Annotated in this window: 54 protein-coding genes (2 of these 54 cut by a window edge); 40 read left to right on the top strand and 14 right to left on the bottom strand. The window is 62.8% G+C overall.

The genetic code is table 11. The features are described 5' to 3' along the window. The 4 genes from B5M41_RS02465 to B5M41_RS02480 all read left to right on the top strand — a co-directional run. A protein-coding gene (locus tag B5M41_RS02465; protein WP_134646656.1) for a TRAP transporter large permease crosses the window boundary here: on the top strand, positions 1-298 show its final stretch. It extends 980 nt beyond the left edge of the window; 298 of the gene's 1278 nt are visible here — the last part of the coding sequence; its start codon lies beyond the left edge, outside the window; it ends in the stop codon at positions 296-298. A gap of 55 nt (positions 299-353) precedes the next feature. Continuing rightward, positions 354-1361 (top strand): DctP family TRAP transporter solute-binding subunit, encoded by a 1008-nt coding sequence (locus B5M41_RS02470; RefSeq protein ID WP_134646658.1) that lies wholly within the window; start codon positions 354-356, stop codon positions 1359-1361. 75 nt (positions 1362-1436) lie between these two features. Beyond that, on the top strand, positions 1437-2861 hold the full coding sequence (locus B5M41_RS02475) for an FAD-binding oxidoreductase (RefSeq protein WP_134646660.1): 1425 nt from the start codon (positions 1437-1439) through the stop codon (positions 2859-2861). After that, entirely contained in the window at positions 2858-3655 is a 798-nt protein-coding gene (locus tag B5M41_RS02480) for an HpcH/HpaI aldolase family protein (RefSeq protein WP_134646662.1), read from the top strand. The genes B5M41_RS02475 and B5M41_RS02480 overlap by 4 nt, the downstream gene beginning before the upstream one ends. A 95-nt stretch (positions 3656-3750) precedes the next feature. Here the strand turns inward: B5M41_RS02480 and B5M41_RS02485 are convergent, their stop codons facing one another. Next, a complete protein-coding gene (locus B5M41_RS02485) occupies positions 3751-4965 on the bottom strand; it encodes an MFS transporter (RefSeq protein WP_134646664.1) in 1215 nt (404 codons plus the stop codon). Positions 4966-5274: 309 nt separating this feature from the next. On the opposite strand from B5M41_RS02485, the gene B5M41_RS02490 reads away from it, so the two are divergent. From B5M41_RS02490 to ehuA, 11 genes are all read left to right on the top strand, one after another. Beyond that, a complete protein-coding gene (locus B5M41_RS02490) occupies positions 5275-5508 on the top strand; it encodes a hypothetical protein (protein WP_134646666.1) in 234 nt (77 codons plus the stop codon). 43 nt (positions 5509-5551) lie between these two features. Further along, positions 5552-6214 carry a hypothetical protein gene (locus B5M41_RS02495; protein WP_134646668.1) on the top strand — a complete coding sequence of 221 codons (663 nt, stop codon included), beginning with the start codon at positions 5552-5554 and terminating at the stop codon, positions 6212-6214. A 188-nt stretch (positions 6215-6402) separates the two neighbouring features. Then, positions 6403-7851 (top strand): MocR-like ectoine utilization transcription factor EhuR, encoded by a 1449-nt coding sequence (ehuR, locus tag B5M41_RS02500; protein ID WP_134646670.1) that lies wholly within the window; start codon positions 6403-6405, stop codon positions 7849-7851. 68 nt (positions 7852-7919) lie between these two features. Beyond that, positions 7920-8939, top strand: coding sequence for a hydroxyectoine utilization dehydratase EutB (eutB, locus tag B5M41_RS02505; protein WP_134646672.1), 1020 nt, complete (start codon positions 7920-7922; stop codon positions 8937-8939). Further along, positions 8936-9949, top strand: coding sequence for an ectoine utilization protein EutC (gene eutC / locus B5M41_RS02510; protein ID WP_134646674.1), 1014 nt, complete (start codon positions 8936-8938; stop codon positions 9947-9949). The genes eutB and eutC overlap by 4 nt, the downstream gene beginning before the upstream one ends. Further along, positions 9946-11124, top strand: a complete 1179-nt coding sequence (gene doeA / locus B5M41_RS02515; protein ID WP_134646676.1) for an ectoine hydrolase DoeA — start codon at positions 9946-9948, stop codon at positions 11122-11124. Before eutC ends, doeA begins: the two co-directional genes overlap by 4 nt. Before the next feature lie 7 nt (positions 11125-11131). After that, complete coding sequence (gene doeB, locus B5M41_RS02520) at positions 11132-12145, top strand: N(2)-acetyl-L-2,4-diaminobutanoate deacetylase DoeB (RefSeq protein ID WP_134646790.1); 1014 nt, start codon at positions 11132-11134, stop codon at positions 12143-12145. A gap of 61 nt (positions 12146-12206) precedes the next feature. Continuing rightward, positions 12207-13058, top strand: a complete 852-nt coding sequence (ehuB, locus tag B5M41_RS02525) for an ectoine/hydroxyectoine ABC transporter substrate-binding protein EhuB (protein WP_134646678.1) — start codon at positions 12207-12209, stop codon at positions 13056-13058. Between the two features lie 61 nt (positions 13059-13119). Then, on the top strand, positions 13120-13785 hold the full coding sequence (gene ehuC, locus B5M41_RS02530) for an ectoine/hydroxyectoine ABC transporter permease subunit EhuC (RefSeq protein WP_134646680.1): 666 nt from the start codon (positions 13120-13122) through the stop codon (positions 13783-13785). Positions 13786-13797: 12 nt separating this feature from the next. Further along, positions 13798-14490 (top strand): ectoine/hydroxyectoine ABC transporter permease subunit EhuD, encoded by a 693-nt coding sequence (ehuD, locus tag B5M41_RS02535; protein ID WP_134646682.1) that lies wholly within the window; start codon positions 13798-13800, stop codon positions 14488-14490. Next, on the top strand, positions 14487-15266 hold the full coding sequence (ehuA, locus tag B5M41_RS02540) for an ectoine/hydroxyectoine ABC transporter ATP-binding protein EhuA (protein ID WP_134646684.1): 780 nt from the start codon (positions 14487-14489) through the stop codon (positions 15264-15266). The genes ehuD and ehuA overlap by 4 nt, the downstream gene beginning before the upstream one ends. 39 nt (positions 15267-15305) lie before the next feature. Here ehuA and B5M41_RS02545 read toward each other — a convergent pair whose 3' ends face one another. The 8 genes from B5M41_RS02545 to B5M41_RS02575 all read right to left on the bottom strand — a co-directional run bounded on the left by B5M41_RS02545 (position 15306) and on the right by B5M41_RS02575 (position 24647). Further along, on the bottom strand, positions 15306-15995 hold the full coding sequence (locus tag B5M41_RS02545; protein ID WP_134646686.1) for a response regulator: 690 nt from the start codon (positions 15993-15995) through the stop codon (positions 15306-15308). Beyond that, positions 15995-18682: a sensor histidine kinase gene (locus B5M41_RS02550; protein ID WP_134646688.1), complete on the bottom strand. Its 2688-nt coding sequence runs from the start codon at positions 18680-18682 to the stop codon at positions 15995-15997. Before B5M41_RS02550 ends, B5M41_RS02545 begins: the two co-directional genes overlap by 1 nt. A 7-nt stretch (positions 18683-18689) precedes the next feature. Beyond that, positions 18690-19259 (bottom strand): potassium-transporting ATPase subunit KdpC, encoded by a 570-nt coding sequence (gene kdpC / locus B5M41_RS02555; RefSeq protein ID WP_134646690.1) that lies wholly within the window; start codon positions 19257-19259, stop codon positions 18690-18692. 2 nt (positions 19260-19261) lie between these two features. Continuing rightward, positions 19262-21313 carry a potassium-transporting ATPase subunit KdpB gene (gene kdpB / locus B5M41_RS02560; protein ID WP_134646692.1) on the bottom strand — a complete coding sequence of 684 codons (2052 nt, stop codon included), beginning with the start codon at positions 21311-21313 and terminating at the stop codon, positions 19262-19264. 10 nt (positions 21314-21323) lie between these two features. Next, a complete protein-coding gene (gene kdpA, locus B5M41_RS02565; protein WP_134646694.1) occupies positions 21324-23033 on the bottom strand; it encodes a potassium-transporting ATPase subunit KdpA in 1710 nt (569 codons plus the stop codon). A gap of 14 nt (positions 23034-23047) precedes the next feature. Further along, a complete protein-coding gene (kdpF, locus tag B5M41_RS27120; protein ID WP_370340835.1) occupies positions 23048-23134 on the bottom strand; it encodes a K(+)-transporting ATPase subunit F in 87 nt (28 codons plus the stop codon). A 245-nt stretch (positions 23135-23379) separates the two neighbouring features. After that, on the bottom strand, positions 23380-23955 hold the full coding sequence (locus B5M41_RS02570; RefSeq protein ID WP_329959070.1) for a DNA-3-methyladenine glycosylase: 576 nt from the start codon (positions 23953-23955) through the stop codon (positions 23380-23382). Continuing rightward, the gene (locus tag B5M41_RS02575) at positions 23952-24647 is read right to left on the bottom strand and encodes a DUF72 domain-containing protein (protein ID WP_134646698.1); all 696 of its coding nucleotides are present in this window, start codon (positions 24645-24647) and stop codon (positions 23952-23954) included. Before B5M41_RS02575 ends, B5M41_RS02570 begins: the two co-directional genes overlap by 4 nt. 116 nt (positions 24648-24763) lie before the next feature. Here B5M41_RS02575 and ku (B5M41_RS02580) point away from each other — a divergent pair, with 116 nt between their 5' ends. Together ku (B5M41_RS02580) and ligD are read left to right on the top strand one after the other, a co-directional pair. Then, the gene (gene ku, locus B5M41_RS02580) at positions 24764-25621 is read left to right on the top strand and encodes a non-homologous end joining protein Ku (protein WP_209020840.1); all 858 of its coding nucleotides are present in this window, start codon (positions 24764-24766) and stop codon (positions 25619-25621) included. 2 nt (positions 25622-25623) lie between these two features. Then, positions 25624-28176 (top strand): DNA ligase D, encoded by a 2553-nt coding sequence (gene ligD, locus B5M41_RS02585; protein ID WP_134646794.1) that lies wholly within the window; start codon positions 25624-25626, stop codon positions 28174-28176. A gap of 2 nt (positions 28177-28178) precedes the next feature. Here ligD and ku (B5M41_RS02590) read toward each other — a convergent pair whose 3' ends face one another. From ku (B5M41_RS02590) to B5M41_RS02600, 3 genes are all read right to left on the bottom strand, one after another. Beyond that, the gene (gene ku, locus B5M41_RS02590) at positions 28179-28976 is read right to left on the bottom strand and encodes a non-homologous end joining protein Ku (protein WP_134646702.1); all 798 of its coding nucleotides are present in this window, start codon (positions 28974-28976) and stop codon (positions 28179-28181) included. Then, positions 28976-29197, bottom strand: coding sequence for a hypothetical protein (locus B5M41_RS02595; RefSeq protein WP_134646704.1), 222 nt, complete (start codon positions 29195-29197; stop codon positions 28976-28978). Before B5M41_RS02595 ends, ku (B5M41_RS02590) begins: the two co-directional genes overlap by 1 nt. 104 nt (positions 29198-29301) lie before the next feature. Next, positions 29302-29763 (bottom strand): MgtC/SapB family protein, encoded by a 462-nt coding sequence (locus tag B5M41_RS02600; protein ID WP_134646706.1) that lies wholly within the window; start codon positions 29761-29763, stop codon positions 29302-29304. Positions 29764-30001: 238 nt separating this feature from the next. Between B5M41_RS02600 and B5M41_RS02605 the strand changes: the two genes are divergently transcribed. The 5 genes from B5M41_RS02605 (at position 30002) to B5M41_RS02625 (ending at position 36084) form a co-directional block, all read left to right on the top strand. Beyond that, positions 30002-30562: a DJ-1/PfpI family protein gene (locus B5M41_RS02605; RefSeq protein ID WP_134646708.1), complete on the top strand. Its 561-nt coding sequence runs from the start codon at positions 30002-30004 to the stop codon at positions 30560-30562. 95 nt (positions 30563-30657) lie between these two features. Further along, entirely contained in the window at positions 30658-31020 is a 363-nt protein-coding gene (locus B5M41_RS02610) for a ribbon-helix-helix domain-containing protein (protein WP_134646710.1), read from the top strand. A gap of 87 nt (positions 31021-31107) precedes the next feature. Further along, positions 31108-32979, top strand: coding sequence for a sigma-54-dependent Fis family transcriptional regulator (locus tag B5M41_RS02615; RefSeq protein WP_134646712.1), 1872 nt, complete (start codon positions 31108-31110; stop codon positions 32977-32979). Positions 32980-33145: 166 nt separating this feature from the next. Next, positions 33146-34219 (top strand): 2,3-butanediol dehydrogenase, encoded by a 1074-nt coding sequence (locus tag B5M41_RS02620; protein WP_134646715.1) that lies wholly within the window; start codon positions 33146-33148, stop codon positions 34217-34219. A 65-nt stretch (positions 34220-34284) separates the two neighbouring features. After that, positions 34285-36084: an NAD(P)/FAD-dependent oxidoreductase gene (locus B5M41_RS02625; protein WP_134646717.1), complete on the top strand. Its 1800-nt coding sequence runs from the start codon at positions 34285-34287 to the stop codon at positions 36082-36084. 102 nt (positions 36085-36186) lie between these two features. Here B5M41_RS02625 and B5M41_RS02630 read toward each other — a convergent pair whose 3' ends face one another. Next, complete coding sequence (locus B5M41_RS02630; RefSeq protein WP_134646719.1) at positions 36187-37263, bottom strand: ABC transporter ATP-binding protein; 1077 nt, start codon at positions 37261-37263, stop codon at positions 36187-36189. Between the two features lie 28 nt (positions 37264-37291). On the opposite strand from B5M41_RS02630, the gene B5M41_RS02635 reads away from it, so the two are divergent. From B5M41_RS02635 to apnL, 16 genes are all read left to right on the top strand, one after another. Beyond that, positions 37292-38041 (top strand): GntR family transcriptional regulator, encoded by a 750-nt coding sequence (locus B5M41_RS02635; protein ID WP_230639956.1) that lies wholly within the window; start codon positions 37292-37294, stop codon positions 38039-38041. A gap of 80 nt (positions 38042-38121) precedes the next feature. After that, positions 38122-39021, top strand: coding sequence for an alpha/beta hydrolase (locus tag B5M41_RS02640; protein ID WP_230639957.1), 900 nt, complete (start codon positions 38122-38124; stop codon positions 39019-39021). Positions 39022-39045: 24 nt separating this feature from the next. Next, positions 39046-40245, top strand: coding sequence for an ABC transporter substrate-binding protein (locus tag B5M41_RS02645; RefSeq protein WP_160870454.1), 1200 nt, complete (start codon positions 39046-39048; stop codon positions 40243-40245). A 74-nt stretch (positions 40246-40319) separates the two neighbouring features. Next, positions 40320-41243, top strand: coding sequence for a carbohydrate ABC transporter permease (locus B5M41_RS02650; RefSeq protein ID WP_134646723.1), 924 nt, complete (start codon positions 40320-40322; stop codon positions 41241-41243). Continuing rightward, positions 41240-42073: a carbohydrate ABC transporter permease gene (locus B5M41_RS02655; RefSeq protein WP_134646725.1), complete on the top strand. Its 834-nt coding sequence runs from the start codon at positions 41240-41242 to the stop codon at positions 42071-42073. Before B5M41_RS02650 ends, B5M41_RS02655 begins: the two co-directional genes overlap by 4 nt. Positions 42074-42125: 52 nt before the next feature. Next, positions 42126-43007, top strand: a complete 882-nt coding sequence (locus B5M41_RS02660; RefSeq protein WP_134646727.1) for a sugar phosphate isomerase/epimerase family protein — start codon at positions 42126-42128, stop codon at positions 43005-43007. After that, positions 43004-43999, top strand: coding sequence for a Gfo/Idh/MocA family protein (locus B5M41_RS02665; RefSeq protein ID WP_134646729.1), 996 nt, complete (start codon positions 43004-43006; stop codon positions 43997-43999). The genes B5M41_RS02660 and B5M41_RS02665 overlap by 4 nt, the downstream gene beginning before the upstream one ends. Before the next feature lie 55 nt (positions 44000-44054). Next, positions 44055-45191, top strand: a complete 1137-nt coding sequence (locus B5M41_RS02670; protein ID WP_134648639.1) for a mannitol dehydrogenase family protein — start codon at positions 44055-44057, stop codon at positions 45189-45191. Between the two features lie 139 nt (positions 45192-45330). Next, positions 45331-45756 (top strand): GlcG/HbpS family heme-binding protein, encoded by a 426-nt coding sequence (locus B5M41_RS02675; protein ID WP_134648640.1) that lies wholly within the window; start codon positions 45331-45333, stop codon positions 45754-45756. Positions 45757-46241: 485 nt separating this feature from the next. Further along, positions 46242-47069 (top strand): phosphogluconate dehydrogenase C-terminal domain-containing protein, encoded by an 828-nt coding sequence (locus tag B5M41_RS02680; RefSeq protein ID WP_134648641.1) that lies wholly within the window; start codon positions 46242-46244, stop codon positions 47067-47069. A gap of 122 nt (positions 47070-47191) precedes the next feature. After that, on the top strand, positions 47192-48133 hold the full coding sequence (locus B5M41_RS02685) for a D-ribose ABC transporter substrate-binding protein (protein WP_134648642.1): 942 nt from the start codon (positions 47192-47194) through the stop codon (positions 48131-48133). Between the two features lie 70 nt (positions 48134-48203). Further along, positions 48204-48842, top strand: a complete 639-nt coding sequence (locus tag B5M41_RS02690; RefSeq protein WP_134648643.1) for a DUF2291 family protein — start codon at positions 48204-48206, stop codon at positions 48840-48842. A 1-nt stretch (position 48843) separates the two neighbouring features. Further along, the gene (locus tag B5M41_RS02695) at positions 48844-50388 is read left to right on the top strand and encodes a sugar ABC transporter ATP-binding protein (RefSeq protein ID WP_134648644.1); all 1545 of its coding nucleotides are present in this window, start codon (positions 48844-48846) and stop codon (positions 50386-50388) included. Further along, a complete protein-coding gene (locus B5M41_RS02700) occupies positions 50388-51455 on the top strand; it encodes an ABC transporter permease (RefSeq protein ID WP_134648645.1) in 1068 nt (355 codons plus the stop codon). Before B5M41_RS02695 ends, B5M41_RS02700 begins: the two co-directional genes overlap by 1 nt. Before the next feature lie 2 nt (positions 51456-51457). Continuing rightward, positions 51458-52492: a Gfo/Idh/MocA family protein gene (locus B5M41_RS02705; protein WP_134648646.1), complete on the top strand. Its 1035-nt coding sequence runs from the start codon at positions 51458-51460 to the stop codon at positions 52490-52492. Then, positions 52489-54351, top strand: coding sequence for a D-apionate lactonase (gene apnL / locus B5M41_RS02710; RefSeq protein ID WP_134648647.1), 1863 nt, complete (start codon positions 52489-52491; stop codon positions 54349-54351). Before B5M41_RS02705 ends, apnL begins: the two co-directional genes overlap by 4 nt. On the opposite strand, the gene B5M41_RS02715 is transcribed toward apnL, so the two are convergent. After that, on the bottom strand, positions 54324-55070 hold the full coding sequence (locus B5M41_RS02715; RefSeq protein WP_134648648.1) for a transcriptional regulator NanR: 747 nt from the start codon (positions 55068-55070) through the stop codon (positions 54324-54326). The genes apnL and B5M41_RS02715 overlap by 28 nt on opposite strands. Positions 55071-55220: 150 nt before the next feature. Between B5M41_RS02715 and oiaX the strand changes: the two genes are divergently transcribed. Together oiaX and B5M41_RS02725 are read left to right on the top strand one after the other, a co-directional pair. Then, a complete protein-coding gene (oiaX, locus tag B5M41_RS02720) occupies positions 55221-56477 on the top strand; it encodes a 3-oxo-isoapionate-4-phosphate decarboxylase OiaX (RefSeq protein WP_134648649.1) in 1257 nt (418 codons plus the stop codon). Between the two features lie 2 nt (positions 56478-56479). Further along, positions 56480-57671: the 5' portion of a four-carbon acid sugar kinase family protein gene (locus tag B5M41_RS02725; RefSeq protein ID WP_134648650.1), read on the top strand. Its footprint extends 122 nt past the window's final position; the window shows 1192 of its 1314 coding nt (coding positions 1-1192); its start codon is at positions 56480-56482; its stop codon lies off the right edge, out of view.

A 57671-nucleotide genomic window follows, 5' to 3' on the forward strand; every position in this document is an offset into this window, starting at 1 on the left:
CATGGCGCTCGACATGGGTCCGACCATCCTGATCCTGGCGCCGGTGCTTCTGCCCGTCGTTACCGCAGCTGGGATCGATCCCGTCTACTTCGGCGTGCTGTTCGTCATCAACTGCGCGATTGGCCTGATCACGCCGCCCGTAGGCATCGTGATGAGCGTGGCAAGTGGCGTCGCCCGCGTTCCGTTGCACATCGTGATCAAGGGATCGCTGCCCTTCATCCTGACCCAGGTCTTCGTGCTGTTCCTGCTGGTGATGTTCCCGCAGCTCGTTCTCGCACCGCTGAATTTCCTGCGGTGATGCTTCTCGGCGGGGCAAAATCGTTTGACCCGCCCCACTTTGGAGGAAAGTGAAAATGAAACTGAAAATCTTTGCTGCCGCGCTGATGGCTGCCACCATGTTCCCCGGCGCGGCATCGGCTGAATTCAATAGCCGCAATATAAAGGTCTCCAACGGTGCGCCGAAAGACCATCCGGTCGCGGCCGGCGTCGATGCGATGTCGGCGTGCCTGGAAGCGGGTTCCGGCGGCAAGATGAAGCTGCGCGGCTTCTATTCCGGCGCGCTGGGCGATGATCTGGATGCAACGCAGTCCGTGCGCTCCGGCTCGCTCGAAATGGTTGTCGCGGGGGCAGACGCGCTGGCCGGGATCGAGCCAGCCATGAACGTGTTCGGCCTACCATTCCTCTTTGCTTCGAACGAAGAGGCGGACGCGGTTCTCACCGGCCCCTTCTACGACTACCTGGCGAAACGCATGCCCGACCATGGGCTCGTGCTTCTGTCGTTCTGGGAGAACGGTTTCCGCAACACCACCAATTCAAAGCATCCGATCGAAAAGCTCGACGATTTCCGCGGCCTCAACTTCCGCGTGATGCAGAACAACATCTTCCTCGATACCTTCCGCCGTCTCGGCGCCAATCCGGTACCGATGGCGTTCGGAGAGGTGTTCACCGCACTGGAAACCGGCGCCGTCGATGGCCAGGAAAATCCGCTGCCGCTGATCGAGGCTTCGAAGTTCTACGAGGTGCAGAAGTATCTGACATTGACGCGTCATGCCTATTCGCCGACGCCGGTCATGTTCTCCAAGAAGGTGTGGGACAGCTACACGCCGCAGGAACAGGAGCTGCTGCAGACCTGCGCGAAGGAAGCGCGTACCGCTCAGCTGGAACGCAGCCGCGCTGCCGCCCTTGAGGCTCTCGAAGCCTTGCGTGGCCACGGTGTCGAAGTCGTGGAAACGCTGAGTGGCGCCGAGATGGAGCGCCTGCGCGAAGCGATCAAGCCCGTCTACGACGCCAACAAGGCGTCCATCGGCGAAGAACCGTTCACACTCGTTCAGGACCAGCTTGCCGCCATGCGCGGCCAATAAGCTCGATCCTCCCAACCGACGGCGCGGTCCGCCGCGCCGTCGGACGCAGTCAACAGTTTCAGGACCCATCACGATATGATCGCCCAAGCCCGCGCCGGTGAATGCATTCAGGCGCTTTCCGCCATTCTGGATCGAAATGCGCTTCTGACCGGAGCGGACATTCCCGCCCGCAACACGGCTGATACGAGCTTTCTGCCGCCTGTCCGCCCCCTCGCGGTCGCACGTCCCGACACCCCGCAAGGCGTTGCCGATGTGCTGCGCATATGCGCCGCGCATGATGTCCCGGTGGTGCCGCAGGGCGGCCTGACGGGGCTTGCCGGCGGCGCACATCCGATCGAAGGAGCGGTTGCCCTTTCCCTTGAGCGCTTCCAGGGCATCGAGGAGATTGACGCCGCAGCCGCCACCATGACGGTCAGGGCGGGCACGCCGCTCGAGGTGATCCAGAAGGCCGCGGATGAGGCCGGCTTCTTCATTCCGCTCGATCTCGGCGCGCGCGGCAGCTGCGCCATCGGTGGCAATCTCGGAACGAACGCCGGCGGCAACCGCGTCATCCGGTACGGTATGGCACGCGAAATGGTGCTGGGCATCGAGGTGGCTCTGGCCGACGGTACGCTGATGACCAGCCTCAACAAGATGATCAAGAACAACGCCGGTTTCGATTTGAAGCAGCTGTTCATCGGGTCGGAAGGCACGCTCGGCGTCATCACGCGCACGGTCTTGCGTCTCCATCCGCAACCCGGCTGCACGATGGCGGCGCTTTGCGGCGTCGATGATTACGGCAGCGTGGTCAAGCTCCTGAACGGCGCGCGCCGCGGGCTTGGCCCGCTCCTGTCGGCCTTCGAGGTTATGTGGCCGGATTACTGGCATGCCGCGACGGTGCGTGTGCCCGGTATCCGTCGCCCGGTCGAGGGCGACCACGCGTTCTATGTGCTTGTCGAAGCGCAGGGCCTTGACGAGCAGGTGGACGGCGGACGGTTCCAGAGCTGGTTGGAGAGCCAGTTCGAGGCAGGGCTTATCGCCGATGCGGCGATTTCCCAGAGCAAGGCGGACACGCTGGCCTTCTGGCGCACCCGCGATGCTGCAGGTGAATTCCAGACCGTGCTCGGCGCGCATTGCGCCTTCGACATCGGCCTGCCGGTCGACGCCATGGACGATTTCGCCAAGGCGTGCCGGTCGCGCCTGGAAGTTGAAGTTCCAGGCTGCCTGTCGGTTTATTACGGCCATATCGGGGACGGCAACCTTCACATCGTCGCGCTCGTCGAAGGTGCCGCGACGCAGCCTGCAGCCGATATCAACCGGATTGTCTATGAGACGGTGCGCACCTTCGGGGGCACTGTCTCGGCAGAGCACGGCATCGGCACGGTCAAGAAGCCCTATCTGCCCTATTCGCGCAGCGCCGAGGAACTCGCCCTGATGGCGACCATCAAGAAGGCGCTGGATCCGAAGAACATCCTCAACCCAGGCAAGGTCATCGATCTTGATGTGGAGGCCGCATCGTGAACCCGATCAAGCAGCGTATCCTTACTGGCGAAACAGTCACCGCCGCCTGGTCGGAGATGGGAAGCCCGGACAATGCAGAGGCCATGGTGATGAACGGCTGGCCGGTCATCGTCATCGACGGTGAACACGGCATCGGCGGAATCGAGGAGGCGGTTCATGTCGCGCGCGCGGTCGAAGCCGGCGGCGGCGAGGTGGTCATGCGCGTACCGGATGGCTCGGAGACGACGCTGAAACGCGTACTCGACCGGGGCATCCGATCCCTGATCGTCCCGCAGGTCAACACGGCCGACTATGCGCGTTCCATCGCTGAATTCTGCACCTATCCGGCCCGCGGACGCCGCGGCTATGCCGCTCCGATCGTCAGGGCGTCGCGCTACGGCGCGCGGCCCGATTATGCGACCAATGCACATGACGAATTGCTGCTGATGGTGCAGATCGAGCATCACCAGGCGGTCGAAAACCTTGCGGCAATCGCTGCGGTGCCGGGCATCGACATGCTTTTCGTCGGGCCGAACGACCTCGCCGCATCGATCGGCAAGATGGAGCGCATGCTGGAGCCTGAGCCCCAGGCTCTGCTGAAAACGATCGAGGACGGCGCGGCGAAAGCCGGTAAACCGCTCGGCACGATTGTTGGCGCGGGCCGCGATTTCGCCGATCTGGCACGCCTCGGCTATCGCTTCATCATCGGTCCCAACGACGTGTCTTTGATCGTCAACGGCGCGCGGCAGGCTGCTGCTGAACGCGACAGGCAACTCGGTGCGGAAGGCAAACCCACGGCCATCAACCGCTACTGAGCGGTGGAGGAGGCTGCCGCTGCGCATGTCCGGTATCCGGCGCGCCTCGTCGGGCGGCCGCGGATGCCGGTTCGCGCGCAGCCTCGCTTACGCTGCTAACCCGTTACCATCTGGGCTTCGGTCTTCGGGAACGGTTTGAAGGTCATGGCGATAAGGAAAGCTCCAAGGCCCATGCCGCAGGCGCCGAGGTAGAGCCAGGTATACGTGGCGAAGGTGTCGTAGATCAGGCCGCCGGCCCAGGGGCCGAGCGCCATGCCGAGCCCGCCTGCCATGCCGGTGCCGCCGATGATCGTGCCCATCATTCTCTGCGGAAAGTTTTCACGCGCCAGAACGGCATAGAGCGGCATGACGCCGGAATAGATGAAGCCGAACATCGCCGCGACGGCATAGAATCCCTCCAGCTGGCGGACGAAGAAAAAGAAGAATGCCACGATCGCCTGCGCGAGAAGACCCAGAACAAGGATGTTCTTGGCGCCGAAGCGGTCGGCCAGCAATCCGAAGGCAACACGACCGCCCAACCCGGCGAAGCCCTCGACGCTGTAGATCGTCACGGCCGCAATCAGGGGAATGCCACAGCTGACGGCATAGCCGACGGTATGGAAGATCGGACCGGAATGGGTGGCGCAACAGAAGAAGTTGACCAGCATCAGGATGATGAAGGGTTGCGATCTGAGCGCCGTTCCAACGGACATTGGGGTGCCGGCGTCGCTTTCCGCAAGGGTCGCATTGCCTTCCTCGCCGGTCTCCGGAGGTTGCCGGAGGAAAAGCGAGATCGGTAACATGGTGGCTGCCGCGAGGACCGCGATCGCAAGCATTGAAGAGCGCCAGTCGTAGGTCGAGACCAGCCAGGCCGCGAGGGGTGACACCGTCATGGGTGCCATGCCCATTCCCGCCGAGACCAGTGAAACCGCCAGACTGCGTTGCGTATCGAACCAGCCCATGACCGAGGCCATCAGCGGCGGCAGGATCGCCGCGATCGACAGGCCGACCAGCAGGCCGAAAATCAGCTGGAATTCGTAAAGCGAGGTCGCGCGGCTTGCCCATGCCAGGCTGCCGGCGAGCGCCGCCGATCCTCCCAGCACGACCGGCCGCACGCCGATCCGGTCGGACAGAGAGCCGAAAACGATGCTGCCCAGCGCCATCGCGAGGAAGGCAATCGTCATGGCGGTGGATATCCCGGTGACGGACCAGCCGGTCTCCGTCACGATCGGGCGGATGAAGACTGGTAGGGTGAACATGGAGCCTATGGCCACGCAGCCGAGCAGACCGCCGGCAGCCACGACAACCCAACGATATCCGTTCTTGCGCATGCTGTTTCTCCGTGACGGTTTCGGCCGGGCAGAATGTCTTGCATCGCGTTTGGGTGGGCGCAGTTCGACGCGACTGTGATAAAGACGTTTGCCGGCGTCAATTCCCGACATGCACGCAATTTTTTCAACACGGCATCGGCAGGCACGGTTGGAAACGGCGTTCTGACGATCGCATCATCAGCATATCTGCCGACGCTTCGTTTCCGGAATCCCTTGTTGAAGTCCATGCAGGCCAGTAGATCGGGATAGCCAGGGCTGCTAATGCGGGAACGTGGCGGGCCTCCGCCGGATAACGACAGGAGTACCGACATGAGCGAACCGACAGTGGCAGAGGCAGTGGAGCGCATTTATGGATCGCTTCAAGCCGATAATGCAGACATCGATGTGCATATCGCGACCCTGAAGGCCGCGTTGGCGCGGGAAGGGGTGAAAGAGGCCGTGTTCGACCCCGCTAGGCTCGTGCAGAACAACCGCTCCGGCAGAAAGCTCATGCAGGCTTACTTTCGCCAGCGTGGCGTCACCGTGAAGTATTCCGGGTCGTAAAGCCTGCGGCGACCTCAATCCGAAAGGTGCAGACGGAGTAGCCGTGATCAAATCCTACCTGAGCGCGTTCATCGCTGTTGCGTTTCTGTGCCAGCCGGCAGGCAGCGGAATGGCCCATGCCGAAGACCTGCCCGCGGAGCAGGATGCATTCGAACTTACGCCCGAAATCCTTGCTGCGCTCGCGGAGTGTCGCGCGCCTCGCGAAACCCTCGGCGAAGCCGGAATGGCGCTCTTCATGGGCGGCGCCATTCCGGAATGGCTCTCGCCGGTCGATGATGACGGCCATGATGGAATGATGGGGCTCGAGACCTTCGACCTCAGGACGCCGATCACCGTGTTTGGCGCATCAGCGACACGGATCGCGTTCCTTCAGGAATGGGTCGTGACGGAACGGGATTATGATGCTGCCCTCGCGACGATCCGGACGCAGGACATGAAACGCGCGCCGATCAAGCTGACCGAGCAGTACTATCGTTTCGTCGATCCCGAGAATGGGCCGATGATCGGCGCCTTTGCGCCAACCGATGACGCCTTGGCCATGATGCTCGGCATACCGGCAGACGCGGGAAAACCCAAGACGATGTTTGTCGGCTGCAATTATACGGTCGCTTCGCAGAAAGACTTCCTCGATGCGGCCGCCAAAGCCGATTCCATGGCTGGTGATGCGGGACAAGATATCCAGGAGATGCTGGAAGGGGAGCCTTGAGCGGCAACGGCCAAGACGGGAGATCGAGTGTTCTCTGCGTTGATGAATTGTGTGCCGGCGCGGCGAACTAAGGGCTCTTTCAGAGAAAGTTCGAAAGTAAGTCATGCCAATGCGGCGCACGACGCTTCATCTTTTGTTTCAAAAGTGCATAATGTCATGAAATAGTTGCTTTTGAAGCGAGACAATTTATGCGTCGTCACGCCAATCCCCTTGCCGTCGATCCGGTTCCTGCCACAAAGGCTGTGGCGTGGCGCCCGGTCCTGGCAAAGCAGAAGGGTGAGACGAAACATGCCGCCCTCACGGAACGTATCATCGCCGACATCGATTCCGGCCTTCTCAAGCCGATGGACCGCATGCCGACCCATCGTGATCTGGCCCGCGAACTCGGCCTGTCGGTGCAGACCGTCAGCCTCTCCTACAAGGAGGCGGAGCGGCTCGGGTATCTGAGCGGTGAGATCGGCCGGGGGACCTTCGTCAAGGCGCGGGTGACGGATCGCGCCGGTCGCATGATGCTCGACCAGAGCCACAACGAGGTGCTCGACCTTTCGATCATCCGTGCCGTCTATCTCGACGCGCATGACGCCGCTTCGCGCGAGATCTTCCATGAGCTTGCCGATAGCGATATCGCAAGCTTCATGCGCCCCTGCCGTCCGATAGCGGGGCTGGAGCGCCATCGCGAAATCGCGCGGCTTTGGTTGCAGCCGCTGGGGGTCAGCGCGGGCGCGGAGCGCATCCTGGTGACGAACGGTGCCGCGCATAGCATCTTCCTTGCGCTCAGCTGCGTCATTCGCTCCGGAGACGTCGTCCTGTGCGAGAATCTGACCGACCACGGCATCATTGGCCTGTCCAACATCCTCGGCTTCAGCCTGAAGGGCCTGCCCACCGACAGGGAAGGCATTCTGCCCGAGGCTCTGGAGGCGGCCTGTGCCGCGGGTGGTGTTCGGGCACTGGTCCTTATCCCGACGCTCAACAACCCGACAGGCCATGTTGCCGGCGCCGAGCGCAGGCGCGCCATCGCAGAGATCGCGCAGCGTCATGGGGTCTTCGTCATCGAGGACGAGGTCTACAGGCCGATGATCGATGAGGATCTGCCGTCGATCACCGAACTGCTGCCGGAACTCGGTTTTTTCGTCACGAGCTTTACCAAGACCGTGCTGACCGGCCTGCGTGTCGGCTATCTCGTCGTGCCGCCCGCCTATTCCATCCGCGCGGCGTCCATCCTGCGTGTGTCGAGCTGGAGCGGCACTTACCTGACCGCCGAGATCGCCGCGCGCTGGGTCGAAAACGGCACGGCGCGGCACCTGCTTTCGCTGCAGCGGGCGGAGGCGAGGGTGCGCCAAAGCATCGCCGCGGAGATCCTGGGTGATCATTTCGCGTCAAGCCATCCGCTTTCCCTGTGTGCCTGGCTGAAGCTGCCTCAGCAATGGACCGAGGACGGCCTTGTGCGCTCGCTCGCCAACCAGAATGTCGCGGTCACGCCGTCGGAACCCTTCATCGCCGGTCCCGGCCATGGCGGCGGCATCCGCATCTGCCTCGGCGGGCGCATGAGCCATGCGAACCTGAGAAAGGCGCTGACGACGGTGCGGCATGCATTCGAGCAGTTGCCCCCGGTCTACGATGTGGGCGCCATCGGCTGACGGCGCTCACAGACAATCATTGAATCATTACAATATAATAATTGACATGATTTTATTTCGCTCCCAACATGACAATCATGAAGAGCGAAATCCAGGCCCGATCCATCGAAGACCAGACGCTGCCGGTGTGCCTCGCCGACATCGAGCGCGCGGCCGCGCGCATCCGGGAGCGTGTGACGCGCACGCCGCTCGTTCGCTCTGCATCCCTGTCCCGGCTGACGGGCCAGCCCGTTCACCTGAAACTCGAAACGCGCCAGCCGATCGGCGCTTTCAAGCTGCGCGGTGCGACGAACGCGATCGTTGCGCTCGATCGGACGGCGCGCGAACGCGGCCTTGTGACCGCCTCCACGGGCAATCACGGCCGGGCGGTCGCCTATGCTGCACAGATGCTCGGCATTCCCGCGACGATATGCATGTCTTCGCTGGTTCCGGCCAACAAGGTCGAGGCCATCAGGGCGCTCGGCGCTGACATCCGCATCGTCGGCGTCTCGCAGGACGACGCACAGGAGGAGGTCGACCGCCTTGTCGCGGATCATGGCCAGACGCCGATCCCGCCTTTCGATCATGTCGATATCGTCGCCGGGCAGGGCGCGATCGGCCTCGAAATCGTCGAAGACCTGCCCGACCTCTCCACCGTTCTCATTCCGCTCTCCGGTGGAGGCCTGGCGGCTGGCATTGCAGTCGCGGTCAAGGCGTTGAGGCCGCAGGCTCGGATCATCGGTATCTCGATGGAGCGCGGTGCGGCTATGCATGCCTCCATCACTGCCGGCCGGCCGGTTGCGGTGCGCGAGGAGCAGACGCTGGCGGATTCGCTCGGTGGCGGCATCGGCCTTTCGAACCATGTGACCTTCCCGATCTGCCGCGCATTGCTGGACGATATCGTGCTGCTGACCGAGGACGAGATTGCCGAGGGCATTCGCCATATCGCGCGCGAGGAGAACGAGGTCGTGGAGGGGGCCGGCGCGGTCGGTGTCGGCGCCATTCTCGCCGGCAAGGTAAAGCTGTCCGGCCCGACGGTCGCCATTCTCTCGGGCGGGAATATCGATCCTGACATTCACCGGCATATCGTCGAGGGAGATGCCGCATGAGCCGCATTCTCATCCTGACGGAAAAGGACCTGCGCGCGGCGGTTCAGCTGGATGCATCGGCCGTCGATTGCGTCGAACAGGCCTTTCTGGCGCTCGCCACCAAACCGGTCGCCATGCCGCCGATCCTGCGGCTCGATATTCCTGAGTTTCGCGGCGAGGTGGACGTCAAGACGGCCTATGTGCCGGGCTTCGACGGTTTCGCCATCAAGGTCAGCCCCGGTTTCTTCGACAATCCGAAGCTCGGCCTGCCCAGCCTCAACGGTCTCATGATCCTGTTCAGCGCGAAGACCGGTCTCGTGGAAGGCCTTCTGCTCGACAATGGCTATCTGACGGATGTGCGCACGGCAGCGGCCGGTGCCGTCGCCGCCCGGCATCTGGCGCGTGAAGACGCCTCCGTCGCCACAATCTTCGGTGCCGGCATGCAGGCGCGGATGCAGCTCGCAGCGCTGACTCTTGTTCGTCCGATAAGGTCGGCGCGAATCTGGGCCCGTGACCATGCCAGGGCGGAGACGCTGGCCGCCGAATGCGCACGCCAGTATGGCATCGACGTTAGCGCCGTCGCCGATCCGCGCGACGCGATGCGCGGCAGCCATATCGTCGTCACCACCACGCCGGCGGAAAAGCCGATCCTGATGGCTGAATGGCTGGAAGCGGGTCAGCATCTCACCGCGATGGGATCGGATTCCGAGCACAAGAACGAGATCGATCCCGCCGTTTTCGCCCGCGCCACCTATATTGCCGACCGTCTCTCGCAGACCCGCATACTCGGGGAGCTTCACCACGCCATCAAGGCGGGCCTGGTCGGTGCCGATGATCCGTTCGCCGAACTCGGCGCCGTGATCGCCGGCTCGGCAAAGGGCCGGACGAGCGCCGATGACGTTACCTTCGCCGACCTGACCGGCACCGGCGTGCAGGACACCGCGATCGCCAATCTCGCCGTCAGCCGTGCAGCGGGTGCCGGTAGCGGGCAGACAATCGAAAATGAAAGAGAAATGGGAGGTGACGCGTGAGCGTGACGCTGAACTTTACGCGCGAGGAATATGCCGCGCGTCTGTCCAAGACCCGCCATGCCATGGAGGCGGCCGAAATCGATCTCCTCGTCGTCACGGACCCGTCCAACATGCATTGGCTGACCGGCTACGACGGTTGGTCCTTCTACGTGCACCAATGCGTTCTGGTGCCGCCGAGCGGCGAGCCGATCTGGTATGGCCGCAAGCAGGATGCCAACGGCGCCAAGCGCACCGCCTATCTCCATCACGACAATATCATCGGCTATCCCGACCATTACGTGCAGTCGACCGAGCGCCACCCGATGGACCTGCTGTCGCAGATCATCGACGAGCGCAAATGGTCGGGCCTCACCGTCGGCGTAGAGATGGACAATTACTATTTCTCGGCCGCGGCCTTCGCCTCGCTGCAGAAGCACCTGCCGAACGCCCGTTTCAAGGACGCGGCCGGTCTGGTGAACTGGCAGCGGGCCGTCAAGAGCCCGACCGAGCTCGACTACATGCGCAAGGCCGGCAAGATCGTCGAGCTGATGCACAAGCGTATCGTTGATGTCGTCGAACCGGGCATGCGCAAATGCGATCTCGTTGCCGAGATTTATGACGCAGGCATTCGCGGCACGCCGGAATTCGGTGGCGATTATCCGGCGATCGTGCCGCTTTTGCCGTCGGGCGCCGACGCCTCCGCGCCGCATCTCACCTGGGACGACAAGCCGATGCGGTTGGGTGAAGGCACCTTCTTCGAGATAGCCGGTGCTTATAAACGATACCATTGCCCGTTGTCGCGCACCGTATTCCTGGGCAAGCCCACACAGGCCTTTCTCGACGCCGAGAAGGCGACGCTCGAGGGCATGGAGGCGGGCCTTTCCGCCGCAAAGCCCGGCAATACCTGCGAAGACATCGCCAATGCCTTCTTCGGCGTGCTGAAGAAATACGGGATCATCAAGGACAACCGCACCGGTTACCCGATCGGGCTTTCCTATCCGCCGGATTGGGGCGAGCGCACCATGAGCCTTCGCCCCGGCGATCGGACGGAGCTGAAGCCCGGCATGACGTTCCATTTCATGACCGGCCTGTGGCTGGAGGATATGGGACTCGAGATCACCGAGAGCATCGCGATTACCGAGACGGGCGTCGAATGCCTGTCCAATGTGCCGCGCCAGCTGTTCGTGAAGGGCTGATGGTATGCTGAACAATGCCGCGCTGCGTCCCTCGCCTATCACGCCTTCCGTCGATTTCGACGCGAAGGGCGTGCAGCATGGGCACCTGCGCCTGCCCTACAGTCGTGACGACAGCGCCTGGGGCTCGGTGATGATCCCGATCTGCGTCATCGCCAACGGCGAGGGGCCGACGGCCCTTCTGACCGGCGCCAACCACGGTGACGAGTATGAGGGGCCGGCCGCCCTGTTCGAACTGGCGCAGGCGCTCAAACCGTCCGAGGTGAACGGGCGCATCATTATCGTTCCCGCACTGAACTATCCCGCCTTTCGGGCCGGCACGCGTACGTCGCCCATCGATCGCGGCAACCTCAACCGCAGCTTCCCGGGCCGGCCGGATGGAACGGTGACGGAGAAGATCGCCGACTACGTGACGCGCCATCTCATCCCGCTCGCCGATATCGTGCTCGACTTTCATTCCGGCGGCAGGACGCTGGACTTTCTCCCCTATGCCGCCGCGCACGAACTGCCGGACAAGGATCAGGAAGCCCGTTGTTTTGCGGCCGTCGCCGCCTTTGCGGCGCCATTTTCCATGAAGATGCTGGAAATCGATGCGGTCGGGATGCTCGACACCACAGTCGAGGATATGGGCAAGGTGTTCGTCACGACGGAGCTTGGCGGCGCCGGCACTGCCACGGCGCGCTCGATAGAGATTGCGCGCAAGGGGAGCCTCAACCTCTTGCGACATGTCGGCATCCTCTCGGGCGAACCCGACAGGGGGCCGACACGTTGGTTGGACATGCCCTCGAGCGACTGCTTCACCTTTGCCGAAGACGAGGGGCTGATCGCCTTTGCCGCCGATCTCGGCGATGCGGTCAGCACGGGCGACGTGATCGCCCATGTCTATCCTGTCGGCAAAACCGGCATTGCGCCCATCGCGTATCGTGCCGCCATGGATGGCGTGCTCGCGGCGCGCCACGTACCCGGCCTGATCAAGGCCGGCGACTGCCTTTCCGTGATCGCCACCGTCACGGAGGAAACCTAGCCCGTAAACGACAGCGAGATCCGAAAACGGACCGCATAACCCCAACCAGAGGAGAATGCACATGCCTATCAAGAAAATCGCCGGCCTTTCCGCCCTTGCCCTCATATTTGGCGTTACGTCGGCCAATGCGCTGACGCTCGAGGAAGTGAAGGAACAGGGATACATCCGCGCCGCAACAGCCAATGAAGTCCCCTATTCCTACATGCAGCCCGACGGCACGTCGGCGGGTATCGGACCGGATGTCGCCACAGCCGTTCTGAAATCGATGGGGGTCGAAGAGATCAACTGGACCGTCACACCGTTCGGCACGCTGATCCCCGGCCTCAAGGCGAAGCGCTTCGATTTCGCCGCTGCCGAGCAGAACATCTCGCCGGAGCGCTGCAAGCAGGTCGCCTTCACCGAGCCGAACTCGTCGTATGGCGAGGGTCTGCTGGTCAAGAAGGGCAATCCGAAGGGCCTGAAGACCTATGCCGACATCGCCAAGGACCCGTCGCTGACGGTCGCCGTCGTCTCGGGCGCCAACAATGTCGACTTCCTGCGCGCCGTCGGCGTGAAGGACGAGCAGATCGTCTTCATCCCGGCCAACGCGGACGCCATCCCGACGGTTCAAAGCCGGACCGATGCCTATGCGGCAACCGAACTGACCGTCGCCGCGCTCGCAAAGGATCAGGCCCAGGTCGAGCAGGTCGCACCGTTCGAAGATCCGGTCGTCGACGGCGCGCCGGTTCGCAACTATGGTGGCTTCGCGTTCCGTCCGGAAGACAAGGACCTGCGCGACGCCTTCAACGCCGCGCTTGTCGAGTTCCGCAAGACGGACGAGTACAAGACGATCCTCGCCAAGTACGGCCTGTCCGAGCAGAGTATCGAAGCGGCTGCAGGCAAGAAGGTCGAAGACCTCTGCGCCGGTAAGTAACGGCAAAGGCGCTCGATCGTCGTCGGTCGGGCGCCACTCCTTAGGACCGGGAGACTTCTGCATGGACTGGACAGCCTACCTGCCGATGCTCTGGCAAGGGGCATTCGTCACGATGACGATCACGCTCGCGTCGATTGCCGTCGGCGCGGTGCTCGCCTTCGTGTTCGGCATCATGCGCGTGGAAGGAGGACCAATCCTCTCCACCATCGCGCTGTGTTACACGGAGGTGTTTCGCGGCACATCGCTGCTCGTTCAGCTCTTCTGGTTTTATTACGCGCTGCCGCTTGTCGGACTGAGCTTCGATCCGATCACGACCGGGATCCTGGTGCTGGCGGCCCATGCGGGTGGATACGGCGCGGAGATCGTGCGCGGGGCGCTGTCCTCCGTTTCGACGCAGCAGCTCGAGGCCGCGCGCGCCTTGAATTTCAGCCGCTTGCAGACGCTCTTTCGGGTCTCGCTGCCGCAGGCGATCGTCGAGATGATGCCGGCCTTCGGGAACCTGGCCATCGAGACACTCAAGCTTTCATCGCTCGTATCGCTGATTTCGATTGCCGATCTGACCTTCGCGGCCCAGTCAATCCGCAACATCACGCTTGATAGCACGAGCATCTACTCGATCACGCTTCTCTGCTACTTCGCCATGTCCCTCGTCCTCATGGTGGCGATCCGCGTGGTCGAACGCCTCGTGCGACGCGGCCAGGCGTTCCCGCAGATGCCCCGTTCGTGAGGATATGATCTGATGATGTACGGATACGAATGGGATACGACGACGTGGCTCACCTACACGACCTCGATCCTGCCCATTATCCTGATCGGCCTGACCGTCACCTTGAAGGCCGCCGCGGCGGGCTTTGCCATCGCATTGGTGCTCGGTTTGGCCTTCGCCCTGCTGCGCCGCAGCCGCCTGATCGCGATCTCCTGGACGACGGCTGTCATCGTGGAGTTCCTGCGCGACACGCCACTCCTGGTCCAGCTCTTCTTCCTCTACTATGTGCTGCCGGAGTTCGGCATCGTGCTGCCGGCATTTCTCACGGGCGCGCTGGCACTCGGCCTGCAATATGCCGCCTACACATCGGAGGTCTATCGCGGCGGCATCGAGGCCGTGGCGCGCGGCCAATGGGAGGCGGCAACGGCGCTCAACCTCACCCGCATGCAGGCCTATCGCGATATCATCATTCCGCAGGCCATTCCGCGGATCGTGCCGGCGATGGGTAATTATCTCGTCGCGATGATCAAGGAAACGCCGGTCCTGTCCGTCGTCACCGTCATGGAAATGATGGGGCTGGCCAACATGATCGGCGAACGCACCTTCGAATATCTCGTTCCGCTGACGCTCGTCGGCCTGATCTTCCTCCTCCTGACGCTGATCTGCTCGGCCGGTCTCCACCGGCTGCAGAAAGCGTTGCCAAAAGCAGGAATCCCCTTGCGATGACCGAAGACAATACCGCGCCCATCATCGAATTCTCGAACGTCGCCAAGCGCTTCGGCCCGTTGACGGTGCTGGACGACTTCAATTTCACTGTCAGGAAGGGAGAAAAGGTCACGCTGATCGGTCCGTCCGGCTCGGGCAAGTCGACCGTCCTGCGCATCCTGATGACGCTCGAGCCCTTTCAGGACGGCAGGCTGACATTGTCGGGCATGTCCTATCACGAGCCGAACGGCAAAGGTCCCTTCAAGGCGTCCGAACGTCATCTGCGCCAGATCCGCACCCATGTCGGCATGGTGTTCCAGAGCTTCAACCTGTTTCCGCACATGACGGTGCTGCGCAACGTGGTGGAAGCGCCGCTGCGCGTTCTCGGCATTGCGCGCGCGGAAGCGGAATGCCGTGCGTTGCAATTGCTGGACATGGTAGGGCTGGCGGACAAGAAGGATTTCTACCCCTCGCAGCTGTCCGGCGGGCAGCAGCAGCGCGTCGCGATCGCCCGCGCACTCGCGATGCGCCCGAGGGTCCTGCTTTTCGATGAGCCGACATCCGCACTGGATCCGCAGCTGGTGGGCGAGGTGCTCTCGGTCATTCGCGGGCTCGCGCACGAACATGATCTGACCATGCTTTTGGTGACGCACGAAATGCGCTTCGCCCGCGAGGTCTCCGATCGTGTCTGCTTCTTCGACAAGGGACGCATCTGCGAACAGGGCGCACCGGACGAGATCTTCGGCGCTCCGCGCGAGGCGCGGACACGCGAATTCCTGTCGTCGGTTCTGGCTTAGCACGATGCTTAGACCGCCGTCTGACGGACGGTTCGTGAATTAATCCGGCTCAGCCATGCGGTACCCGACGCCAGGCTCGGTGCGCACGATCCGCGGCTGGGTCGGATCCCGTTCGATCTTCTGGCGAAGCTGACCGATGAAGACCCGCAGATAATGAAGGTCCTCGCCATGGGCAGGACCCCAGACACTCGTCAGCAGGGTTCGATGGGTGACCACGCGGCCGGCGTGGCGAGCAAGCAGAAGCAGCAGGTCATACTCCTTGGGCGTCAGGTGCACGGTCTCGCCTTCGCGCGAGACGAGCCGCTTGATCGGATCGATCGTCAGGTCATCCACGTCCATAACGCTGGGAATGGCGTCCCGCCGGCCGCGATGGCGCAGCGCGGTGCGGATGCGCGCGGTCAGCTCTCCGATGCCAAAGGGTTTTTCGACGTAGTCGTCGGCGCCAAGATCGAGGGCCGCGATCTTCTCGCTTTCGCGGTCGCGGGCCGAGAGGATGACGATCGGGATGTCCGACCATGCCCGGAGGCTCGCGATCACCGCCTTGCCGTCCATGTCCGGCAGGCCGAGATCGAGGATCACGAGATCCGGCGCCTGGGTGGCAACGAACTTGAGAGCCTCGCCGCCGTTTACGGCTTCGATCACCTCATAGCCCGCAGCGGTCAGCGAGGGCTTCAGGAAGCGCTGGATCTGCGGCTCGTCATCCACGACAAGGATACGGGACTGGTTCATCAGGCATTGCCCCTTGCTTCTGCACTTCCGGGAAACCGCATCACGATGCGCGTTCCCCGCTTCCTGAGAGCCGGGCTTTCGGCATGGATCTTTCCGCCCATCGCCTCGATGAAGCCGCGCGCGATAGATAGCCCGAGCCCCGTGCCGGGCGCGCGCCCGTCCGGGTTTCCACGGCGATAGAATTTTTCGAAGATGCGGTCCAGGTCTTCTGGCGGAATGCCCTTGCCGAGATCGGTGACGGAGATGATGACATCCTTGCCCTCACGACGCGCATAGACATTCACCGGCTCCCCGGCACCATACTTGATGGCATTGTCGAGCAGATTGAACAGCACCTGCGAGATGAGCACGCTGTCGCCGCGTATCAACGGCAGATCGGTCGCAATGCTGGTTTCGATGATCTGTCCCGGGGCGTGCTTGCGCGTGCGCTCGACGGCGGACTGCACCACGTCGGTCACGTCGATCCAGTCCCGTTTCGGTTTCAACGTGCCCGCCTCGATGCGCGTCATGTCGAGCAGGTTGGCGACGAAACGGCTCATCCGGCCGCTTTCCTCCTCGATCGATTGCAGGAGGTCGCTACGGCTCTCCGCGCTCATCCGTTCGCCGAGCTCGCGAAGCGCGGTGACGGCGCCGGTGATGGTGGCGAGGGGCGTCCTCAGGTCATGCGAGATGGATGACAGCAGCGCGTCGCGATAGCGTTCCCCCTCCAGCCGCGCCGCCTGGACGATCGTCTCATCCGCCAGCCTGGCGCGATCGAGAGCGATAGCCGTCTGGTCGAGAACGGCGCTCAGCATGCGCTCCGCATTCAGGTCGAGCGGCTCGTCGGCATGCTCGACGCCACAGACACCGACGATGCCGTGAGGGCCAAGCAACGGGCGGAACTCGAAACGGCTGTTGGGAAGCGTCCCGGTGCCGCGGCCCGCCGGCTCGCGTTTGTCGTGGGTCCAGCGCGCGGCGGTGAGGTCGGTAACGTCAAGGTCCGTATCCGGTGGCCAGGCCGCCGCCACGCCGAGGTCGTCCTTCCGGGCAAGCAGGAAAACGACGGCGCGCCGCAAACGCGACTGGAGTTGCGAAACGGCCAGCCAGATCGCATCCTCGCTCTTTTCCGTCGTTGCGAGCTTGCGCGAGAAGTCGTGAAGCGATTGAAGCTCGGTTGCCCGCAGGCCTGCCACCTCTGCCTGTTGCCGGATGCGGGAGGCGAAACCACCCGCGATCATCGCCACGATCAGAAACACGAAAAGCGCAAAGACTTCATGCGGCGCGGCAATCGTGAAGGTGCGCTGCGGGTCTATGAAGAAGAAGTTGTAGGCGAGGGCAGAAAGAACCGCCGCCAGGAATGCGGCGACGTAACCCCCGGTGACGGAAGCGCCGAGCACCGAGAGCAGGAAGAGCAGCGAGATGTTGGGCAGATCGACGAAGAGATCGATCGTCTTGCCCAGCAGCACGGTCAGCGCGACGAAACCTGCGGCGCTCAGTGCCGATTGTCGCCACGCCTGCGTCCTGGGGAGCGCGAGCGGACGCCGCATGCGCTCGCCCGAAGGGCTGTCCGGCGTCACGATGTGAATGCCGAGGCCGGCCGCATCGTTTGCCAGCGCCTCTGGAAGGGCCTGTTTGACATGCTTCCGCCAGCCGGCGCGTTTCGGTGCGCCGATCACGATCTGGGTGACATGTTCTCGCCGCGCAAGCTTCAGGATCTCGTCGACGAAGTCGTTGCCGATCACGCGGCGCGTCTCTGCGCCGAGTTGCTCGGCCAACCGGAAGAGCGTCTCGATCCGCTGTACGTGCCCCGGCGTGTCTGCCTCCCGGTCGGCCCGCTCGATCGATACGACGAGCCAGGGCGCGTTGAGCCCGGAGGCGAGGCGACTTGCCACTCGCACGACCTTTTCCGACAGCGGGTCGGAACCGACGCAGACCAGCAGCCGCTCGGCCGTGGCCCAGGGGCCGTCGATTGCGTTCTGCTTGAGATAGTCGACCATCTGGTCATCGACACGGTCGGCCGTGCGGCGAAGAGCCAGTTCCCGCAGCGCCGTCAGGTTGCCGAGGCGGAAGAAGCGGTCGACCGCACGGTTCGCGCTTTCCGGCAGATAGACCTTGCCGTCCCGCAGCCGCTCGATCAGTTCGGACGGCGCAAGATCGACCAGCAGCACCTCGTCGGCCCGCTTCAGCACGATGTCAGGCACGCGCTCGCGGACAGTCACGCCAGTGATCTGCGCGACGACATCCGCCAGGCTCTCGAGATGCTGGATGTTCAAGGCCGTCCAGACATCGATACCGGCGGTGATGAGTTCCTCGATATCCTGGTATCGCTTCGGATGGCGACTGTCGTCGGGGTTGGAATGGGCGAGCTCATCGACGATGACGATCCGCGGCCGCCTTGCCAGTGCCGCGTCGAGATCGAACTCGTCGAGCATGCGTCCGTGATAGGCAATCCGCCGCCTGGGCAGGACGTCAAGCCCGTCGAGCAGTGCTGCCGTTTCACTCCGTCCGTGGGTTTCGACAAGCCCGACGACGACATCGACACCATCGGCCTTCAGGCGCCTTGCCCGAGACAGCATGGCATAGGTCTTGCCGACCCCGGGTGCTGCGCCGAGGAAAACGGTGAGCTTGCCCCGACGGTCTTTCTCCGCCAGGGCAAGCAGGGCATCCGGGTCGGGACGTCGCGCGTCCCTGCGGTCGTCATCCGCCATCAGGCTCTCACATCTTCAACGCATCGAGCGCTAGGTTGAGCTCTAGCACATTCACCCTCGCTTCGCCGATAATACCGAAGGTCGGCTCTTCGATCTGCTGCTTGACGAGCGAGGCAACGCTCGCTGGCTCCAGCCCCCGTGCCTTGGCGACGCGCGCGACCTGCGCTTCGGCAAAGGCCGGCGAGATATGCGGGTCGAGGCCGGAGCCTGACGTCGTGACTGCGTCAGCCGGTATCGGAGAGGGCATGCCTGCGCCGTTCAAACGGGCGATATCGGCTGCGGCGCGATCCCGGAGCTTGGCCGAGGTGGTGCCGAGATTGGAGCCGGACGAAGCGGCGGCGTTGTACGGATCCGGGCCGGTGGCAGACGGGCGCGGCCAGAAGTAGCGGTCGGCCGTGAAGTTCTGCCCGATAAGCGTTGAACCGACCACCGTGCCGCCGCGATCGATCAGGCTGCCATTGGCCTTTTGAGGCATCACCGCCTGGGCGACGGCGTTGATAGTGAGCGGATAGACAAGGCCGGTGAGGACGGTCAGGGCAACGACCAGGGTGAGGGCGGGTCTGAGATGATTGAGCATGGTTACACCAGATGTAGAGCGCTGATGGCGGCATCGATGAGTTTGATGCCGGCGAAGGGCAGTATGAGGCCGCCGACGCCATAGACCAGCAGGTTTCGGCGCAGGAGTGCCGCCGCACCCGAGGGACGATAGGCCACCCCTTTCAGCGCCAGCGGTATCAGCGCGACGATGATCAGTGCATTGAAGATGACGGCCGACAGGATGGCCGATTGGGGCGAGGCGAGCCCCATCACGTTGAGGGTATCAAGGGCCGGATAGGTCGCGACGAACAGCGCCGGAATGATGGCGAAGTATTTGGCAACATCATTAGCGATGGAGAAGGTCGTCAGCGAGCCGCGTGTCATCAGGAGTTGTTTGCCGATCTCGACGATTTCGATGAGCTTGGTCGGGCTCGAGTCGAGATCCACCATGTTGGCGGCTTCGCGGGCGGCCTGGGTGCCGGTCTGCATCGCGACCCCGACATCCGCCTGGGCGAGCGCTGGCGCGTCGTTCGTTCCGTCGCCGCACATGGCGATGAGACGGCCGCCCTGCTGCTCGCGGCGGATATAGGCAAGCTTGTCCTCCGGTGTGGCCTGGGCGAGGAAATCGTCGACGCCCGCCTCCGAGGCGATGGCCGCAGCCGTCACCGGATTGTCGCCGGTGACCATGACGGTGCGGATGCCCATGGCGCGAAGCGCGGCGAAACGGTCCTTGATCCCCGGCTTCACCACGTCCTTCAGATGGATGGTGCCGAGCAGGCGCTCGCCGTCCGCGACGGCGAGAGGGGTGCCGCCGGTGCGGGCGATCTTTTCCACGGCGCTATGGAAATCGGCCGGTGCGTCCCGTTCCGTGAGGCCGGCGAAGCGCAGAACGGCGTCGACGGCCCCCTTGCGCAGGCGGCGCGTGCCCATGTCGACGCCCGAAAGCCGCGTCTCCGCGGTGAAGCCGATGACGGCATCGAAGCCCGAATTCGGCATGGCGACACCGAACTCGCCGGTGGCGAGCGCCACGACCGAGCGGCCTTCCGGCGTCTCGTCGGAAAGCGAGGCGAGGAGGGCGGCCTCCGCCAGTTCGCCGGCGGTCACGCCGGGGGCCGGCAGGAAGTCGCTCGCCATGCGGTTGCCAAAGGTGATGGTACCCGTCTTGTCGAGAAGAAGCGTATCGACGTCGCCGGCGGCCTCGACGGCGCGGCCGGACGTGGCGATGACGTTGAAGCGCACAAGGCGGTCCATGCCGGCAATCCCGATGGCAGAGAGCAGGCCACCGATGGTGGTCGGGATCAGGGTGACGAGAAGCGCGGCGAGCACGGTCACGGAGAGCACGGTTCCGGAATAGCCCGCCAACCCCCAGATCGCGACGCAGACGAAGAGGAAGATCAGCGTGAGGCCGGAAAGCAGGATCGACAATGCGATCTCGTTCGGCGTCTTCTGGCGCTGGGCCCCTTCGATCAGCGCGATCATGCGATCGACGAAGGAGGAGCCGGGCTGAACGGTGATCTTCACCCTGATCTCATCGGACAGCACCTGCGTGCCGCCGGTGACGGCGGAGCGATCGCCGCCGGATTCGCGGATGACGGGTGCGGATTCACCGGTAATGGCGCTCTCGTTGACCGAGGCGACGCCTTCGATCACCTCTCCGTCGCCGGGAATGAGCTCGCCGGCGGCAACCAGCACGACATCGCCGACCTTGAGGCTGGATGCCGGGATCGTCTCCGTCGTCCCGCTTGCGCCAACCTTGCGGGCGACGAGGTCGGACTTCGTCTTCTTCAAGCTGTCGGCCTGGGCCCGGCCGCGACCTTCCGCCACGGCTTCGGCGAAGGTGGCAAACAGTACGGTGAACCAGAGCCACGCAGCGATCTGGCCGGAAAAGCCGGCCTCGGCAGGATTGGCGGCGAGATCCCGAATGAAAAGGATCGTCACGACAGCAGCGACGACTTCCGTCACGAAGATAACCGGATTGCGCAGGAGTTTGCGGGGATCGAGCTTGACGACGGCGTCACGCATTGCCGGAAACAGGATCGACGGATCGAGGAGACCGGGCGCCCTGTGGTCTTTCGGCTTATTGGCTTGGGACATGGGAGTTCCTTCAGAAGGTCTGGCCGGCGAGCATGGCGAGGTGTTCGACAACGGGGCCGAGCGCCAGTGCAGGGAAGAATTGCAGGCCACCGAGGATGAGGATGATGCCGATGAGGAGCCCGACGAAGAGCGGGCCGTCGGTCGGGAAGGTGCCGGCCGAGGCCGGGGCCTTCACCTTGGCGGCGAGCGATCCGGCAATTGCCATGACCGGCACGACATAGGCGAAGCGACCAAGCAGCATCGCGATCCCGAGCGTGGTGTTGTACCAGGGCGTGTTTCCGGTGAGCCCGCCGAAGGCCGAGCCGTTGTTGCCCGCCGTCGAGGTATAGGCATAAAGGATTTCCGACAGCCCGTGCGGCCCTGCTGTTCCGATGCTGGCCACCGCGAAAGGCAGCATCGCCGAGATGGCGGTGAAGCCGAGGATCACCAGTGGCAGGATCAGGACGGCCAGCATGGCGAACGTCATCTCCCGCCCTTCGATCTTCTTGCCGAGGAATTCCGGCGTGCGCCCCACCATCAGGCCGGCCACGAAAACGGAAAGCAGCGCGAAGACCAGCATCCCGTAGAGGCCCGAGCCGACACCGCCGGGCAGTACCTCTCCAAGCTGCATGAGGAACATCGGCACCAGGCCGCCGAGGCCCGTGAAGGAGCCGTGCATGCCGTTGACGCCGCCGTCCGAAAGGCCGGTGGTCACCGCCGCATAGAGCGCGGTCATGGCCTGACCGAAGCGGACTTCCTTGCCTTCCATGTTCCCGAGAGCCGGGTCGACGCCGAGCGCAGTCAGGATGGGGTTGCCCTGCGCCTCTGCCCAGTAGGTGACGGTGACGCCGGCGATCAGGAGGATCGCCATGGCCGAGATCAGGGCCCAGCCCTGCCGGCGATTGCCGACCATCTGGCCGAAACTGTAGACGAGGGCCGCCGAGATCGACAGCATGGCGAAGATATTCAGGTAATTCGACCAGGCGGTGGGGTTCTCGAAGGGATGCGCCGCGTTGACGTTGAAGAAGCCGCCGCCATTGGTGCCGAGTTGCTTGATTGCTTCCTGCGAGGCCACCGGCCCGAGCGAGATGACCTGGTCTGCGCCCTCCAGCGTCCGGGCCGTCACCGAGGCATCGAGTGTCTGCGGCAGGCCCATGGCGACAAAGGCGAGTGCGACCACGATGGACAGCGGCAGCAACACGTAAAGCGTGGCCCTGACCATATCGACCCAGAAATTGCCGAGCGTCGTGACCTTGGAGCGGGCGAGCGCCCGGGTGAAGGCAACCGCGAGCGCCATGCCTGTCGCCGCCGACAGGAAGTTCTGGACGGTGAGCCCGGCCATCTGGCTGAAATGGCTGAGCGTCGTCTCGCCGGCATAGTTCTGCCAGTTGGTGTTCGTGACGAAGGAAACGGCGGTGTTGAAGGCGAGATCGGCGGGAACGGCTGGGAAGCCCTGCGGATTCAGCGGCAGATGGGCCTGGAACCGAAGCATGGCGTAAAGTGCGAGAAAGCCAACGAGCGAAAAGGCGAGCATGGCAAGGGTGTAGGCGAGCCATCCTTGCTCCTTGTTCGGGTCGACCCCGCTCATGCGATAGAAGCCCTCCTCGATGGGCCCGAGCACCGGCGAGAGAACGGTCCGCTCGCCGCTGAAGACCCGCGCCATGTAGAGCCCGAGCGGCTTGATCACGAAGAGGACGGCAAGGAAGAGGAGGCTGATCTGCAGCCATCCGACTGTTGTCATGGATCTACTCCCGATCAGAAACGCTCGGGACGCAGCAGCGTCACGACGAGGTAGGCGCCGAGGCCGACGGCGACAAGAAAGCCGAAGAGAGGTTCAATCATCGTCGCCTTCCTCAAAGCCGGCCGAGCGCGCGGGCATAGAGCGCAAGCACGAGAAGGGTGCCTCCGCCAAGCGCGATAAAAAAGAGATCGGACATATCAGTGTCTCCTGTTGATGCAGGAGCAGGATAGGCGCCTTACGGCTCAGGCTTCGATTGGGAAGTCCGGCGGCGGAAATAAAGAAAACATAAGGACGGTTTGGCGAGCGCTCACGCGTTACACCATTGCCAACCCGGTGGGCGCAACAGTCAGCCCGTGACGGTCCGTTCAGGTCGGATAGGCTTGCTGAGGTAAGGTGATCCCGTCACCGCAAAGCGCCACGGCCGCTCGGCGGCTTTGCTGATGCCGATACGCACGCCGCTCGTAATCGCGGGAACGGCGGCCGGCAGTTCCACGGAGAACGGAGGGGCCAGAACGGAAAGCCCGTTCATATCGCTGCTGACGCCGAGCGCCTTGCACAGGTTTCCGGGGCCAGCGCACAGCTTTCGTATTTCGCTCACAGCCCGGCGTGCTCTCATTGTCTCGATGCCATACACCGGCTCCAGGGCGCGGATGAGCACGGCGCTGCCCTCCTCGCAGACAAAATTCAGGCACCAGTGCAGCCCATAGGAGCGAGAGACATAGGCGCGCGCCGGCGCGCCGAACATCGCTGCATTCGCAGCCGTCGGCCCCCTGAAACTGTGCGACGCCTCATCATCCCGATGGTAGGCTTCCGTCTCGACAATGATCCCGCCGACCCCGTCGATTTGCAGGTCCGCCCCAAGCAGGTCGGTCGCGACCGCGAGCACGTCGCGTGCGAAGAAATGTTCGTCCAAGACCGTCAATTCAAAAGATCCCGCATCGTCAGTGCGTTTTCGATGGCGGCGCCGGACGCCGTGTTGTCGAAGACGCACCAGCTGTCTTCGTCGAGGCGTTTGCCGAAGCGCCTGATGTCTGCCTCGCTGTAGCTGGAATAGTAGATTTTCGGCGTGCCGTGCAATCGCACATATTTCGGAGGCTCGTCGAAACCGGTTTCCGGCCAGACGGGCGCCGGGTCGGCAAGAACGCGCTCGATGGCATGGCGTTGCAGGAGCATTTTTGCCGGCTCCGACGCCCAGCTTTTGTGGCGTGGTTCTATCACGATCGTACCCGCGTGGTTGCGGCGCATGGCAGCAAAGGCTTCATTGGCGGTCTTCGCGTCGAACGCGAGGCTTGGCGGCAGCTGGCACAGGAGCGGACCGAGCTTTTCGTTCAGGCCCTGGATCTCGTTCAGAAACGTGTCGAAAAGCCCGCCTATGTCGTGCAGCCTTGCGTCATGAGTAATCTCGCGGGGTATTTTTACAGCAAAACGGAAGTGCTCCGGCACCGAGACGGCCCATCGTTCGAACGTCTTGGCCTGATGGTGGCGATAGAAGGTTGAGTTGATTTCGACGCCGTTAAAGACGGCGGCATATCGTTCCAGGCCGGTACCCGTCTCCGGAAATCGTTGAGCAACCGTCTTGGGAATGGACCACGCTGCTGTCGCGATGAAGGGCACCCCGTCCTCCGCTGTTCCTCACAAGTGCGAGACGGAATTCCGATTTGCGGCTTTGGTTCCGGGCGGAAGTCGGAACATTCTGTTTGCTTCAGCATTGCCGATGTCGAAGCTGGAGAATGGGCGTGGCGCCGAGAGCGAACTGGAAAGGTTTCCTGAAAGTGGGCGAGCTGGTCTGTCCGGTGGCGCTTTACACCGCCGCGTCGACCAGCGATCGCATCGCCTTTCACATGCTCAATCGCAAGACCGGTCATCGGCTTCATCGGGAATTCATCGACAGCGAGACGGGCAAAACCGTTGAACGCGAGGATCAGGTGAAGGGCTACGAGGTCGGCGATGGCGATTATATCGCGCTCGACCCGGAGGAAATCGCGGCCGCCCTCCCTGAGAGCGACAAGACGTTGGAGATCGAGGCGTTCATCGCCTGCGATGACATCGATGACCTGTATTTCGACAAGCCCTACTATCTCACGCCCTCCGACCGTCACGGCGATGAGGCCTTTGCGTTGATCCGTGAAGGAATGAAGAAGTCGAACGTGGCCGCCCTTGCGGAAACCGTTCTCTTCCGACGGATGCGCACGGTGCTGATCCGCCCGGAGGGCCAGGGCCTTGTCGCAACCACGCTCAACTATGACTACGAAGTGCGATCGGCCGAGGCGGCATTCTCGGATGTACCCGACGTCAAGCTCAAGGGCGAAATGCTGGAGCTTGCCGAACACATCATCAACACGAAAAAGGGCCGGTTCGATCCGAAGGGCTTCGATGATCGCTACGACGCGGCGCTGGCGGAGGTGGTGAAGGCGAAGATCGAGGGACGGAAGATCAAGCCTGTCAAGCCGAAGGCTGAAGGCAAGGTCATCGACCTTATGGAGGCGCTTCGCCAGAGTGCAGGCAAGGGCGAGAAACCGGCAAAACGCAAAACGAAGAAGCCTGCGGCCGCGCGCAAACCGGCGGCGGGCCGTCGGAAGGCAGGATGAGCATGGCGACGCTGGATGTCTATCGGCAGAAGCGGGATTTCAAGACCACGTCGGAGCCGCGCGGCAGGAAGGCGCGGACGGGCGGCAACAGTTTTGTCATCCAGAAGCACGATGCCACACGGCTGCACTATGATTTTCGCCTCGAAATGGACGGCGTGCTGAAGAGCTGGGCGGTGACGAAGGGCCCGAGCCTGGTCCCGAGCGAAAAACGACTTGCCGTGCATGTGGAGGATCATCCTCTCGACTACGGCGACTTTGAAGGGACCATTCCCAAGGGTGAATATGGCGGCGGCACCGTCATCGTCTGGGATCGTGGCACATGGGAGCCGATCGGCGACGTGCGAAAAGCCTATGCAAAGGGACATCTCGAATTCACGCTCGACGGTGAAAAGCTGCACGGGCGCTGGCATCTCGTGCGCATGCACGGCAAACCCGCCGAGAAGCGCGAAAACTGGTTGCTGATCAAGGGCGATGACGAATTCGCCATGCCTGAAGGTCAGGACGACCTGCTCGAGGAGCGGCCTGAATCGGTGAAAACGGGACGCGAGATCGCGGATGTCGCCGGAGAGGAGCCCGGGTGGTCGTCGAAGACCGGGCGTATCCGGAAGCCATCGAGAGCGAAAACGCAAAAAAAGACCGCGAAGCGGGAGGACACGGCTGAGCCGGCGCCGGACCCATCCGATATCAAGGGCGCGCGCAAGGCGACACTGCCGGATTTCCTGCCGCCGACGCTGGCAACGCTTGCCAGCGCGCCGCCGGCCGGCGAGCGATGGCTGCATGAGATCAAGTTCGACGGATATCGCCTTCAGGCCCGCATCGAGGCGGGCCGGGTCAAGCTGCTCACCCGCAGCGGCCTCGACTGGACGAAGAAATTCGGCAAGGCCGTACCGGATGCCCTGCGGGACCTGCCTATCGGTACGGCCATCCTGGATGGCGAACTTGTCGTCGAGACTGGTGCAGGCGCATCCGATTTTTCCGCTTTGCAAGCCGATCTCAGCGCGGGCCGCGACGATCGTTTCACCTTCTATCTTTTCGATCTTCTCTATCTCGACGGGTACGACCTGACCCGTCTGCCGCTTGAGCAACGCAAAAGCCTGCTCGAAAAGCTCGTCATGGGAACAGAAGGAGCTTTGCGCTACAGCGGCCATTTCGATGAAAATGGCGCGCTCGTTCTACGCCACGCGTGCCGCCTCAGTCTGGAGGGCGTGGTATCGAAGCTGCGCGATGCGCCCTATCGGGCCGGCCGCAGCAAGGGTTGGATCAAATCGAAATGCTCTGCCCGACAGGAGTTCGTCATCGGCGGCTACGTGCCGTCCACCGTCTCCCGCAAGGCGATCGGGTCTTTGGTGCTCGGCGTCTACAAGAAGGGTAAGCTGGAGCCGGTCGGTCGTGTCGGCACGGGGTTTTCCGCACTCGTCGCGGAGGATATCTTCAAGCGTCTCTCGCGCCTGCGGACGGAGGAAAGCCCGTTCGGACGAAAGCTGACGGCGGAGGAGGCGCGCCAGGCCCGCTATGTGCGGCCCGAGCTGGTGGCGGAGGTGGAATTCCGGGCCTGGACGGCCGATGGCCACCTTCGGCACGCATCCTTCCGCGGCCTGAGGGAAGACAAGCCCGCACAGGAGGTCGTTGCCGAGATGCCCAAGTCGACGAAAGCCAAGGCGGAGAAAGCGCCAAAGCCGCAGCGCCGTACCGTGCGCCTCACGCATCCGGACCGGGTCTACTGGCCGGCAGAAGGCGTCACAAAGGAAGGGCTCGCGGATTATTATACCGAGGTCTGGCGCTATATCGCGCCGCATATCGTCGGCCGCCCGCTCGCGCTCCTGCGCGCGCCGAGCGGCATCGATGGGCAGACCTTCTTCCAGAAACATGTCTGGAAGGGCATCAATGCGAACATTCTCCAGGTGCAGGACCCCGCGGAAAAGGACGACGAGCCCTATGTCGCCATCAACGATCTCGATGGCCTGATGGGCCTCGTTCAGGCTGCGGTGCTTGAAATCCACCCTTGGGGCTCGACGCTCGCCGACTGGGAGCGACCCGACCGCATCATCATGGATCTCGATCCCGGTGACGGCGTCGACTGGCAGGCGGTCATCGACGCCGCAGAGGAGACGCGAAAGCGCCTCGAAGCGGCCGGGTTGAATGCCTTCGTCAAAACCTCCGGCGGCAAGGGTCTGCATGTCTGCGCACCGCTCAAGCCGTCTGCGCGCTGGCCGGCCGTCAAGGCATTCTGCAAGGGCATCGCCGATGCCATGGCAAAAGACAGCCCCGGCAAATATGTCTCGACCATCACCAAGTCGAAGCGCCGCGGAAAAATCCTGATCGACTACCTGCGCAACCAGCGCGGCATGACGGCGGTCGCGCCATACTCGACCCGAGCCCGGCCCGGTGCCGCCGTTTCCATGCCGCTGGCCTGGGAGGAACTCGGCCCCGATATCGGCCCGGCCTACTTCACGGTCGACAACACACCGACCCGTCTCCAGTCGCTAAAGGCTGATCCATGGGCGGATTTCACCGAGGCCGCCCGGCCGTTGAAGGCTTCAAAGCAGAAGGCCTGATCCTACTTGCCTTTGCCCTCGGCCTTGATGCTCTTACGCAGGGCGTCCATGATGTTGATGACGTTGCCGGACGTTTTCGGTTGAGCCTTGCGCGCGGCCGGGCGCTTGCGCCCCTTCTTCTTGGCGGCGATGATATCGAGCAATTTCGCCTGCACGGGATCGTCGACCATTTTCGGATCCCAGGCCTTGGTACGCTCCTTGATCAGCGTCTTGACGAGGGCGAGCGCCTTCGAGTCCGGTTTCGCCTGCTTGAGATCGGAAAAATACTCCGCCTCATTGCGCACCTCGTCGCCGTAACGCAGGGTCCACAGCACGATGCCCTTGCCCCGCGGCTCGAGCATCACTGCCCGTTCGCGGCGATAGAGGACGAGCCGGGAGATGCCGACGGTGCCTGTCGATGCCATGGCTTCGCGGATGACGGAGAACGCCTCTTCGCCGACCGTGTCGTTCGGTACGAGGAAATGCGGCGAGTCGTACCAGATCCACTCGATCGTCTCGCGCGGCACGAAGGTCTCGATATCGATCGTGCGCGTGCTTTCCAGCGCCACCGCTTCAATCTCGTCGTCCTCCAGCATGACGTAGTCGTCTTCGCCGCGCGGATAGCCTTTCACCTCGTCGTCCTCACCGACTTCCTTGCCGGTGACGGCATCGACGTAGCGGCTGACCACCGGATTGCCGGTCTTGCCGTTCAAGGTGCGAAAGCGAACCTTGTCTTCCTGGGAAATCGCCGGCGACATGGCCACAGGGCATGTCACCAGCGAAAGCTTGAGATAGCCCTTCCAGAAGGCACGCGGTGCCATCAATCCTTCCTTTCGAGAGGCAGATGCTTGGACAGAGCAAAGCGCTCGGCGAAAGCGATGTCTTCCTGCGTCACGATCGGGATGGGATCGGACAGGATGGCGAGCAGGGTTTCGCGGGAAATGGAGTCTTCTTCGATCGCGTCCATAAGCGCACCGCGGGTCTCACGCTCCGCCCGCAGCAAAGCCGCCAGCGCCAGGATCAGCCTGTCCTTGTTGTCCATGAAAACCTCCGCAGTCGCATGCTTCCGGAGATAATGCCGAATGGACCCATCGGTTCCTCAAACCGGCGTGCCAGCTTTTCGTTTTGCTCGTTTCGCACGAGGAATCAGTCGGGTTCGCGGGTGAAGTCCTCCGGCTCTTCCTTGAACGTGGACATGGCGCGAAGGGTCAGCAGCGTCACGACGGACAGCACGATTGCCGTGTCGTAGGATCCGAGCCCGACGGAGGTGCCGATGGCGCCCGTCGCCCAGAGGCTTGCGGCCGTCGCGGTGCCGCGCACGCTGTTCTTCACCACGAGGATCGCGCCGCCCCCTATGAACCCCATGCCGGTGATCAGCCCTTCGACGATGCGCGCCGTCGCCTCGGCGTTGCCGTTGATGAGCGGTTCCGCCGCCTGCACGAATCCGCAGCTTGCGATCGCCACAAGCGGGAAGGTCCGCAATCCCGCACTGCGCTCATGACGCTCCCGGTCCCAGCCAATAGGCAGTGCCAGAACATAGGCGGTCAGCAGGGCGCCGAGATGAGGCAGCACGTCGAGATTGATACCGATGCTCTGCAGCCATTGCATGAGGGGATCCTTGGATCAGGTTGGATTAGACCTCCAGATATCGTCGCTGCGCCTCACGGCAAGATCACCAAGGCTCACATATTTCATTTGCGTGCTTGGCGGAAAGCAGATCTGACGCAAATCGTCGCTCCAATGCTCATAGATTGGCCTAGGAGGCACCGGTAGTATCGGAGTAACACCCGCTTCGACGTCACACGACCTATCCTGCCGCGGTAACCATCAAGGCAAGGGAGGATATATGATGGCGAAGATTCTCATGATCACCGGCGACTTCACGGAAGACTATGAAACCATGGTCCCGTTCCAGACGCTTCTGGCCTGCGGCCATAGTGTCGATGCCGTCTGCCCCGGCAAGAAGGCTGGCGACACGGTAAAGACCGCGATCCATGACTTTGAAGGCGATCAGACCTATTCGGAAAAGCCGGGGCACAATTTCGCTTTGAACGCCGATTTCTCCGCCGCCGACCCCGCCGGCTACGATGCGCTGGTCGTTCCCGGCGGCCGGGCGCCGGAATATCTGCGCATGAACCCGGATGTGCTCGCCAAGGTGAAGCACTTCTTCGACGCGGGCAAACCGGTCGCCGCGATCTGCCACGGTGCGCAACTGCTGGCAGCCGCCGGCGTTCTCAAGGGGCGCACCTGCTCGGCTTATCCGGCCTGCGCCTATGAGGTGACGGCGTCGGGTGGAACATTCGCCGATATCGCGGTGACAGAAGCCGTTACGGATGGCAATCTGGTGACAGCACCGGCATGGCCCGCACATCCGGCGTGGCTCAAGCAGTTTCTGGCGATCCTGTAGAGCTTGTTACCTGTGGAGTGATGCGAACAGCGTGGCTCCATCGGATCGCGACATATCCGGACTGCGCCGGCGTTCAAGGGAAGGAGGCCTTTGCAATGTGCGAACTCTTCATCAAGGCCGATGCCAGCCAGTGGCAAAGTCGAACGCACAGCCTGAGAATAGACGGCGTCGCCACCTCGATCCGCATCGAGAACCATTTCTGGGATACGCTGACCGAAATCGGGCTGCGCGACGGCATGACCGTCGCGCAGCTGATCACGAGGTTGTGGCACGAGGCGATGGATGCCGATCACGACCTCGGCAATTTCACCTCGTTTCTGCGGGTGTGCTGTGCCCGGTATCACGCGCTCATCGCAGCCGGCGAGATATCGGCGGACCTCAACGTTCCCATCGCCGATCACGCGGCGCGGGAAATCCTCGCCCGGGAAGCTCAGCGCCGTCATGCCGTGATCAACTGACCGGATCGCGGCCCAGCGGCTTCCGCACATTCTTCGAATTGCCGTCAAACCGATCCTGTGCCACGATGGGTGCAGGAGGAAAAGCGGATGGTGTCGACATTGTCGCACATACGGGAGATCGAGCGCGTCGGCATGGGCGCGGTCAGCCCGAGGGATGCGCCCGTCGTCCAGTCCTGGCTGCGCTGCCTCAACGATCACAAGCTCGACCCGACTATCGCGCAGGAAGCCTATATCGTTCCCGAACTGAAGCTGCGCGAACATCGCGAGCAGGCGGAAGAGCTGATCCGCATCGGCCGGTCCGGCCTCGAAACCCTGTTCAACCAGATCGCCGAGCAGAACTATGTGCTGCTCCTGTCGGACGCGCGCGGTGTGACCGTCGACTTCATGGGTGATCCGACCTTCGACAACCAGCTGCGCCGGGCGGGTCTCTATCTCGGGTCTGAATGGTCGGAGAGCCGGGCGGGCACCTGCGCGGTCGGCGCCTGCCTTGTCTCCGGCGAGCCGGTGATCATCCATCAGGACGACCATTTCGACACCAGCCATATCGGCCTCACCTGTACCGCCGCACCCGTTTTCGATACGCTGGGCGACCTGACCGCCGTCCTCGATATATCCCAGCTCCGCTCGCCGACGGCCAAGGCTAGTCAGCAGCTTGCGCTGCATCTCGTGGCCTCCACCGCGCGGCGCATAGAGCTTGCCAACCTGATGACCCGTACCCGCAACGATTGGGTGCTGCGGCTTGCACGCTCGCCTGAATTTCTGGATGTCGATCCGGATGCTGCCATCGCGCTCGATGGCAGCGGCCGCATCACGGGTATGACCCACGGGGGCTTCGGTGCGCTCGCGCGGTCCATGAACCTGCGTGGCCTTTCCACGCGGGATTTCCTGGGGCAGCCGATTTCGCAGGTTTTCGATATCGATGTCGACGATTTGCCCCGATTCATGCGCGGCCGGCCCAACGGTGAGCGGTTGATCCAGGCGCGCAACGGACTTGTGCTGTTTGCCAGCGCCATCGCGCCCGCCGTCAATCTGCGAACGCCCGTCGCTCCCGAACCGCGCCTGCCGCGGGCGCTGCGCGATCTGAGCGGCGGGGATGTCGCCATGGAGCGCGTGCAGGCGCGTGCGGCAAAACTTTCCGCCCGCGACATTCCGATCCTCATCCAGGGCGAGACGGGCAGCGGAAAGGAGTTTCTGGCGCGCGCGATCCATGACAGCTGCGCAAACCCGGGCAGCTTTGTTGCGGTCAACTGCGCGGCGATCCCGGAGCATCTCATCGAATCCGAACTTTTCGGCTATGCTCCCGGCGCCTTCACCGGTGCCAATCCGAAGGGCAAGCGCGGCCTGATCGAAGAAGCGAGCGGCGGAACGCTGTTCCTCGACGAGATCGGCGATATGCCGCTTGCCCTGCAAAGCCGGCTCCTGCGGGTGCTCGCCGAAAACGAGGTTCAGCCTGTCGGCGCGCTCAAGGCGCGGCCGGTGCGCCTGCGCGTGGTCTCCGCCTCCCATCGTGATCTCGCCGAACTTGTGAAGGAGGGCCGCTTCCGGCAGGACCTCTATTATCGGCTCAACGCCGCGACGCTCAGCCTGCCGCCGTTGCGCGACCGAACCGATCTCGACTGGCTGATCGGGCAACTCCTCGGGCGCATCGAGAAAGAAAATGGCGAGGCCTATCGCCTCGACAAGGATGCGCGCGCGGCGCTTCTGGCGCATGCCTGGCCGGGCAACCTGCGGGAGCTTGCCAATGCGCTGCGGGTTGCGGCGGCCCTTTCGGACGGTGGTCACATCACGCTGGATTGCCTGCCTGATCACATCTTCACCGTGTCTGCGCCCACCGCTGCGCACGATGATGGCTCCTTGCGCCGCGCCCTGAGCGAGTGCGGTGACAATGTCTCGGCGCTCGCCCGCAAACTCGGCGTCAACAGGTCCACGATCCATCGCCGCCTGAAGCGGCTCAACTGATGCAGCACCTGCAACACCTGTTGCAGGCGATCTGTTGCATTTGTCGGAAGCGTGTAGGGTGCTTCCTTGCAAGATCCTGATAATGCTAAACAAATAGGCATGCCGATTTTCTGGCACGACGCTTGCTGTCCCTCCTGTGCAAGAACAACATCAGGAGGGAATACCCATGAAAGCTCTGCGCTTTCACGCTGCCAAGGATCTGCGTATCGATACGATCGATCCTCCGCCATCGCCCGGCCCGGGCGAGGTGCTGGTCGAAAACCGCTTTTGCGGGATTTGCGGCACGGATCTGCATGAATATGCCTATGGTCCGATCTTCGTTCCCAGGGATCCGCATCCCTTTACCGGCGCGCACGGTCCGCAGGTTCTCGGTCATGAATTCGGCGGCGTCGTCAAGGCGGTCGGCGAGGGCGTCGGCCACGTGAAGCCGGGCGACCGGGTTTCGGTCCAGCCGCTCATCATGCCGCGCCGCGGCGACTACTACGCCGACCGCGGTCTCTTCCACCTGAGCAGTGACCTCGCGCTCGTCGGCCTTTCCTGGCATTCCGGCGGCATGGCGCAAGCCGCGCTTCTGAACGACTACAACGTCCAACCCATTCCCGACGAATTGAGCGATCAGGAGGCCGCCCTCATCGAGCCGACCGCGGTTGCCGTCTACGCCTGCGACCGCGCCGGTGTGACCGCCGGCAACAGCGTTCTTGTGACCGGTGCAGGGCCGATCGGCATTCTCGTCGCCATGGCGGCGCGGGCGGCCGGGGCCTCGCAGATATTTCTTTCCGACCTCAACGATACGCGGCTGGCGCTGGCCCGTGAAGCGCTGGGCGAGGTCCGCACCATCAATCCGAAGACGGAGAAGGTGGGAGACGTCATCCGCGCCGAGACCGAAGGCGGCGTGGGTTGCGACGTCGCCATCGAATGCGTCGGCAACGAGCATGCGCTGAAGAACTGCGCCGATGCCGTACGCAAACAGGGCGTCGTGGTGCAGACCGGGCTTCATCCGGGTGAGAATCCGTTGAACTGGTTCGACGTCACGTTCAAGGACATCGATATCCGCGGGTCCTGGGCCTATCCGACCCATTATTGGCCGCGCGTCGCCCGGCTGATTGCCAGCGGCCAGATCCCGGCAAGCCGGATCGTCACGAAGTATGTCTCGCTCGGCGAGGCTGTCACCGAAGGGTTCGACCAGCTGCTCGACCCTGCCGGCCGGCATCTGAAGATCCTGATCGACCTGTCGCGATAGGTCGGTCCGTTCTGCGGGACGGTTGAGGAGCCGTCCCGTTTTCCCACTGAGCAGGAGGAGAAACTATGCTCGAGAAAACCCCCACGACCCGCGTCCAGACACTTCTCGATACGCTCGGCGCCGCCCTTGCCGCCGGCCGTATCGACGAGGCCGTCAATCTCTTCGCCGAGGAATGCTACTGGCGCGATCTCGTCGCCTTCACCTGGAACATCAAGACGGTGGAAGGGCGCGATCAGGTGCGCGACATGCTGCAAGCGCAGCTGTCGACGGCCAAGCCGTCCAGCTGGCGCGTCGCTGCCGGCGAGGAAGCGACGGAAGCCGAAGGTGTTCTGGAAAGCTGGATTACCTTCGAGACGGCCACCGGGCGCGGCTATGGCCTCGTGCGCTTCAAGAACGGTCTGATCTGGACGTTGTTGACGGCACTTTCCGAGCTGAAGGGCCACGAGGAGAAATCGGGTTTCACGCGCCCTCTCGGCGCCAAGCATGGCCAGGACCTCGGTGCCAAGACCTGGAAGGAGGAGCGTGAAGAAGAGGAGCGCACGCTCGGTTACGAAAAGCAGCCCTATGTCGTGATCATCGGTGGCGGGCAGGGCGGCATCGCGCTCGGCGCGCGGCTGCGCCAGCTCGGCGTGCCCACTATTATCCTGGAGAAGAACGACCGGCCCGGCGACAGCTGGCGCAAGCGCTACAAGTCGCTCTGCCTGCACGACCCCGTCTGGTATGATCATCTGCCCTATATCGACTTCCCGAAGAACTGGCCCGTCTTCGCGCCGAAGGACAAGATCGGCGACTGGCTGGAATTCTATACGAAGGTGATGGAGCTGAACTATTGGACGCGCTCCACCGCCAAGTCAGCGAAATGGGACGAGGCAACGAAAGAGTGGACCATCGTCGTCGACCGCGATGGCGAAGAGGTGGTGCTGCGGCCGAAGCAGCTGGTCTTTGCCACCGGCATGTCCGGAAAGGCTAATATCCCTGACTTCAAGGGCCGCGAGCGGTTCCGCGGCGAGCAGCACCATTCCTCGCAGCATCCCGGACCGGATGGCTACAAGGGCAAGAAAGTCGTGGTGATCGGCTCGAACAACTCTGCGCACGACATCTGCGCCGCCCTTTACGAGGCCGGTGTCGATGTCACGATGATCCAGCGGTCGACGACCCATATCGTCAAATCCGATACGCTGATGGATATCGGCCTCGGTTCGCTCTATTCCGAGCAGGCCCTGGCGAATGGGGTGACGACGGCGAAGGCCGATCTCATCTTCGCGTCATTGCCCTACCGAATCATGCACGAGTTTCAGATCCCGCTCTATGACAAGATGCGCGAGCGCGACGCCGACTTCTACGCGGCGCTGGAAAAGGCGGGCTTCCAGCTTGATTGGGGCGCGGATGGTTCGGGTCTCTTCATGAAGTATCTGCGCCGCGGCTCCGGCTACTACATCGATATCGGCGCCTCGCAGCTGATCATCGATGGCAAGGTGAAGCTGGCGGCGGGCCAGGTCGAGGAAATCACGGAGAATTCCGTGAAGCTCTCGGGCGGCAAGGAGATCCCGGCCGATGTCATCGTCTATGCGACGGGCTACGGCTCGATGAACGGCTGGGTCGCCGATCTCATCGACCAGGAGACGGCCGACAAGGTCGGCAAGGTGTGGGGGCTTGGCTCGGATACGCCCAAGGATCCCGGTCCGTGGGAAGGCGAGCAGCGCAACATGTGGAAGCCGACACAGCAGGAAGCCCTATGGTTCCATGGCGGAAACCTGCACCAGTCGCGCCACTACTCGCAGTACCTCGCCCTGCAATTGAAGGCACGACTGGAGAACATTCCCACTCCGGTCTACGGCCTCCAGGCCGTTCATCACCGAAAGTAGAGTGCGTCAAAGCAGGCGGCCCGCCGAGGGCCGCCTGCCGTCACTGCCGATAGGCAAGCTTCCGGAGACGCAAGTGCGCAACCATTTCAGAACCACGGACCTCTAGTGGGTTGCCGGCAACCGTTTCTCGGTTTTCGCATCAAAGAGATGGACGCTGTCCGGGTTGCCGCGGAAATGGAGGGTCTCACCAACCTGAAGCGTGCTGTTGCGGGGAAATTCGACGCTCAGCATCTTCGAATGCCCGATTTCAATGTAGCCGTATGTCTGGCTTCCCAAGCGTTCGGCGACAACCAGTTCCCCGCTGAACCATGCCTCCTCGGGCGAACATTGCACGAGATCTTCGGGCCGCAGGCCCACAACAACCGGTCTGCCCGCGTTGGAAGCGCCCGCGACTCCGTCGAATTTGACCGTCCGGCCAAGGACCTCGATCGCGCCCGCCGAGAGGTTTGCAGGAATTGTGTTCATGGTCGGGCTGCCGATGAAACGCGCGACGAAGAGGCTGGCCGGGTTGTGGTAGAGTTCCAGCGGCTTGCCGATCTGCTCGACAACCCCGCTGTTCATGACGACGATGCGGTCTGCGAGCGTCATCGCTTCCACCTGATCATGCGTGACATAGATGGTGGTCGCCTTCATGCGGTTGTGCAGCTTGGCGATTTCCAGGCGCATCTCGACCCGCAGCGCGGCATCGAGGTTTGAAAGCGGTTCATCGAAGAGGAATGCGGCCGGCTCGCGAACGATTGCGCGCCCCATGGCGACGCGCTGGCGCTGTCCGCCCGACAGCTGGGCCGGCCGCCGTTCGAGGTAATCCGTGATCTTCAGGATTTCCGCGGCGTGCTGGACGCGTCCGTTGATGTCCTCATCCTTGTTTCCCCGCATCTTGAGGCCGAAGGACATGTTCTCCCGTACGCTCATATGCGGATAAAGGGCATAATCCTGGAAGACCATTGCGATATTGCGCTCGGCGGGCGGCAGCAGGTTGACCACCCTGCCTTCGATATTGAGTTCTCCGCCCGTGATCTCCTCCAGGCCGGCAATCATGCGCAAAAGGGTGGATTTACCACAGCCGGACGGACCGATGAGCACCAGAAACTCGCCGCTCTGTATGTCGATGTCGATATCATGAATGACTTTCAGATTGCCGTATGACTTCTGGATTTCCTTCAGTGCAATTCCAGCCACGATTTCCTCCTAAGCGCAACTTTCGTGCTTGACGATCATTATCGATGTCAATATCGATAATGATAAGTTCAAGAATACGCAACAGCTCAGGCAGGTCATGATGGCGTATTTTCCACCACGGCAGACGAACACCAAATCGCTAAAGTCAGGCGCGGCGTTCGATGCGCTGAAGCGCGACATCATGTTGGGCGTGCTCGAGCCTGGCACCGGTTTGACCGAGCTGGAGCTTGCCGCCCATTTCCAATGCAGCCAGGGGACGGTCCGCGAAGCGTTGCTGCAGTTGCAGGAAGAGGGGCTTGTCCTGCGGAAGGGCCGTCGCGGAACGCAGGTGTCCGAGTGTACGGAGGACGAGGCGATCGAGATGTTTCGGCTGCGCCAGCAGATCGAGGGCAACGGCATGGTGCGGGTGATGCGCTCGCCGAGCCGCACCTTGATCAAGGATCTCGGTGAGTTGCTGAACAAGATGCTGAAGGCGGCCGCCGCTGCCGATGAGCTGGAGCTTGCTTCGTTCGACCGCGATTTCCATCGCCGTATTTTCGAGGATGCCAATCTGCCGGCGCTCGATCCGATCCTGCATCGTTGCCTGGTTCACAACCATCGTTTCAAGATCTCCCGCAGTCCGATGTCCCGCGATCTGGAAGCGACCGCACTTCGCCACCGCAGCATCATCGAGGCGATCGAGAGCGGAGACCCGCGCCGCGCAACGGTCTCCATGCAGCATCATATTGCAACCATCGTCGACCTCGGTCCGGAGGTGTTCCCGGAGGCGGTGCAGTGAGCGACGGTCCGGGCCTGACCGGCGTGCTGTCGCCTGAAACCGTTGCCTTGGTCGAAAGGACTTTGGCGGAGCTCGGGCCTTTGCCGGATCCGACGACATTGCCGCCGGCCGAAGGGCGGGCTCAATCCCTGCTTGCCAACGCGCGCTGCAACGTCGACTTGCCGCCCATGCACCGGGCGTCCGAGATATGGCTCGACGAAGATGCCGAACTCGGCGCTGCGCGGTGTCGTGTGAGGGTCCTTGTGCCGCCGGATGCAGGCGTGGGCGCCATACTCTTTGTACACGGCGGCGGTTTTGCCTTTTGCTCGCCGGAAACGCATGAGCGCTGCGCCCGCGTATTGGCGATCGAAAGCGGCCTGCCTGTCGTATTGCCCGATTACCGGCTGGCCCCCGAACATCCCTTTCCGGCCGGCCTGAAGGACGTCATTTCGGTCCTTCGCAGCATTTTCGATGCGACGGAGAGCATTGGCGTTTCGCGCGGTCCCCTGCTGGTATCCGGCGATTCCGCCGGTGCGAACCTCGCGCTTGCGGCGATGCTGCACGAGCAGGCCGCAGGACGCGGCCTTCCGGACGGCGCGCTGCTTTTCTACGGCAATTATGCCCGCTCGTTCGAGACGCCGTCCTACATCCGCTTCAGCGAGGGGCCCGGCCTGACCCGGGGTAAGATGCAGCGCTACTGGTCTTTCTATGCCGGCGGGCAGGAAATTGAGGCGGACCCTTTGGCATGCCCGCTGGTTGCCGGCGATGCCGAGTTGGCAGCCTTGCCACCGCTGCATCTGATGGCGGCGGCAGTCGATCCGTTGCTGTCGGACACCTTGATGCTGAGCGATCGTCTCAAGGCGCTCGGTCGAGACGACGAACTGAGCATCGTGCCCGGCGTCATGCATGGCTTCCTGCAAAACACATACGAACTGTCTGCCGCACGGGAGGCTCTGGCGGCGGCGGGGCGTGCAGCAAGGCGGCTAACCGGCCGCTCTTGAACTATCAACTCGGAGGAGGAACACATGAAATTTTTGAAGACATTGGCGCTCGGCGCGGTTTTGGCGGCATCCGCCGCGTTTACCCAGGCCCAGGCGGAAACCGTTCGCTTCTGGTATCACTTCGACAATCCGGCCAATCCCATGGGCGATCTTGTCAAGAAGTTCGAGGCTGCCAATCCGGGCATCACCATCGAAGCCGAGAACGTGCCGTGGAACAGCTATTATGACAACCTCTACACATCGCTGGTCGGCGGTAACGCGCCCGACGCGGCGATGGTCAAGCTTTTCGCCCAGCCTCGTCTTGTCGAGATGGGCGCGCTCGAACCGCTCGCAGAGCGGATCGATGCCTGGCAAGGCAAAGCCGACCTGCTCGACAACCTGCTTGATCTGAACAAGGGGCCCGACGGCACGCAATATTACCTGCCGATCCAGTATGTCGTTCTTTATCTCTACTACCGGACGGACCTGTTCGAGGCCGCCGGCCTGCAACCGCCCAAGACCTGCGAGGAGTTCCGCGACGCGGCCATCAAGCTGACGAAGGCGCCCGAGACCTACGGCTTCGGCCTGCGCGGCGGCAAAGGCGGTTGGGACCAGTGGGGCGCATTCGTGATGTCGCAGGGCGCGGAGCTGAAGCCGGGCGGATTGGTCAATCCCGAAGCGATCGCGGCAAACCAGTGGCTGATCGACCTGTTCCAGAAGGACAAGGTCATTCCGCCGTCCGCCCCGAATGATGGTTTCCAGGAAATCATCGCCGCCTTCAAATCCGGCAAAACGGCGATGACCATTCACCATATAGGCTCTTCGAAGGACCTGGTGGCCGCGTTGGGCGACAAGGTTTCCGCCGTGCCGGTGCCGGCGTGCGGAAAAGGACGCTGGACGTCCTACGGTGACGAGTCGCTCGCGATCTTCTCGAATTCCGAAGTGAAGGATGCCGCATGGAAGTGGATATCCTTCCTGGCCGAAGGCGAGAACAATGTCGCATTCAACAGCGCGACAGGCCAGATGACCGTCACCAAGAGCGGCTCCGCCGACTGGAAGCTGCATGAACGGCGATTTGTCGATGCAACGATCGAGTCTCTGCCGTTTGCAAAGGTTCTGCCCCAGACTTCCGCCGTGTCGGAGTTCGTCAACACGGCATGGCAGACGCATATGCAGCAGGCGCTCACCGGGCAGATCACCGCGGCGCAGATGATGGAACAACTTCAGACGCTGTTTGCCGAGTAACACACGCTACCGCATTGCCCCGGCATCCGTGTCGGGGCGCTTTTCCCGGCCTTGAAATGGAGGCAGGAGCACTCATGTCTTTGTCGAATACTTCCCCCCTACAGCGTCATTGGGTCTTCGCGTGGCGGTCGGAGCGGCTTCTTCCCTATCTTCTGCTTGCGCCTGCCGTCGTCGTCACCCTTGTCATCGTCTTCATGCCCATGGTGCAGGCGGTCTGGACGAGCTTCTACGATCTCATCCTGTTCAAGCCGAACGCCAGCAAATTCGTCGGTTTTGGCAACTATGTGAAGCTTTTCAACGATCCGGTCTTCTGGACCGCGCTGTGGAACACGCTGCTTTGGATCGGCCTCACGGTTCCCTTGCAAATGGGGCTTGGCCTTCTCGCTGCCCTGCTTCTCAACAGGGAATTTCCATGGCGCGGGCTGGCGCGTGCGTTGATCATTATCCCGTGGGCGCTTCCCAGCGTCGTCATCGCGCTGATGTGGCGCTGGATCTATGATCCGAACACGGGCGTCCTGAACGATATCCTGGTCTACCTCTCGATCGTTCAAACCGCGGTGCCGTGGCTGGCCGATCCCGATGTCGCGATCTACGCAATTATCGCGACGCTGACGTGGCAGGGCTTTCCCTTCTTCGCCGTCATGATCCTGGCGGGCCTGCAGGGCATTCCGAAAAGCCAGTACGAGGCCGCATCGATCGATGGGGCGTCCGCCTGGAGGCAATTCATCCACATAACATTGCCGGGCATCGCGCCGGTCCTGGCGACGGCCGGTCTTCTCCGGGTGATATGGGTGGCCAATTCGATGGACGTCATCTTCGTGATGACCGGTGGCGGACCGGGCTATGCGACGCACACGCTACCGCTCTACGCCTTCATCAAGGCCCGCCAGAATCTCGATTTCGGCTACGGCACGTCTATAGCCGTCACTTTCACCATTCTTCTGGGGGCGTTCGTGGTCCTTTATCTCGCCCGCACCATGCGTGAGGTCGAACGATGACGCAGCAAAGCACATTTCGCCGGATCATTACCACCGACCTACCGGTTCTCCTGATCGTTCTCTTCGCCATGGCTCCATTCGTCTGGATGATCCTGACATCGCTGACGCCGACGGCGACGCTGTCGGCCACCGGGGTCTCGCTTTCACCCATGGGCTGGAGCATGGACAACTATGTCAGGCTCATCGAGCAGACGTCGTTCCTGAAGAACATGCTCGACAGCCTCATCATCGCCGGCGGAACGGTCGTTGTCGGGTTGCTTGTTTCCGTGACGGCTGCCTATGCCTTCTCCCGTTTTCGCTTCACCGGCCGCAAGTTGTTGATGATGCAGTTTCTGCTGATCAACATGTTCCCGATCGTGCTGCTGATCCTGCCGCTCTTCGTTCTCATGCGCAGTGTCGGCATTCTCGATACGCATTTCGGCCTGATCCTGGCCAATGCGACCGTCGCCATTCCCTTCGCCGTGTGGATGCTGACGAGCTACATCGCCGCGATCCCCAAAAGCCTCGACGAGGCGGCAATGACGGATGGATGCTCCCGTCTGACCGCCCTTCGCAAGGTGGTCCTGCCGTTGACCATGCCGGGCATCATCTCGACCGGCATCTACATCTTCATCACAGCGTGGAACGAATATCTGTACGCCTTGACGCTCGGCGGCCGAAACGTCCGGCCGGTGACCGTCGCGATCCAGACACTGATCGGGGAATACCAGATCGAATGGGGCCTGCTGGCAGCAGGCGCCGTGGTCGGTGCGATGCCGGCAACGATCCTGTTCCTGCTCGTTCAGCGCCGTCTGATCGGCGGCCTGACCCAGGGGGCGGTGAAGGGGTGATTGCGAAAGTCCGCCAGCAATTGAATTTGTATGCACTGAAAAGGAAAAACAGATGAACCCCGTCGGGTTGATTTCCATGCAGTATGCCAGGCCGTTCACCGCGGAGCACTTCCCGCTCTTTGCGAAGATGCGCGACCACGGCTATGATTTCGTCGAACTTCTTGTTCCCGAAGTCGGTGAACTCGATATCGCCGAGGCCAAAAGAGCACTCGACGATGCCGGCCTCGGCGTCGTTCTCGCCGCCCGTGTCAACCTGCAGCGCAACCTGTCCTCGGCCGAAACCGAAGCCCATCGCGCCGGGATCGATTATCTGAAATACACGGTCGATTGCGCCGCCGGCCTTGGCGCGACAATCGTCGGCGGGCCACTCACCGGGAACCCGCTCGTGTTTGCGGGCCGCCCTCCGCAGCCGGTCGACGAGGCCGAACGCCTCGCTCGAAAGGATCGTTGCGTCAGAGGCTTGAAAGAGGCGGGCGATTATGCGGCCAAGGCCGGCGTCCTTCTGGCAGTCGAGCCGCTGAACCGCTTCGAAAGCGACGTGCTCTGCACCACGCAGCAGGCAATGGAACTGCTCGACGCCGTCGATCATCCGGCCGTGAAGCTGATGCTCGATACCTTCCACATGCATATGGAGGAAAGCTCGCTCGGCGAAGCCATCCGGCTCGGCGGCGACCGTCTGGTGCATTTCCAGGCCAACGAGAACCATAGGGGCTTTCCCGGTACGGGACAGACCGACTGGGTGGAGGTGTGCCGCGCGCTTCATGACGTCGGCTACAAGGGGCCGATCTCACTTGAACCCTTCCGTCGTAGCGATGACCGTTTCGGCGTGCCTTTTGCCCAATGGCGCGCGCCGCATGAGGACGAGAGCGATCGCCTCGCCGCATCCAGTGCCTTCATCAAATCCCACCTCCTGCTTACGGAATATCGTCGATGACTATAAAAATCGGTTGGATCGGTTGCGGCATCCACGCCACCCAGATGCTGCTGCCGCAGCTCGTGCGTCACGACGTGGAGATCATCGCGCTATGTGACATTGATTCCGAGCGCCTCAGGAATGCCGGTCGCCAGTTCGGCGTCAGGAACCTCGTGACCGATGTCGACGATCTTCTGAAGACACCGGGGATCGATGCCGTCGGTATGGCGGTCGGGCCGGACCAGCACCTTGCCTTCGGCAAGGCGGCGCTGGAGCGCGGCCTGCCGGTCTTCATGGAAAAGCCGCCGTCCGGCTCGGCGGCCGGTGCGCGCGAACTCCTTGCAGCCTCCGAAAAAGCGAAGAAGCCGCTGCTGCTCGGCTTCATGAAGCGCTACTCGATCGGCAACCGGATGGCGGCCAACATCGTCAAATCCGGCCGGTTCGGCGATGTGCTCGGTTTGACCGGCTATTACATGACGGCGCCGGGCTATTTCGCCGGCAATGTCGACTACACGGGATTCTTCCTGCACCACTGCGTGCACTATATGGACCTGGTGTCCTTCCTCGTCTCGCCGGTCCGTTCGATCTCTGCCCGCAAGGTTGAAAAGACGCCCGGCCGGGTGCTCTTCCACGTCGGTTTCGAATTCGAGTGCGGTGCGATCGGCAACATCGCCATGGGCACGATCCAGTCGCGCGGCACGCCGGTCGAACGCATCGAACTTATGGGCGATCATCAGCGTATCGAGGTGGATGACGTGATCGAGATCAAGTGGCACCGCAATCCGCCCTTCAAGATCGACGATCTCGGTGCGACCCTGTCGGAAGATTGCGACACGCTGACGTGGAAGCCGAATTTCACGGCGGCCGCCAACGAAGATCCGAAGGGATACCATTCACTCCTGGCCGATGTCGTGCCGGCGCTTGGTGGGGCAGCCACCCCGGCGCCGACGATCGCGGACGGCGTCATCGCCATGGAGCGTCTGGAAACCCTGCGCCGCGAACTGGCTCTCTAGATCTGGATCGGCGGTTCCGGGCAACCGGGCCCGCCTCTTCACAAGGAACGAGATGATGGCTGTTGCCCCAACCCCGATACTCCAGTTCGGAACGAGCCGTTTCCTTCTTGCCCATGCCGATCTGTTCATATCCGAGGCGATGGACCGTGATGAGGCGCTCGGTCCCGTCACGGTCGTCCAGACGACCGGCAATCCAGCCAGTGCCCGCCGGATCCAGGCTCTCGCCGATGGTCGGGCCTATCCTGTGCGGATACGCGGCTTGAAGGACGGGAAGACGATCGACGAGATGCGGCAAGGCAGGGCCATAGCGCGGGCATTGTTTGCCGGCACGGACTGGCCGGCGATCGTCAGCGCCGGGATCGCCGCGGACGTCATCCTCAGCAATACCGGGGACCGGGGCTACGATCTGGACGAAAGCGACGATGTCGTGCGCCTGTCCGAGCCGGATAGGGTGCCGGTGAGTTTTCCCGCAAAACTCCTGGTGTTGCTGTATGCGCGCTGGCGCGCGCGCCCGGGCCGGCCCGTTTCGATTTTTCCGTGCGAACTCGTACAGCGCAACGGCGACAAGCTGAAAGCGATCGTCCTGACGATCGCCAGGAATTGGAAACTGTCATCCGACTTTCGCGGTTACATCGAGGCGCGGTGCCACTTTGCCAATGGCCTGGTCGACCGCATCGTATCCGAGCCGCTTGAGCCGGTCGGAGCGGTCGCCGAACCCTATGCGCTTTGGGCCATCGAGGCGCAGGAAGGTCTGGTTCTGCCTTGCCGACACCCTTCGCTGGTCGTCACCGACAATCTCGACCATTACGAACATCTCAAGCTGCATATCCTCAACCTTGGCCACAGCTACCTGGCCGAACGTTGGCTCGCGGGTAATCGACCGGCAGGCGAGACGGTGCGCGAGATCATGGCCGATCCCCACGTCCGGCGCGACCTGGAAGCCGTCTGGCGTGACGAGGTTGTGCCTGTTTTCGCTCTGGAGGGAATGCGGAACGCCGCCCTGCGCTACGTTGATGAAGTGCGCGAGCGGTTCCTCAATCCCTATCTCGACCACCGGCTGGCCGATATCGCCGGCAACCATACCGAAAAGAAACTACGGCGCATCAAGCCCATGCTCGACAGGGGGCATGCGGCAACGCCGCCGATCTCCCAACCTCTTCTCGCCGCCGCCTTGGAGGCTTCGCATGCGTGATGACGGAAAGGTCTGCATGAGGAATTTGCATCGGCCGGATGCCCAAACCAGCGTATCTGCTGGGATCGGCGTGCCGCCGATTGTGTTATTGAATCGCTGATCACTGAAACCCGGACTTCGCGAGGGAAGGACCTTCATCATGTTGACTATCCGCCGTTTGAGCATCGAAGATGCCCGTATCCTGATTGCGGGGGCGCGCGCCAAAGCAGAGGAGATCGGGGTGCCGATGTGCATCGCCATCGCCGATGAATCGGGCCAGTTGATCGCGTTCGAGCGTATGGATGGCGGGAAGATCACAAGCACGATCATCGCACAGGACAAGGCCTACACGGCCGCCGGCGCAAAGCGGACGACCGAGAGTTACGGTTCGGCAAGTCAGCCTGGTAGCCCGGCCTACGGCATCAATTCGGCAATCGGCGGTCGTTTGATGGTGGTCGCGGGCGGATTGCCGGTGATAGTCGATGGCGATGTCGTGGGCGCCATCGGCCTCAGCTCGGGCACTCCCGCGCAGGACACCCAGTGCGCCCAGGCGGGCATCGACCATTTCCTGGCGTCGAGAGCCTGAGGAAGCCGTAAAGCGGCATCATGCAATTGTGGTCCGATAACTCAACGAGGTTGCCGGGCCATCGGAGGCCGGCATTTCGGCCTCCGGAAAACGCTCAGCGGCCGGCCCGGCGGCCTTGGCCGGAATGAGCGGTTCGCGCGCATAGCCGCGCGGTGACCGAATCTTACCTTTTGTCAGAGGTGGCCAAACCCCGTCGTGCGTCGCGGCGGTGGGTGGTCGGCGTGCCCCAAGACTATTCCCAATACCGAAATCCGTGGGATACGCAGCTGCGGGATCCCCACCGTTATGCATTTTCGTCCGGTTGCGATGGCCGTCGCCGGATTTTCGCGGCGGCTCTTCAACGATGTCGACACCGCATCACATATTCCATGAGATGGTTATTGACTTGTTATACCAGTTGCGAAATATAGCTTCAGGCCGGGTTGCCGGTGGAGGAAATTCGGTCTGGCCAATTACAGGCCAGCCGCTCGCATTTGGAGATTTCGATGACATCGATCGCGTTGTTCGGCGCCGGCGGCAAAATGGGCTATCGGCTCGCCAAGAACCTTAAGGGCTCGCGGTTCGATGTGCGGCATATCGAGGTGAGCGAGGCGGGCAAGAAGCGCCTGTCAGACGATCTAGGCCTGACCTGCGTCGCCGCCGATGAAGGCCTCGATGGCGCGGACGTCGTCATTCTTGCCGTTCCCGACACGGCAATCGGCAAGGTTGCCGCCGGCATTGTCGACAAGCTGAAGCCGGGCACGATGGTCGTGGCGCTCGATGCTGCCGCTCCCTTTGCAGGTCATCTGCCGGAGCGCGCGGACCTCACCTACTTCGTCACGCATCCCTGCCATCCGCCGATCTTCAACGACGAGACGGACCCGGCGGCCAAGCGGGACTTCTTCGGCGGCATCGCCGCCAAGCAGCACATCGTTTCCGCGCTGATGCAGGGTCCCGAGGAGGCCTACGTGCTCGGCGAAGAGATCGCCAAGGTCATCTGGGCGCCGGTCATGCGCTCGCATCGCGTGACCGTCGAGCAGATGGCGCTGCTGGAACCGGGCCTTTCGGAAACCGTTTGCGCCTCGCTGCTCGTCGTGATGCGCGAAGCCATGGACGAGTGTGTGCGTCGCGGCGTTGCCAAGGAGGCCGCCCGCGACTTCCTGCTCGGCCACATGAATGTGCTTGGCGCCGTCATCTTCGAAGAGACGCCGGGCGTATTCTCCGATGCCTGCAACAAGGCCATCGAGTTCGGCAAGCCCGTGCTGATGAAGGATGACTGGAAGCGTGTGTTCGAGCCCGCGGAAATCGCGGCCAGCATCCAGCGCATCACCTGATTTTCCGGCGGGCCTGGCCCGCCGCATCCGGCGCCATGTGTGCCGGGTAAAGATTGCACCGGTGCGGCCATTTTCATGGAGGGATGGTCGCAGGGAGCCGGTGCTTAACCGGGAGGAGACCAATGAATATTACCCGCAGACTGATTACCGTCGGCTTTGCTGCCGTCATGGCCGCAAGCGTCGCCATGCCGTCCTTCGCCGCAGATCTCATCGCCATCATCACGCCGAGCCACGACAACCCGTTCTTCAAGGCGGAAGCCGTCGGCGCGGAAGCCAAGGCGAAGGAACTAGGCTACGACACACTGGTTCTGGTGCATGACGACGACGCCAACAAGCAGTCGCAGCTTGTCGACACGGCGATCGGCCGCGGCGCCAAGGCGATCATTCTCGACAATGCCGGTTCGGAAGCCTCGATCGCCGCCGTGCAGAAGGCCAAGGATGCCGGCATCCCGTCCTTCCTGATCGACCGCGAAATCAACGCCACGGGCGTCGCCGTCTCGCAGATCGTTTCGAACAACTACCAGGGTGCGCAGCTCGGCGCCGAAGAGTTCGTGAAGCTGATGGGCGAGAAGGGCAACTATGTCGAGCTGCTCGGCCGCGAAGCCGATCTCAATGCCGGCATCCGCTCCAAGGGCTACCACGACGTCATCGACGAATATCCTGATATGAAGATGGTCGCCCAGCAGTCGGCCAACTGGAGCCAGACCGAAGGCTACTCCAAGATGGAGACCATCCTTCAGGCGAACCCCGATATCCAGGGCGTGATCGCCGGCAACGACACAATGGCCATGGGTGCGATCGCGGCCCTGCAGGCTGCCGGCCGCAAGGATGTCATCGTCGTCGGTTTCGACGGGTCCAACGACGTGCGCGACTCCATCAAGGCGGGCGGCATCAAGGCGACCGTCATGCAGCCGGCCTATGCGCAGGCACAGCTCGCCGTTACCCAGGCGCATGAGTACATCACGACCGGCAAGGCGCCGGCCGAGGAAAAGCAGCTCATGGACTGCGTGCTCATCACGGCCGACAACGCTGACAAGCTCGAGACCTTCGCGCTGACAGAGTAATCGTCGCACGATGGCGCGAGGCGGGGTGCGGTCCCGCCTCGCGTTCCTTGTTCCATGACGGAGAATCGGAATGCCAAGGTATCAGGCTGCCTGGACACTCGTTTTTGCCGGGATGCTCGCGCTTTCGGGCTGCAAGCTCGTCAAGACGGAAGACGAGCAGAAACAGGCGGCGGCCGGCGCCTTCAACCCGGACAAGATGGTCGCCGAGATCTGGGATGCCAAGGTCGTGCCCTTCCTTCAGGAGCGTGCCGGCACCTTCCAGGAGGTCTCGGCGCTTGCGGCCGAAAATCTCGACGCCGCAGCTGAAAAATACGGCCACAAGGAAAAGCAGGGCAACGCGCCCTGGACCTTTGCCGCCAGGATCGACGGCGTGATCGTCGCAGAGGAAACCAAGTCCCGCGCCGGCTATGTCGATGTCGACGTCGACGGCGACCGGAAGGCTGACGTGCGCGTTGCCATCGGCCCGGCCATCCGCGGCACGGCGATCCGCGACAGCCTGAAATTCATCAACTTCAACGAATTCAAGAACCAGATCGAATGGGCGCAGTACGGCAAGTCGTTCAACACCCATGTCAACGGCCTGTTGCTCGAAAAATTGCCGCGTGAAAACCTGACGGGCAAGACGATCAAGGCGCTCGGCGCCTATCCGCTGCCGGCCAAAGGACAGCTGCCGCTTTTCGTGCCCGTCACCATCACGGTCGGAGGCTGACATGAGCGCCACCGATGACGGCGACGTCATTCTCGAACTGAAGGACATCACCAAGGCCTATTCCGGCATCGTGGCGCTCAAGAAGGCGGACCTGAAGCTGCGCCGCGGCGCGGTCAACGTGCTTGTGGGCGAGAATGGCGCCGGCAAGTCCACCATGATGCGCATCATCGCCGGAGTCGAACGCCCGACGCTCGGCGAAATCTGGATGGATGGCGAGCGCATTCATCTCGACAGTCCTGCGGACGCGGTCCGCCACGGCATCGGTATCGTCTTCCAGGAGCTGAACCTCTTCGGCAATCTCTCGGTCGCCGAAAACATCTTTGCGACGCGCGAGATCACACGCGGCTTGCGCGGTATCGATCACAAGGCGCAGGTCGAGAAGGCCAACGAATTCCTCAATCGCCTCGAAGCCGGCATCTCGGCCGACACGCTGGCGGAAGACCTGCCGATCGGCCAGCAGCAGCTTGTCGAGATCGCCCGCGCCGTCTCGCTCGACACACGCATCCTCATCATGGACGAGCCGACCTCGGCGTTGAGCGCTGCGGAAGTCGACGTGCTCTTCCGCGTCATCGCCGATCTCAAGGCGCGTGGCGTGGCCATCGTCTATATCTCGCACCGGCTGGAGGAGCTGATGCGCATCGGCGACTACATCACCGTCCTCAAGGACGGCCAGATTACCGGCCATGCGATGGTCAAGGACATCGACACGCGCTGGATCGTGCGTTCCATGATCGGCTCGGATGCCAAGGATTTCGCCAAGCAGCTGGATCACGAACCCGGCGAAGAGGTCTTCCGTGCCGAGGATATCTGCCTGCCCCGCGCGCAGGGCGGCTATGCCGTCGATCATGTCTCGATCGGAGTGCGCAAGGGCGAAATCCTCGGCATCTACGGCCTGATGGGGGCGGGGCGTTCCGAGCTTTTCGAATGCATCATGGGCCGGCACGAGCATTCCAGCGGCAAGATCTTCGTCGAGGGCGAGGAATTGAAGGGGCGCGACACGACGCGGCGCATCCGCGAGGGCCTGTCGCTGATCCCGGAAGACCGGCAGCGCGAAGGCCTCGTGCAGTCCATGTCGATTGCCGACAATCTGTCGATGGCAAGCCTCGGCCAGTTCCTGAAGGCCGGCTTCCACATCGACCTGAAGCGCGAGAAGGAGGCGATCGCCAATGCGATCCGCAACCTCTCGATCAAGGCGAAGAACCCCGATCTCGACGTCACCTCCATGTCGGGCGGCAACCAGCAGAAGGTCGTCATCGGCAAGGCGCTGATGACCGGGCCGAAGGTGCTTTTGATGGACGAGCCGAGCCGCGGCATCGATGTCGGTGCCAAGGCGGATGTATTCCGTACCATGCGGCGGCTGGCGGGCGAGGGGCTCGCCATCCTCTTCTCCACCTCCGACCTCGAAGAGGTCATGGCGCTCTCCGACCGCATCGCCGTCATGAGCAACGGCCGGCTGGTGATGGTGGTGGACCGTAAGGACGCCACCGAGGACATGGTGATTTCGGCCTCCGCAGAGGGACACAAAACCAAAAGGATGCATGCGTGATGACGACAGCAACGCACACTGCCGCCACCGGCAACCACCTCTCCACCGGCGCCGCCCTGCTGACGCTGATGAAGCTTCGCACCTTCATCGCGCTCTTTGCGGTCATCATCTTCTTCTCGATCTTCGCGCCGAACTTCCTGTCGGCCGCGAACATGATCCTGATGTCGAAGCACGCGACGCAGAACGCCTTCCTCGCCATCGGCATGACCTTCGTCATCATCACCGGCGGCATCGACCTGTCGGTCGGCTCCATCGTCGGCCTCTGCGGCATGATCGCCGGCGGCCTCATCATGTATGGCGTGGCGCTGCCGCTCGGCTACACCGTCTATTTCAACGTCGTCGAGGTGGCGATCATCGTGGCTATCGTCGGTATCGCGATCGGGGCGATCAACGGCCTGCTTATCACCCGCCTCAACGTCGCACCCTTCATCGCGACGCTCGGTACACTCTACGTCGCGCGCGGCATGGCGCTGCTGTACTCCGATGGTCAAACGCTGCCCAATCTGACGGGACGCGAAGACCTCGGAAACCAGGGCTTCGCCTATCTCGGCTCGGGCTCCATCCTCGGGCTTCCGGTTTCCGTCTGGATCCTCATCGTCGTGGCGCTCGGAGCGGCCTATTTCGCCCGCTTCGTGCCGCTCGGCCGGCATATCTTCGCCGTTGGCGGCAATGAGCGCGCGTCGCGCATGTCCGGCATCCGCGTCAACCGCGTCAAGATGTTCGTCTACATGTTCTCCGGCTTCTGCGCGGCCATCGTCGGCCTTATCATTTCCTCGGAACTGATGGCCTCCCACCCGGCGACCGGCACCAATCTCGAACTGAATGCCATTGCGGCGGCGGTTCTGGGTGGTACATCCATGTCGGGCGGGCGCGGCACGATCGGCGGCACGATCATTGGCGCCTTCGTGATCGGGATTCTCTCGGACGGTCTGGTGATGATGGGTGTCAGTTCCTTCTGGCAGATGGTGATCAAGGGCCTCGTGATCATCGTGGCCGTTGTGGTCGACCAGGCGCAGCGCCGCCTCCAGCAGCGCGTCACCCTGATGCAGATGGCAAAGGCAGGCTGAGCATGACGAAGACCAAGGGTGCGCTGATCGGCTGCGGCTTCTTCGCCGTGAACCAGATGCATGGCTGGCAGGATCTCGCCGATGTCGAGATCGTCGCGATCTGCGACCGTGATCCCGAGCGCCTGCGCGTCGTCGGCGACCAGTTTGGCGTCGAAAGGCGCTACCAGTCGGCGGAGGCGCTGTTTGCCGATGGCGGCTTCGATTTCGTTGATATCGCAACGACCGTCGGCAGCCACCGCGCGCTGGTCGAGCTTGCCGCCAGCCACAAGGTGCCGGCGATCTGCCAGAAGCCGTTCGCACCGACGCTGGCTGATGCCAAGGCCATGGTCGCCGTTGCGGATACTGCCGGCATTCCGTTGATGATCCACGAGAATTTCCGCTGGCAGACGCCGATCCTCGCGGTCAAGGCGGTGCTGGACAGTGGTGCCATCGGCGAGCCCTTCTGGGGGCGCGTCTCCTTCCGCTCCGGCTTCGATGTCTTCTCCGGCCAGCCTTATCTCGCCAAGGGCAAGCGCTTCATCATCGAGGACCTCGGCATCCATTCGCTCGACATCGCCCGCTTCCTGTTCGGCGACGCGAGCCGCGTGACCGCCCGCACGCGCCGCGTCAATCCCGACATCGCCGGCGAGGATGTCGCGACCATGCTGCTCGACCATGACAATGGCATCACCTCGATCGTCGATGTCAGCTATGCGACGAAACTGCCGGAAGAGCCGTTCCCGGAAACCTTCGTCGAAATCGACGGTACCAGGGGCACGCTGCGTCTGGGCAAGGATTACAAGCTGACGGTCCATGGCCCTGACGGCACGGTACAAAGCGTGGTCGCGCCGAACCTGCTGCCCTGGGCGTCACGGCCCTGGCACAACATTCAGGAAAGTGTCGCGCTCATTCAGAAACACTGGGCCGAACGGTTGGCGGAAGGCCGCGAGCCGGATACGTCCGGGCGCGACAACCTGAAGACCTTCGCCCTCGTCGAGGCCGCCTATCTCAGTGCCGAAAGTGGCGAGACCGTCGTGATTGCGGATTTGCTGGCATGAGCGGCGACCTGCTCAGGCTTTACGGCACGAACGAGCGCGAGCCGGAAAGCCGCACGCTCGTGGCCGGCGACCTGAGCGTGGTCTTGCAGGACGGCAATCTGCGGACCCTGCGGTTCCGTGGCCATGAGGTGCTGCGGGCCGTGGCCTTCCTCGTGCGTGACAAGGATTGGGGTACCTGCAGCGCCGCAATCAACGATCTTGAGGTGCGGGCGACGGAGGCTGGTTTCTCGGTGACCTACGAGGCTCGCTTCAGCGCTCCCGACGGCGCCAATCTCGATTGCGCCATCGCCATATCCGGTACGGCCGAAACCGTTGCCTTCTCCGCCGATTGCGTCAGCGACGCGGCGTTCGAGACGGCGCGTGCGGGGTTTGTGGTATTGCACCCCGTCGCCGGTGTCGCAGGGCAACCCGTGTCGGTCCGTCATGGCGATGGCAGCGTCGAGCATGCGCATTGGCCGGAGCGGATCGAGCCCTGGCAGCCCTTCATGGATATCGCGGCGATCACCCACCAGGTCGCGCCTGGCGTCTCGGCGGTGACAGAGTTCGTCGGCGATATCTTCGAGATGGAAGACCAGCGCAACTGGACCGACGGCTCCTACAAGACCTATGTGCGCCCGCTGGCTCTGCCCTGGCCTTACCGCATCGCGCGGCATGAGCCGTTCAGCCAGAAGGTTCTCGTTGAAATTCAGTCGGTCGGCGATGCGGGTTTCGCCAAGGACGCGTCCGATGCGGTGACATTGACACTCGCGCGGACGGACCGCCGCTTCCCCGAAATCGGCGTCGGCCTGCGTCCGGAATGCCTTGCAGAGGAACGGTCGGCGCTCGGGGTGTTAGAGACCGTCGGCGCACGCCACCTGATCGCGTATTTCGATCCCGGTGCGGGGCATAGCTTGCCCGCATTGAAGGGCTATGCCGACATCGCGGAAAAATCGGGACTGAAGGTCACTCTGGAGGTTGCCGTCGCCTGCCAGCGTGCGTTGGACGAGGAAATGTCCGAACTCGCGTCGCTGGTTCGCGAAGCGCAATTGACGCTCGACAGCCTGTTCGTCTGCCCGTCGGTGGACCGTCAGTCGACGCCGCCGGGAAGCGCATGGCCGGAATGCCCGCCGCTGGAGGATGTTTACGCCGCCGCACGGGCTGACTTGCCGAATGTCCGGCTTGGCGGCGGCATGATGAGCTATTTCACGGAGCTCAACCGCAAGCGCGTGCCGGGCGACCGCATCGATTATGTGAGCCATTGCACGAACCCCATCGTGCACGCGGCCGACGATCTCTCGGTCATGCAGACCTTCGAGGCCTTGCGCTATGTCGTCGGCTCGGTCCGAGCACTCTATGGCGAGACGCCCTATCGCATCGGGCCTTCGACGATTGCGATGCGCCAGAACCCCTATGGCAGTACGACCAAGGAGAACCCTGCCGGCCGGCGCATTCCGATGGCCAATGTCGATCCGCGCCACAATGGTCAGTTCGGTGCCGCCTGGACGCTGGCTTACGCCGCAACGGTTGCTACGGCCGGGCCCGAAGTGCTGACGCTTTCCACACTTGCAGGCCCCTTCGGGCTGGTGGCGGGGGCGGGCGAGGCGACGGCTCCTGGCGAACTGCGGCCGCTTGCCCACGTCCTCGCGCGCCTTGGCGCGCTGGCGGGACACAATGTGCGGTCTGTCGAAACGTCACGGCCGGACGCTGTTCTGGGTCTTGCGTCGGATAGGATGATCCTGCTCGCCAACATCACGCCGGAACCGCAGACCGTGGTGCTGCCCTCTCCGCCGCACCAGGTTTCATTGATCGGCGGCGAGGGGCTGCCGGCCGCCGAAAGGGTCGTCCTGCCGCCCTATGGCTGCGTGGAAGCCGTGCTCTGAGGCGATTTCTGTCCCTTGAGCGTATAGAGCGCGCGGGAACGTTCGAGATGCTTGATCATCACCTTCTCGGCCTGATCCGCATTGCCCTTCTCGATGGCGCGGATGATCTCCTCGTGCTCGGCGAGGGTGACATTCTCGCGGCCTGTCCAGATCAGCATTTCGGTGTGATAGGACTTCAGCCAGCCCAGCATCGCGCCGCTGACGGCGGCGAAGATCGGATTGCCGGAAATGCGTGCGATGCACTGGTGAAAACCCATGTCGGCCTCGATGAAGGCATCCGCATCGCCAAGATTTGCCTTCTGCCTGTCGAGAAGGGTGCGCAGCTCAGCGATATGCTCCGGCGTCGCCTTGACGGCGGCCTCGCGGATCATGCCCCGTTCGAAGAAGATGCGGGCATTCTTCAAGTGTTCCAGCGAGTCGGAAGAACCCGAGAGCATCAGCTTGGCCGGCAGGTCGACCTGCCGGATGATGGACTCGGCCGTGATGCGCAGTACCTTGGCACGCTCGCCTTGCGAAATCTCGACCAGTCCCTTGCCGGCGAGCGCCTGCATGGCTTCGCGGATCGCGGGGCGCCCGACGCCGTAGCGCTCCATGAGTTCACGTTCGGAGGGCATGTCGTCGCCGGCCTGCAGTTCGCCGGTCTCGATCATGGTTTTCAGCCGCGCGAAGACTTCATCGGAGAGTTTCTTGCGGATGATCGGTTCGGAAACGACGGTCATGAGTCACCTGATTTCGACAGGCTTGAATATGCATCAAGTTTAATCGTCGCAACAGCTTTCGCCGCAAACGGCTTGCAATAACATGAATACTCATTATACCAGTTTTTCATGCCGGACAAGCTGATTGCGCCGAACCGCGGAGGAGAAAACATGATCCGTCTGACCTATCGGATAGAGACAGCAGGTTCGGTGGAGAAGATGGCGGCGAAGATCGCCAGCGACCAGTCGACCGGCACCTTCGTTGCGCTGCCGGGCGAGACGGAAGAGCTGAAGGCCCGCGTGGCGGCGCGAGTCGTCGACATCCGCGCCCTGCCATCGGCCGATCGTCCTTCGTTTCCCGACGAAGCGGGCGGCGCGACGCGGTTCAACCGAGCCGATGTCGATATCGATTTCCCGCTGGATGCTGTCGGTACCGATCTTGCCGCGCTGATGACGATTGCCATCGGCGGTGTCTTTTCGATCAAGGGCATGACCGGTATCCGCATCGTCGACATGAAGCTGCCGCCGGAATTCGCCGCAGCCCATCCCGGCCCGCAGTTCGGCGTTCCCGGCAGTTTTGCGCTGACGGGGGTAAAGGACCGGCCGATCATCGGCACCATCGTCAAGCCGGCGCTCGGCCTTCGACCGCATGAGACGGCGCAGATGGTCGGCGAACTGATCGACGCCGGCGTCGATTTCATCAAGGACGACGAGAAATTGATGAGCCCTGCCTATTCGTCGCTGGGCGATCGCGTGGCGGCGATCATGCCGAAGATCCTCGATCGTGAGCAGAAGACCGGCAAGAAGGTGATGTACGCCTTCGGTATCAGCCATGCCGATCCCGACGAGATGATGCGCAATCACGATCTGGTTCTGGCGGCAGGCGGCAATTGCGCCGTCGTCAACATCAACTCGATCGGCTTTGGCGGCATGGCGTTTCTGCGCAAGCGTTCCGGCCTCGTCGTGCACGCTCACCGCAATGGCTGGGACATCCTCACGCGCCATGCCGGCCTGGGTTTCGAATTCTCGGTCTGGCAGCAGTTCTGGCGTCTGCTCGGCGTCGACCAGTTCCAGATCAACGGCATCCGCGTGAAGTACTGGGAGCCCGATGAGAGTTTCGTGCGATCCTACAAGGCCGTTACCACGCCGCTCTTCTCGGAAAGCGACGTGGCGCTTCCTGTCATCGGCTCGGGCCAGTGGGGCGGACAGGCGCCCGACACGATTGCCGCCACCGGCGGCTCGACCGACCTGCTCTATCTCTGCGGAGGCGGCATCGTCAGCCATCCGGGCGGACCGGGCGCCGGGGTTAAGGCCGTGAAGCAGGCCTGGGAGGCGGCGGTGGAAGGTATACCGCTCGACGCCTATGCCAAAGAGCATCCGGAACTTGCGCAATCCATCGAGAAATTTGCCGACGGCAAGGCGGCCTGAGCATGACGCGACCCCTCATCAGTTACTATGGCGACGATTTCACCGGCTCCACCGATGTCATGGAGGCGCTTGCCTCGAATGGCGTCGAGACCGTGCTTTTCCTGAAGGTGCCGGACGCGGACCTGCTCTCGCGCTTTTCCGGTGTGCGTGCTTATGGCCTTGCCGGCACCAGCCGCAGCGAAACGCCCGAATGGATGGATGTGAACCTGGCCGAGGCCTTTTCCTGGTTGAAGTCGCTGGACGCGGAACTTTGCCATTACAAGGTCTGCTCGACCTTCGATTCCGCGCCGCATGTCGGCAGCATCGGCCGCGCCATGGAAATCGGCCGGAAGGTTTTCGGCGAGGCTACAGTTCCTCTCATCGTCGGTGCGCCGCAGATTCGTCGCTACACGGCCTTCGGCGAGCTGTTCGCGGCCTATCAGGGCCGCAATTATCGTATCGACAGGCATCCGGTCATGTCACGCCATCCCGTCACGCCGATGGATGAGGCGAACGTGCTGCTGCATCTCGCACGGCAGACCTCATTGTCTTCCGCACTGGTGGATAATGTCGCTTTGCTCGGCCACGCCGACCCGGCTGAAGCAGACATCCTGTTGCTCGACGTGCTTGACGACAGGACGCAGCGGGCGGCCGGTACTCTGCTCTGGAACCATTTGCGCGCGAAGAGCCGTTTCGTCTGCGGCTCCTCGGGCGTCGAATATGCGCTCATACCCGCGTGGCGGGACAGTGGATTGATCGGTCCGGCGCCGGTTTTTGCCGCTGCCGGCCCGGTGGATCGCATCGCGGTCGTGTCGGGCAGCGTGTCCCCGACGACGGAACGCCAGATCCGGCATGCCCTGGCAAACGGCTTCGAAGGCGTGACGGTCGATCCGGTCGCGCTGTCGGTGCAAGAAAATGCAAGCACCATCATGGAAGCGGTCGATGCCGGTCTCAAGGTGCTGGAGAGTGGCCGAAGCGTGGTGCTCTACACCGCGCTCGGACCATCCGCCGATCGCGGCGGCGAGCTCGATTCCTCAACGGGTGCGCGCCACCGACTCGGCCGGGCACTGGGCCGCATCCAGTCCGAACTGATCACACGCGCCGGCCTTTCGCGCGCCGTCGTCGCCGGCGGCGACACGTCGAGCCACGCTCTCGGCGAAATGGGCATCAGCGCCTTGACGCTGAAAATGCCGCTTCCTCAGACGCCGGGCTCGC

It is taken from the genome of Shinella sumterensis, assembly GCF_004514425.2.
Taxonomy (GTDB): Bacteria; Pseudomonadota; Alphaproteobacteria; order Rhizobiales; family Rhizobiaceae; genus Shinella; species Shinella sumterensis.

What these genes read in the sequence shown, in the direction of transcription:
- B5M41_RS02470 (WP_134646658.1), top strand. Translation starts at nt 354, where the DNA reads ATGAAACTGAAAATCTTTGCTGCCGCGCTGATGGCTGCCACCATGTTC.
- B5M41_RS02475 (WP_134646660.1), top strand. Translation starts at nt 1,437, where the DNA reads ATGATCGCCCAAGCCCGCGCCGGTGAATGCATTCAGGCGCTTTCCGCC.
- B5M41_RS02485 (WP_134646664.1), bottom strand. Translation starts at nt 4,965, where the DNA reads ATGCGCAAGAACGGATATCGTTGGGTTGTCGTGGCTGCCGGCGGTCTG.
- B5M41_RS02490 (WP_134646666.1), top strand. Translation starts at nt 5,275, where the DNA reads ATGAGCGAACCGACAGTGGCAGAGGCAGTGGAGCGCATTTATGGATCG.
- ehuR (WP_134646670.1), top strand. Translation starts at nt 6,403, where the DNA reads ATGCGTCGTCACGCCAATCCCCTTGCCGTCGATCCGGTTCCTGCCACA.
- eutB (WP_134646672.1), top strand. Translation starts at nt 7,920, where the DNA reads ATGACAATCATGAAGAGCGAAATCCAGGCCCGATCCATCGAAGACCAG.
- eutC (WP_134646674.1), top strand. Translation starts at nt 8,936, where the DNA reads ATGAGCCGCATTCTCATCCTGACGGAAAAGGACCTGCGCGCGGCGGTT.
- ehuB (WP_134646678.1), top strand. Translation starts at nt 12,207, where the DNA reads ATGCCTATCAAGAAAATCGCCGGCCTTTCCGCCCTTGCCCTCATATTT.
- ehuC (WP_134646680.1), top strand. Translation starts at nt 13,120, where the DNA reads ATGGACTGGACAGCCTACCTGCCGATGCTCTGGCAAGGGGCATTCGTC.
- ehuD (WP_134646682.1), top strand. Translation starts at nt 13,798, where the DNA reads ATGATGTACGGATACGAATGGGATACGACGACGTGGCTCACCTACACG.
- ehuA (WP_134646684.1), top strand. Translation starts at nt 14,487, where the DNA reads ATGACCGAAGACAATACCGCGCCCATCATCGAATTCTCGAACGTCGCC.
- B5M41_RS02545 (WP_134646686.1), bottom strand. Translation starts at nt 15,995, where the DNA reads ATGAACCAGTCCCGTATCCTTGTCGTGGATGACGAGCCGCAGATCCAG.
- B5M41_RS02550 (WP_134646688.1), bottom strand. Translation starts at nt 18,682, where the DNA reads ATGGCGGATGACGACCGCAGGGACGCGCGACGTCCCGACCCGGATGCC.
- kdpC (WP_134646690.1), bottom strand. Translation starts at nt 19,259, where the DNA reads ATGCTCAATCATCTCAGACCCGCCCTCACCCTGGTCGTTGCCCTGACC.
- kdpB (WP_134646692.1), bottom strand. Translation starts at nt 21,313, where the DNA reads ATGTCCCAAGCCAATAAGCCGAAAGACCACAGGGCGCCCGGTCTCCTC.
- kdpA (WP_134646694.1), bottom strand. Translation starts at nt 23,033, where the DNA reads ATGACAACAGTCGGATGGCTGCAGATCAGCCTCCTCTTCCTTGCCGTC.
- kdpF (WP_370340835.1), bottom strand. Translation starts at nt 23,134, where the DNA reads ATGATTGAACCTCTCTTCGGCTTTCTTGTCGCCGTCGGCCTCGGCGCC.
- ku (WP_209020840.1), top strand. Translation starts at nt 24,764, where the DNA reads ATGGGCGTGGCGCCGAGAGCGAACTGGAAAGGTTTCCTGAAAGTGGGC.
- ligD (WP_134646794.1), top strand. Translation starts at nt 25,624, where the DNA reads ATGGCGACGCTGGATGTCTATCGGCAGAAGCGGGATTTCAAGACCACG.
- ku (WP_134646702.1), bottom strand. Translation starts at nt 28,976, where the DNA reads ATGGCACCGCGTGCCTTCTGGAAGGGCTATCTCAAGCTTTCGCTGGTG.
- B5M41_RS02595 (WP_134646704.1), bottom strand. Translation starts at nt 29,197, where the DNA reads ATGGACAACAAGGACAGGCTGATCCTGGCGCTGGCGGCTTTGCTGCGG.
- B5M41_RS02600 (WP_134646706.1), bottom strand. Translation starts at nt 29,763, where the DNA reads ATGCAATGGCTGCAGAGCATCGGTATCAATCTCGACGTGCTGCCTCAT.
- B5M41_RS02605 (WP_134646708.1), top strand. Translation starts at nt 30,002, where the DNA reads ATGATGGCGAAGATTCTCATGATCACCGGCGACTTCACGGAAGACTAT.
- B5M41_RS02610 (WP_134646710.1), top strand. Translation starts at nt 30,658, where the DNA reads ATGTGCGAACTCTTCATCAAGGCCGATGCCAGCCAGTGGCAAAGTCGA.
- B5M41_RS02615 (WP_134646712.1), top strand. Translation starts at nt 31,108, where the DNA reads ATGGTGTCGACATTGTCGCACATACGGGAGATCGAGCGCGTCGGCATG.
- B5M41_RS02620 (WP_134646715.1), top strand. Translation starts at nt 33,146, where the DNA reads ATGAAAGCTCTGCGCTTTCACGCTGCCAAGGATCTGCGTATCGATACG.
- B5M41_RS02625 (WP_134646717.1), top strand. Translation starts at nt 34,285, where the DNA reads ATGCTCGAGAAAACCCCCACGACCCGCGTCCAGACACTTCTCGATACG.
- B5M41_RS02645 (WP_160870454.1), top strand. Translation starts at nt 39,046, where the DNA reads ATGAAATTTTTGAAGACATTGGCGCTCGGCGCGGTTTTGGCGGCATCC.
- B5M41_RS02650 (WP_134646723.1), top strand. Translation starts at nt 40,320, where the DNA reads ATGTCTTTGTCGAATACTTCCCCCCTACAGCGTCATTGGGTCTTCGCG.
- B5M41_RS02655 (WP_134646725.1), top strand. Translation starts at nt 41,240, where the DNA reads ATGACGCAGCAAAGCACATTTCGCCGGATCATTACCACCGACCTACCG.
- B5M41_RS02660 (WP_134646727.1), top strand. Translation starts at nt 42,126, where the DNA reads ATGAACCCCGTCGGGTTGATTTCCATGCAGTATGCCAGGCCGTTCACC.
- B5M41_RS02665 (WP_134646729.1), top strand. Translation starts at nt 43,004, where the DNA reads ATGACTATAAAAATCGGTTGGATCGGTTGCGGCATCCACGCCACCCAG.
- B5M41_RS02670 (WP_134648639.1), top strand. Translation starts at nt 44,055, where the DNA reads ATGGCTGTTGCCCCAACCCCGATACTCCAGTTCGGAACGAGCCGTTTC.
- B5M41_RS02675 (WP_134648640.1), top strand. Translation starts at nt 45,331, where the DNA reads ATGTTGACTATCCGCCGTTTGAGCATCGAAGATGCCCGTATCCTGATT.
- B5M41_RS02680 (WP_134648641.1), top strand. Translation starts at nt 46,242, where the DNA reads ATGACATCGATCGCGTTGTTCGGCGCCGGCGGCAAAATGGGCTATCGG.
- B5M41_RS02685 (WP_134648642.1), top strand. Translation starts at nt 47,192, where the DNA reads ATGAATATTACCCGCAGACTGATTACCGTCGGCTTTGCTGCCGTCATG.
- B5M41_RS02690 (WP_134648643.1), top strand. Translation starts at nt 48,204, where the DNA reads ATGCCAAGGTATCAGGCTGCCTGGACACTCGTTTTTGCCGGGATGCTC.
- B5M41_RS02695 (WP_134648644.1), top strand. Translation starts at nt 48,844, where the DNA reads ATGAGCGCCACCGATGACGGCGACGTCATTCTCGAACTGAAGGACATC.
- B5M41_RS02700 (WP_134648645.1), top strand. Translation starts at nt 50,388, where the DNA reads ATGACGACAGCAACGCACACTGCCGCCACCGGCAACCACCTCTCCACC.
- B5M41_RS02705 (WP_134648646.1), top strand. Translation starts at nt 51,458, where the DNA reads ATGACGAAGACCAAGGGTGCGCTGATCGGCTGCGGCTTCTTCGCCGTG.
- apnL (WP_134648647.1), top strand. Translation starts at nt 52,489, where the DNA reads ATGAGCGGCGACCTGCTCAGGCTTTACGGCACGAACGAGCGCGAGCCG.
- B5M41_RS02715 (WP_134648648.1), bottom strand. Translation starts at nt 55,070, where the DNA reads ATGACCGTCGTTTCCGAACCGATCATCCGCAAGAAACTCTCCGATGAA.
- oiaX (WP_134648649.1), top strand. Translation starts at nt 55,221, where the DNA reads ATGATCCGTCTGACCTATCGGATAGAGACAGCAGGTTCGGTGGAGAAG.